Origin of the sequence: uncultured Bacteroides sp., from assembly GCF_910586915.1 — a bacterium.
Lineage (GTDB): Bacteria > Bacteroidota > Bacteroidia > Bacteroidales > Bacteroidaceae > Bacteroides.
Genome location: NZ_CAJULN010000014.1, coordinates 1 through 57671 on the forward strand (window position 1 = coordinate 1; position 57671 = coordinate 57671).

Below are 57671 nucleotides of genomic sequence, written 5' to 3' on the forward strand. Positions count from 1 at the left end.
GACTTCGTGAAAGGACTTTACGAGAAAATTATAGAAACCGACATCTACAAAGAATATATGGCTTCTGAAGACCATTCATATGAAGCCGACCGTGAGTTGTGGAGGAAAATCTATAAGAACTATATTTTCAACAACGAGGCGCTCGACCAAGTGCTCGAAGACCAAAGTCTGTATTGGAATGACGATAAGGAAATTGTAGATACATTCGTATTGAAGACAATCAAGCGTTTTGAGGAAAAGAATGGTGCCAATCAGGAATTGCTTCCCGAATTTAAGGATGATGAAGACCAGGAGTATGCACGCCGCCTCTTCCGCCGCACTATTTTGAACGCCGATTACTATCGTCATTTGGTAAGCGAGAACACCAAGAACTGGGATTTGGAACGTATTGCCTTCATGGATGTGATTATCATGCAGACGGCATTGGCGGAAATTTTAAGTTTCCCGAACATTCCGGTCAGTGTTTCGTTAAATGAATATGTGGAAATTGCGAAGCTGTATAGCACAGCCAAGAGCGGCGGCTTCATCAACGGAACGTTGGACGGCATCGTCAATCAATTGAAGAAAGAAGGTAAGTTGAATAAAAACTAATACCTTATTATAATAGTAGAAACTAAAACCGATTATTTATGAACGTATTTGCTGTATTATTGCAAGCTCCCGGAGCACCGGCCGACGGAAGTATGATGTGGATTATGCTGATAGCCATGTTTGTTATCATGTATTTCTTTATGATTCGCCCTCAGAACAAGAAACAAAAAGAAATAGCCAACTTCCGTAAGTCATTGCAGGTGAATCAGAATGTGATTACCGCCGGTGGCATTTACGGAACCATCAAGGAGATTGCAGACGATTATATCGTGCTTGAAATTGCTTCCGGTGTGAGAATCAAGATTGACAAGAATTCTATTTTTGCTGATGCTTCGGCAGCCGGCAATCAGTCTAAGTAATTTCCAGTTGGTAAAGAAAGGCCTATGCTTGCCCGTAGGAAAATAAGATATACTTATTTAAAACTATCCAAGAGAATTAAGGACTTTCTGCTCAGCGACAAGAGCAGAGAGTTCTTAATTTTTTTGTTTTTCTTCTTGGTAGCCGGCGGATTCTGGCTGCTTCAGACATTGAACAATGATTATGAAGCGGAGTTTTCCATCCCGGTACGCGTCAAAGACGTCCCTAACAATGTGGTGCTGACTTCGGAACCTCCTTCCGAACTGCGCGTCAGAGTGAAAGATAAAGGCACCGTCCTCCTTAATTATATGCTGGGGAAGAGTTTCTTCCCGGTCAATCTGAATTTCTCCGACTACAAAGGAAAGAATAATCAGGTGAAGATATACGCTTCCGATGTCGAGAAGAAGATACTGGCACAGTTGAACGTATCTTCCAAGATTCTTTCCATCAAGCCCGATACGCTGGATTATATCTACTCCGAAGGCAAATCCAAACGTGTGCCCGTCCGCTTTCGGGGCAAGGTGACTGCCGGACTTCAATATTACGTGTCCGACACGATTTGCAATCCGGACTCGGTATTGGTTTATGCTCCCGAAAATATGTTGGATACGATAACCGCCGCCTATACGCAGAAGATAAGTCTGGAAAATATATCCGATACCACTCGTCGGCGTGTGGCGTTGGCTTTGGAAAGAGGAATGAAGTTTGTCCCCTCTTCGGTAGAGATGACGTTTCCGGTTGACATATATACGGAGAAGACGGTAGAAGTGCCGTTGTACGGAATCAACTTTCCGGCAGACAAAGCATTGCGTGCCTTTCCTTCAAAAGTTCAGGTGACGTTTCAGGTAGGGTTGAAGCGTTTTCGCAGTATCAAAGCGAGCGATTTTGTGATAAATGTTCCTTATGAGGAATTGTTGAAGCTGAGTTCGGATAAATATACGGTCAGGTTGAAGGCCTTCCCCGGTGGAATCAATCAGATACGTATCGTGCCCGAACAGGTTGATTTTCTGATAGAACAAGTCTCTTCAAATGGCGATTAAGATTGGAATAACCGGTGGCATCGGTAGCGGAAAGAGTGTCGTTTCCAAGTTGTTGGAGATGATGGGAATCCCCGTGTATATATCGGATGCGGAAGCAAAGCGCATCACGAATACCAACGAAGAGATTCGTCGTGAACTGTGTGCTTTGGTAGGGCAGGAGGTGTTCTGCAACGGCGAATTGAACCGTCCGCTGCTTGCTTCCTATATGTTTGGCAATGCGGAGCACGTGAAGCAGGTGAACGGAATCATCCATCCACGGGTGAAAGAGGATTTCCGTCGGTGGACACTCCGCTGGGGCGACAAACCGTTGGTAGGGATGGAATCTGCCATTCTCATTGAATCGGGTTTTAGAAGCGAGGTCGATTTTCTGCTCACGGTCTATGCCCCGTTGGAGGTAAGAGTGGAGCGTGCCGTCAGGCGCGACGGCTCATCGAGGGAGTTGGTGATGAAACGCATTGAAGCGCAAATGAGTGATGAAATAAAAAGAAACCAAGCCGATTTTGTGATAACGAATGACGGTGAAACGCCTTTAATTCCGCAGGTTTTGGAGCTTATTTCTTTGCTATCTAAAAATAATCATTACCTTTGCCCTGCAAAAAAATAATTAATTAAACAAAAGGATATATACTATGTTGAAGACTATCTTGTCTATCTCCGGCAAACCGGGATTGTACAAACTAATTTCGCAAGGAAAAAATATGTTGATTGTAGAATCAATCAATGCTGAAAAGAAACGTTTCCCCGCTTATGGTAATGAGAAGATTATCTCACTGGCAGATATAGCAATGTATACGGACGACGCAGAAGTTCCTTTGTACGATGTGTTGGAGGCAATCAAGACAAAAGAACAGGCGGCTGCCATTGCCATCGACATCAAGAAGGCTACTTCGACCGAGTTGCGCGACTATATGGCAGAGGTACTGCCCAATTATGACCGCGACCGTGTGTATATGGCAGACATCAAGAAACTGATTTCCTGGTACAACATTCTGATTACTAACGGTATCACGGAGTTTAAAGCGGAGCAGGAACAGGAAAAACAAGAAGAGGAAGCCGAATAATCAAACTTCCTCTTAAAAGATACCATGATTTTGTTTCAGAAAGTCGGCAGGCTCTTTTTCAAGGTCTGCCGACTTTTTTTAGTTTAATTTCTAAAAACCAATCCTTCGCCGTTTGTATCGACGATAATCGCTTTGCTCCGGTCTACTTCCTGCGAGAGCAACTTTTTGGACAAGTCGTTCAGCAGATAGCGCTGGATAGCCCTTTTTACCGGACGCGCTCCGAATTCGGGGTCATAACCCACTTGTGCCAGGAAATTCAAGGCAGCTTCCGTCATCTCCAGTTGCACGCCGTTCTCCGCAAGCATTCTCTGTACGCCTTTGATTTGTAAGAGAACGATTTGCCTGATTTCCTTTTCCGTCAGCGGCAAGAACATGATGGTTTCGTCAATACGGTTCAGGAATTCGGGACGGATGGTCTTTTTCAGCATATTCATCACTTCCTTCTTCGTCTCTTCGATAACCTCCTCTTTGTTGCCTCCGTTCAGTTTCTCCATCTGGTTCTGTATGTATGAGCTACCCATATTGGAAGTCATAATGATGATGGTATTCTTGAAGTTGACTACCCGACCTTTGTTATCTGTCAGCCGTCCGTCGTCCAATACTTGCAATAAGATGTTGAATACATCCGGATGCGCTTTTTCTATCTCGTCAAATAACACCACGGAATAAGGCTTCCGGCGGATGGCTTCGGTCAACTGGCCGCCTTCATCGTATCCCACATATCCCGGAGGTGCTCCGACCAGCCGCGAAACGCTGTGCTTCTCCTGATACTCGCTCATGTCGATACGGGTCATCATCGTCTCGTCGTCAAACAGGAACTCCGCCAATGCCTTCGCCAACTCTGTCTTGCCCACACCAGTCGTTCCGAGGAAGATAAACGAACCAATCGGGCGCTTCGGGTCTTGCAGCCCGGCACGGCTCCGGCGCACGGCGTCGGCAACCGCTTCAATCGCTTCCTCCTGTCCGACTACCCGTTGGTGAAGTTCTTCTTCCAGATGCAGCAACTTCTCCTTCTCGCTCTGCATCATCTTGCTGACGGGGATTCCCGTCCAACGGGATACTACATCTGCGATATCTTCCGCATCCACTTCCTCTTTAATCATGGCTTTGTCGCCCTGCATTCCCCGAAGTTTCTGCTGCGTCTCTTCTATCTCTTTGTCTAAGGCCTGGAGTTTGCCGTAGCGTATTTCCGCCACTTTGCCGTAGTCGCCTTCGCGTTCCGCCTTTTCAGCTTCAAACTTCAGGTTTTCTATTTCCACTTTGTTCTGCTGAATCTTGTCCATCAGCGTCTTTTCGCTCTGCCATTTCGCTTTGAACGATTTCTCCTGCTCCTTGAGTTCCGCCAGTTCCTTACCGATGGTTTCCAGTTTGGGCTGGTCGTTCTCGCGTTTGATGGCTTCGCGCTCAATTTCCAACTGCTTGATTTTGCGCGAAATCTCGTCCAACTCTTCCGGTACGGAGTCTACCTCCATGCGCAGTTTGGCAGCAGCTTCGTCCATGAGGTCGATAGCCTTGTCGGGTAAGAAGCGATCGGTGATATAACGGCTGCTCAATTCAACGGCGGCTATAATCGCATCATCCTTGATGCGCACATGATGGTGGTTTTCGTAACGCTCCTTCAGTCCGCGCAGTATGGAGATGGTGCTCAGGTTGTCCGGTTCGTCCACCTGTACGATTTGGAAACGGCGCTCCAAAGCCTTGTCCTTTTCAAAATACTTCTGATACTCGTCGAGCGTAGTCGCGCCGATGGAACGTAATTCCCCACGGGCTAAAGCCGGTTTCAGAATGTTGGCGGCGTCCATCGCACCTTCGCCTTTTCCCGCTCCGACCAGCGTGTGTATCTCGTCGATGAACAGAATGATGTCGCCTTCCGACTTCTTCACCTCGTTTACCACCGCTTTCAAACGCTCCTCAAACTCACCTTTGTACTTGGCGCCTGCCACGAGCGCACCCATGTCAAGCGAATACACTTGTTTGTTTTTCAGGTTTTCGGGCACGTCACCGCGCAGGATACGATGCGCCAGCCCTTCGACGATGGCAGTCTTTCCCGTACCCGGTTCGCCAATCAGAATCGGATTGTTCTTTGTGCGGCGGCTCAATATCTGGAGCACCCGGCGTATTTCCTCGTCGCGCCCGATGACAGGGTCCAACTTGCCGCTACGGGCGGCTTCGTTCAGGTTGATAGCGTACTTTTCCAACGACTGGTAAGTGTCTTCGCTCGATTGCGACGTCACTTTTTCTCCTTTTCTCAGTTCGCCGATGGCGTTGCGCAACTCCTTTTCCGTCATGCCCGCGTCCTTCAGAATGGTAGATACGGTGCTCTTCACGGTGAGCAGTGCCAGTATGATGTGTTCCAACGAGACGAATTCGTCGCCCATTTCCTTTGAATACTGTGTTGCTTTCTGCAATACCTCGTTCGATTCGCGGCTCAGATACGGCTCTCCGCCCGATACCTTCGGCAGCGAATCAATCTGCCTGTCGACAACGAGAGCCACTTGCTGTCCGTTCATGCCCAACTTTTGAAATAGGAAGTTGGTTACATTCTCGCCTACCTTCATCACTCCCTGCAGGATGTGTGCAGGTTCGATGGCCTGCTGTCCGCGGCCATGCACCAAGTTCACGGCTTCCTGCACCGCTTCTTGGGATTTGATAGTAAAATTGTTAAAGTTCATATCGTTGTTCTCCTTTCTTTGTTTCACGTTTCTAATAACACTCGGAAGGGCGCAAAAGATTTGCCAACGGCAAAAATCAGCCAAAATAGCACACCTGCCGATGCTTTACGGGACAAAATGGCCTCTTTTGCATACCAAACTGACGAATTAACTGAAAAAGAACGTCGTAAATGAAACTATTGTCGTACCTTTATCCACTGTAATAACATAATATATAAAAGGTATGAACGAAAAACCTCAAGTGAAATTGGCTGAAACAGTAGTGCTGATAGACGCCGCTTATCTGAACCTTGTAATTATCGATATGCAAGGATACTTTGAAAATATCTTGCATCGTCCCTTACAGGAGATAGACTTGGCGCAACTGGCACTTTATCTGACGTTGGACGCCGGATTGACGGAAGGAGAAAACGAAGTGCAATTTCTATTTGTCTACGATAAAGAGGGTGCGCGGATTGTGAACTGCCAACCTTCCGATTTCAAGAATGAACTCAACAACGTTGCCTTCAAGAGCAGTTACGGCGAATTTTTCTTTGCCACCGTCTGCACGGAAGACGTGGTGACGCGAGAAGACCTGTTTCTCGACCTGCTTGCCCTTGTCACCGATTCGCCGGATGTGAAGCGGGTGATTGCAGTCCCTTTCAACGAAGACTATGGTGAACGGGTGATTGAAGCGCTGAAAGCGGTGGAAGGAAAAGAAATCACCCAACTGATGATGGTAGAACCTAAGTCGCCGTTGCCCTACAAATGGGATATGTTGGCTTTCCCCGTCATGCAGGCGTTGGGTATCAAAGCCGACGAGTTGGAGTAAGAACGCCTGCCGTCGGTATATCTGTCTACTACTTACTGTTTAAAATCTGCTTCCGTGTCCGATTTTCGTTTAAAGGTTTTTCAGAGTGTGGCGAAGAACTTGAGTTTTACAAAGGCTTCGCACGAATTGTTTGTCAGCCAGCCTGCCATCACCAAGCACATTCAGGAGTTGGAAACTTGCTATCAGACGCGCCTGTTCGAGCGTCAGGGGAGTAAAATCTCGCTGACCCAAGCGGGCGAACTGCTGCTGAAACATAGCGAGAAGATTCTGGACGACTACAAGCGGCTGGAATATGAGATGCATCTGTTGCACAACGAATATACGGGCGAACTGAAATTAGGTGCCAGTACTACGATTGCCCAGTATGTGCTTCCCCCGTTGTTGGGGAGTTTCATAGCAAAGTTTCCGCAAGTCAACCTTTCGCTCTTGAACGGGAACTCGCGCGAAGTGGAAACGGCTTTGCAGGAGCACCGGATAGATTTAGGGTTGGTGGAAGGAATCTTCCGCCTTCCCAACCTGAAATATACTCCCTTTCTGCGCGACGAACTGGTCGCAGTGGTGCACACGCGCGCCCGGCTCAACGTGCGGGATGAAATCGCTCCGCAAGACCTGCCCGCCATTCCTTTGGTGCTGCGCGAAAGAGGTTCCGGCACGTTGGATGTATTCGAACGCGCCCTGTCGCAGCATAATCTCAAACTCTCTTCTCTGAATGTCATGATGTACCTCGGCAGCACGGAAAGCATCAAGCTGTTTCTCGAACATACCGGTTGCATGGGGATTGTCTCCATCCGTTCCGTGCATAAGGAGCTTGCCGCCGGCAGCCTGCGCGTGGTCGAGATAAAGGGGATGTCAATGCAGCGCGAACTTAACTTTGTGCAACTGCAAGGGCAGGAGGGAGGATTGTCGCAAGTCTTTATGCGGTTTGCAGGACATCACAGCAAAAGCCTCTGAACCTGCACAACTCTCCTTTCTGCCCAATAGAGGCGTTTCTCACGCCATGCAGGGGCTTTTTCTTATTCTCCTTGCACAGCTTCGGCTGTAATCTTTCTCTTTATATATATCGTATGCGTTCCTCTGCCCGTAGATGTCAGGCCCGAGTCGGATTGTTGCGCCCATGTTTTCAGTTCGTTGGTAGCCGTAGTCTGGAGCAGTCCGGTCAGTTTGCGATATTCCCTTACGGTGAGGAACGGATACTCGTCAAGATGCTTGAGTGCCAGTGCCAACCGTTGTTCGGGTGTGTACTTTGTCGACGAGCGTTGCCGTTTCCAGGGCGCCCTTTCCAGTCGGCATCTTTCGCTGATGTTTCTCAGCATCGCCCTGTCTACCCGGAAATTGACTCCGCCTATGAAGATGCTCTGCGCGTTGCGATGTTTCCCGCCTTCTTCGGCTTCTTCGCGTTCTTTGCCCTTGCCCAATGTGAGTGCAGGGGTGAACGTGCCTATTCCGTCTATTTTCACCGAGCGTCCTTCTGCCATGAGTTGTGCCATTTCGATGGCCGTCTGAAGCAGCACGCCTTCGATGTCGCCCGGACTGAATCCGCTCGTGTGGCTCACTCGTTGCGTCAGTTCCTTTAAGTCTGCATTGCTTATCCGCGCAAATTTGGGATAAGTGATTCTTTTGCCTGTTTTTTGGAGGTCGGGCATCTCTTCCATGATGTAATGTGCCATACATTTTTTTGTTTAAAGTATTAATAGATTGGCTCTTATCTATTAGAAGAAAACTTCCTCTGTATTAAATGCAAACTTCTTTTCTCCTAACTCTAAAGTTCCGTTTGATTGCTCATAAACTATAAACGAAGGTTTTGTTTTTATAAACGAAGCCTTCGTTTATAAAAATGAAACTTGCATTTATATAATCAAAACCTTCATTTATAGTTTATGATTAGACAAAGATAAGTTTTCTATTGGATAAAAAGAAGTTTATGGGTAATAAAGTGGAAGTTATTTGTTAATGGAGTGAGGGAGAAGGAGCGGACGTTGCTGCGTGGGCGTGAGGTGGTTTCGGGAGAACGGAACGGGGGATGGGAGGAGGGCTGCCAGATATTTATGGCTGCTTTTTTGGCTTGGCTGCGTAAACCGGCAATTATTTGAAGAAGGGGCTAAGGTGGAAAAATAGGATACTTACACGCTGTCTGTCGTTTAAGTTTGACGAAAATTGCCTGGAATATATGGAAAATGCTGGCTTTTGTGCTGGCTCTTTCGTAATTAGTTGTAATTTTGTATGGAGAAAGTTTGGTGGATGGATATAAAACTTCAATGATTGAAGTGAGGGACGAATAATAAAACGAACCAAATGACAAATACATTGTTGAATAAATAATTAAATAGTATTATTATGGGTTGTTTGATGAATCTTTTATGGCTCTTGTTTGGTGGTATTTTCACGGCAGTAGAATACCTTGTCTCAAGCATATTGATGATGCTTACCATCATCGGAATTCCCTTCGGAATGCAGACGTTGAAACTGGCAGGACTGGCTTTGTGGCCTTTCGGCAAGGAAGTGAGAACCGGAAACCGTTCCGGCGGTTGCCTTTACATACTGATGAATGTGCTGTGGATACTCATCGGAGGTATCTGGATTAGTTTGTCACACTTGGTCTTTGGGCTGATTCTGTGCATCACGGTCATCGGTATTCCCTTCGGTCTGCAACACTTTAAACTGGCGTCTTTGGCATTGACACCCTTCGGAAAAGACATTGTGACCGTGTGAGGAGAGTTTCGGAACAGGGAGTGTCTATAACTAAAAGTTATAATATATAATTAGAAACTATTGGTGTGTCTTGATTGTTTCCCGTACCTTTGTGCCCCGAAAACAAATAAAAGATAAAAAAACATGATTTCAACAACTACAAAAATGTTGCAGGCAAACAACAAGACCATTTATGTCGTATTGCTTTCCACCCTGACTCTCTTTCTCTTTTTAGACTATATTCCGGGCTTGGAAGCATGGGGAGCATGGGTCACCCCGCCGGTTGCTTTATTTCTCGGACTTATTTTCGCACTGACTTGCGGACAAGCGCATCCGAAGTTCAATAAGAAAACATCCAAATATCTGTTGCAATATTCGGTTGTCGGGTTGGGTTTCGGGATGAATCTGCATTCTGCTTTGGCTTCCGGCAAGGAAGGTATGGAGTTTACCGTTATCTCGGTAGTCGGTACTTTGGTGATTGGCTGGTTCATTGGGCGTAAGTTGTTCAAGATAGACCGCAATACGTCCTATCTTATCAGTTCGGGAACTGCTATTTGTGGAGGAAGCGCCATTGCAGCCGTAGGACCGGTGCTGAAGGCGAAAGACAGTGAGATGTCTGTTGCGCTGGGTACTATTTTTATTCTCAATGCAATAGCACTCTTTATATTCCCGATGATTGGCCATGCTTTGGATATGACCGAGCATCAGTTCGGAACATGGGCGGCAATAGCCATTCACGACACGAGTTCGGTGGTCGGTGCGGGTGCTGCCTATGGCGAAGAAGCCTTGAAAGTGGCTACGACCATAAAGCTGACTCGTGCGCTGTGGATAATTCCTATGGCTTTTGCCACTTCATTTATTTTCAAAAGCAAAGGACAGAAAATCAGTATCCCCTGGTTTATCTTCTTCTTTGTGTTGGCAATGGTGGTGAATACGTATCTGCTGGACGGCATACCGCAGTTGGGAGCTGCCATCAACGGAGTAGCCCGCAAGACTTTGACGATTACGATGTTCTTTATCGGAGCTTCCCTTTCTTTGGATGTTTTGAAGGCGGTCGGGATTAAGCCGTTGGTGCAGGGAGTGTTGCTTTGGGTAGTGATAAGTTTGAGTACGTTGGCTTATATCTATTTTGTGTAAAAGAAGAGTGCTCGGCATATATAAAGAAAAACGGCGGTAAGTTGTAACTCACCGCCGTTTTTCTTTATTCTTTTTTCTTCAATGCTTCGAATATCAAGCCTTCCAGTTCTTCGGCAAGTTCCGGATTGTCGGCAATGCATTGTTTGGCTGCATCGCGTCCCTGTCCTAACTTGGTGTCGTTGTAGCTGTACCATGAGCCGCTCTTCTTGATGATTCCCAAGTCGGCGCCTAAGTCGATGATTTCTCCGGAGTGGGAGATACCCTCGCCGAACATGATGTCGAATTCCGCTCTGCGGAAAGGAGGAGCTACCTTGTTCTTTACCACTTTCACTTTGGTCAACTTGCCCAAGATTTCCTCACCGTCTTTGATGGGCTGGCTACCGCGTATATCCATACGGACGGAAGCATAGAACTTCAGTGCGTTACCGCCGGTGGTTGTTTCGGGATTGCCGAACATGACGCCAATCTTTTCGCGCAACTGGTTGATAAAGATACAAGTCGTACGCGTCTTGCTTACAGCCGAGGTCAACTTACGCAACGCCTGAGACATCAGACGTGCCTGGAGACCTACTTTATTGTCGCCCATATCACCTTCGATTTCTGCTTTCGGCGTCAGTGCGGCAACAGAGTCGATAACGATGATGTCGATAGCGGAAGAGCGAATCAACTGTTCGGCAATTTCCAAAGCCTGCTCACCGTTGTCCGGTTGGGAGATATACAATTCGTCGATGTTCACGCCTAATTTGGAAGCGTAGAAACGGTCGAAAGCGTGTTCGGCGTCGATGAAGGCAGCGATACCGCCGGCTTTCTGCGCTTCGGCAATGGCGTGGATGGCCAGTGTTGTTTTACCCGAAGATTCCGGACCGTATATCTCGATTATTCTACCTCTCGGGTAACCGCCTACGCCGAGTGCCACGTTCAAAGCAATGGAGCCTGTCGGAATCACTTCTACTTGTTCCACACTATCGTCGCCCATCTTCATGATAGAACCTTTGCCGAAGCTCTTTTCTATCTTTTCCATGGCGGCCTGTAAGGCTTTTAGTTTCTCGCTTGATGCCATTTTATTATCTGTTTCAAAATTAAGTTCGTCTTTCTTTGCCATACCTTATTATATAATTAATGGATTTATTGGTTTAAAATCTGTGCGGTATGTTCTTTGGTCTTCACCTCCCTCGGAGAGATAATCCGTTCTACGATTCCTTCTTCGTCAATCAGGAAAGTAGTGCGGAGAGTACCCATATATGCACGTCCGTACAGTTTCTTTTCTCCCCACACGCCGAAGGCTTCCACCAACTTCTTGTCCGTATCGGCAATCAGCGTGAAAGGAAGGTTGTTTTTCTCGATAAACCTCTGATGCGACTTCTCGTTGTCTATGCTGACGCCCACTACTTCGTAGCCTGCTTGGCGCAGGGCGGAATAGTTGTCGCGTAGGTTACACGCCTGTGCCGTGCAGCCCGATGTGCTGTCCTTCGGATAGAAGTACAGCACAAGTTTCTTTCCTTTATAAGCACTCAGACGGATTTCTTCGCCTTTCTCGTTTCTTCCCAACACTTCCGGTGCTTTGTCTCCAACGTTAATCATAAAATGTCTGTTGTTTATAATTCGAGGTCTTTGTCAAACTCTTCATGCCAGGGCAGGCCTTGCTTGTTGAGCTGTTCCATGAACGGGTCCGGATTGAACTCTTCCACGTTATTGACTCCCGGACGTTTCCATTCTCCCTTGAAGAACATCATCGCTCCAATCATTGCCGGAACGCCGGTAGTGTAGCTTACTCCCTGCATACCAGTCTCTTTGTATGCTTCCTGGTGGCTACAATTGTTGTACACATAGTATGTACGCTCTTTTCCGTCTTTCAGTCCGCGGATGCGGCAGCCGATGGATGTTTCGCCTTCGTAGTTCTCACCCAAATCCTGCGGATTAGGCAATACGGCTTTCAGGAATTGCAGGGGAACGATTTTCATTCCATTGTAGTCCACTTCGTCAATACGTGCCATACCGATGTTTTGGATAACGCGTAAGTGAGTCAGGTATTCCTGTCCGAACGTCATCCAGAAACGTGCACGCTTGATGGTCGGGAAGTTTTTCACCAACGATTCCAGCTCTTCGTGGTAAAGAAGATATGAGTCGCGCGGACCGATATTCGGATAAGTCAGGTCTTTATGAATTTCCAACGGTTGGGTGGTTACCCATTTGCCGTCTTCATAATAACGTCCGTTCTGAGTAATCTCACGGATATTGATTTCGGGATTGAAGTTGGTGGCGAAGGCTTTGTGGTGGTTGCCCGCATTGCAATCTACAATATCTAAGTATTGAATCTCATCGAAGTAATGTTTCGCCGCATAGGCAGTGTAGATGCCGCTTACACCTGGGTCGAATCCGCAACCGAGGATGGCTGTCAGTCCGGCTTCCTTGAAGCGTTTGTGGTAAGCCCATTGCCAACTGTATTCAAAGTGAGCTTCATCTTTCGGTTCGTAATTCGCCGTGTCCAAGTAGTTCACTCCCGCTTGCAGACAGGCTTCCATGATGGTCAGGTCTTGGTAGGGAAGAGCAACGTTAATTACCATCTCCGGCTTGAAATCGTTGAATAAGGCAACCAGTTCTTCCACATTGTCCGCGTCGACTTTGGCTGTCTTTATATGGGGATTACCTATTGCTTCGACGATTCGGTCACATTTCTCTTTTGTACGGCTGGCAATCATGATATCTGTGAAAACATCAGCATTCTGTGCCACTTTGTGCGCAACGACAGTACCCACACCGCCTGCACCAATAATAAGAACTCTACCCATTTCTTTAAATTGCGAATTAAAAATTATGAATATTAGAATTGTTTATGGAGCAAATATACGTGATTATTTTAGATAATCATTCGTATACACCTCTTTTATTTATATCATAGCTAAGGTGTTGTCTTGTTCAATGAACCATCATGCGGTTTATTTTGTTTGATAGATAAAGGCAAATGTATATATTTTAACTTCCAACGGAAGGTGTATTGTGTGTAAACTGAATTGATTGACAGTTGTTTATAAGATTATCCTTATCGGAGTAAAGTTATTTTATAGCATATTTGAGTGTTGTTTTCTAAATCTTTTGATATCTTTGTCGTCGAATTTAACTTAAACGTTATAACATATGAATAAAGTATTAGTTTCAATTTGCATTGCAGGTACAGCATTTGCAATGTCTTCGTGCCGGACGGCTGAAAAAGCAACTCCCTTGTCAACGATTAACGGGGGATGGAATATTGTAGAAATTAACGGCTCGAAGGTGACTCCGGGCGAAAGTAGAACCCTTCCTTTTATCATGTTCGATACGGAGACGGGACGTATATCCGGCAATAGCGGATGTAACCGTATGATGGGTAACTTTGATGTCAATGCAAAACCGGGCAGCCTTGAACTGGGTGCTATGGCAAGCACTAAAATGATGTGTCCGGATATGACTACCGAAAGAAATGTATTGGGTGCTCTCGCACAGGTGAAAGGATATAAGAAAGCCGGTAAAGACAAATTGTATCTCTGTAATGCGTCCAACCGCCCGGTTATGACTTTAGAAAAAAAGGAGGCGAATGTGAAACTGTCAGTTTTGAATGGAGAATGGAAAGTGAAGGAAGCGAATGGTGAAGTGATACCTTCCGGTATGGAAAATCAACCTTTTATTGCTTTCAATGTGAAGGAAAAGACTATTCACGGGAATGCCGGATGTAACGTGATAAACGGTGGCTTTGAAACCAACGCAGACAACGTTCAATCAATCTCTTTTCCGAGAGTGGCAAGCACAATGATGGCGTGTCCGGATATGGATACGGAAAGCAAAATCCTGAAAGCAATCAATGAAGTGAAGTCTTTTGATGTATTGGCAGGCGGCGCTATCGGTATGTATGATGCAAACAACGCATTGGTGCTCGTCTTGGAAAAAAGGTAAATAAATATAGTTATATATAAATAAGGTGTGCCTGTGTCGTAGCATAACGACATGGGCATATTTTTTTCATACATTGAACCGAATACGCCTGCATTTGTTTATTGGAAGTTGTTGCTGTCTAAGTCTGGAAGCGACTATGACAGCCGCGTTTTATTTATTAAAACTGTCTTTTTGGCAGATATTGTGTCATGTATTCGTCTAATTTCTTTTTGGCACAAGGTTTGTCTTTTTATAGACGTCCGTTCGAGACAAGGTTTCGAAGAGAAAGCAGACCCCCCCCGGCCGGATAAAAAGAAATCATTGAATAATAATAAATAAAAAAATAACAATCATGGGAAAAATTATTGGTATTGACTTAGGAACAACAAACTCTTGTGTTTCTGTATTTGAAGGTAACGAACCGGTAGTAATTGCAAACAGTGAAGGCAAGCGTACAACTCCTTCAGTAGTTGCTTTTGTAGATGGTGGCGAACGTAAGGTTGGTGATCCTGCTAAACGTCAGGCTATTACTAACCCGACGCGTACAATTTTCTCTATCAAACGTTTTATGGGCGAAAATTGGGATCAGGTTCAGAAAGAGGTAACTCGTGTTCCTTACAAAGTAGTGAAAGGTGATAACAATACTCCGCGTGTTGATATTGACGGACGTCTGTATACTCCGCAGGAAATCTCTGCCATGATTCTTCAGAAAATGAAGAAAACTGCCGAAGATTACTTGGGACAGGAAGTGACGGAAGCAGTCATCACCGTTCCTGCATATTTCTCCGACTCTCAGCGTCAGGCTACAAAAGAAGCCGGACAGATTGCAGGTCTTGAAGTAAAACGTATTGTAAACGAGCCGACGGCTGCTGCTCTTGCTTATGGTCTTGACAAGGCTCACAAAGATATGAAGATTGCCGTATTTGACCTTGGCGGTGGTACATTCGATATTTCTATCCTCGAATTTGGTGGTGGTGTATTTGAAGTGCTTTCTACAAACGGTGATACTCACTTGGGTGGTGACGATTTCGACCAGGTAATTATCAACTGGCTGGTAGAGGAATTCAAGAACGACGAAGGTGCCGACCTGACTCAAGACCCGATGGCTTTGCAACGTCTGAAAGAAGCTGCAGAAAAAGCTAAGATTGAACTTTCTTCTTCTACAAGTACTGAAATCAACTTGCCGTACATCATGCCGGTAGCTGGTGTACCCAAGCACTTGGTTAAGACATTGACTCGTGCCAAATTTGAATCTTTGGCTCACAATTTGATTCAGGCTTGTCTCGAACCTTGTAAGAAAGCTATGAGTGACGCTGGTTTGAACAACGCTGATATTGACGAAGTAATTCTTGTAGGTGGTTCTTCACGTATCCCGGCTGTACAGAAATTAGTAGAAGATTTCTTCGGCAAGGCTCCTTCTAAGGGTGTGAATCCGGATGAAGTGGTAGCTATCGGTGCTGCTGTGCAGGGTGCTGTTCTGACAGACGAAATCAAGGGTGTGGTATTGTTGGATGTTACTCCGTTGTCAATGGGTATCGAAACACTGGGTGGTGTAATGACTAAGTTAATTGACGCTAACACTACGATTCCGGCTCGTAAGAGTGAAACATTCTCTACTGCTGCCGACAATCAGACGGAAGTTACTATTCATGTATTGCAGGGCGAACGTCCGATGGCTGCACAGAACAAATCAATCGGTCAGTTCAACTTGACAGGTATTGCCCCGGCTCGTCGTGGCGTTCCTCAGATTGAGGTTACATTCGATATCGACGCCAACGGTATCTTGAAAGTATCTGCAAAAGATAAGGCTACCGGTAAAGAACAAGCTATCCGTATCGAAGCATCCAGTGGTTTGAGTAAGGAAGAAATCGAAAAGATGAAAGCCGAGGCTGAAGCTAATGCTGAAGCGGACAAGAAAGAACGTGAAAAGATTGATAAGTTGAATCAGGCTGACAGCGTAATCTTCCAGACTGAAAATCAGTTGAAGGAATTAGGCGATAAGCTGCCTGCTGACAAGAAAGCTCCGATTGAAGCTGCTCTGCAGAAACTGAAAGATGCTCACAAGGCTCAGGATTTGGCTGCTATCGGTTCTGCTATGTCAGAAGTTAATACAGCTTTCCAGGCTGCAAGTGCTGAAATGTATGCACAGAGCGGTGCGCAAGGTGGCGCACAGGCTGGTCCTGATATGAACGGTGGTGCTGGTCAGCAAGATACTAGCAAGCACGGAGATAATGTTCAGGATGCTGACTTTGAGGAAGTCAAATGATTCCGATAAGGAAACAGATAACAAACAATAAGCAAAAGCGTGCAGCTCAATGAGTTGCACGCTTTTTGCGTTTGTAGGGTTCATGGTTTCTATGTGTTTTCTATGGGCTTTTTTATCTCTTATTTGCGACATATTTGCGACAAGACAAAAAAGTAGATAATGTGGAACTAAATTCTACTTATCTATACTAATACATACTTAAAAGTAGATAATATGCCAACAATCGGATTTGAGATCAAAAGAAAGTGCAAAGTCTGCGGCAAGGTTTTCGTCGCAAAGACACTTGACAGCTATTATTGTTCCCCAAAATGTGGTAAAGTAGCTTGGAAGCGCAAAAAGGATGTAAAAGATAGAAATGCAAAATTAGAAGCCATTGCCCAACAAGTACCAGACATCAGAGAATATATTTCTGTAAAGGAGGCAGTAGCAATGTTTGGGGTAGAACGTAGTACTCTCTATCGCTTAATCAAATTGGGACGTATTCCAGTCATCAATTTGGGTACAAGGCTCACGCGTATCAAACGCTCCGAAATGGAACAACTTTTCCTAAAGAGATCGGAAAGTATTGCCGAAAAAGAAAAACCTGTTCCTAAAACATATAGCTTAGAGCCAGAGGACTGTTATACCATTACAGAGATTTGTGAGAAGTACCATATTAATGATAGTTCAGTATGGGCGCATGTTAGAAAATACTCTATTCCCTCACGACAAATAGGAAACTATGTATATGTACCCAAACAAGAAATAGACAATCTATATAAATCTGAAGTAGAATGAAGAAAGCATTACCAAACACCAAAGTGACCGTCAAACTCAGAAAATCAAATTATAAAGATGAGTGGTATCTGATTATAGAATCATACCCGGTTTACAAGCGAGGCTCTAAACGGGCAAGTCGTGTGGTTGAATCAATTAACCGGACTATATCCACACCTATTTGGGACAAGTCGTCCATTGCACGAATCTTGCCGGATGGAACATTCAATTATAAACCTAAACGTGATTTGAATGGAATCATCCAATGCCGTTCAACGATAGATCAAGAGGCTTGTATCTATGCCGACAATGTGCGTAAGTTACGGCAGCATGAATACGATAGCGCAATTCTATATACAGATAAAGAGAACGAAATCGCTGCACAAAACGAGCGAAGCGAACAAGACTTTATCAAGTACTTCAATAGCATTATCAGTAAAAGGCATCCCAATAGTTCCGATTCAATTATAGTCAACTGGAGACGTGTGGGCGAACTGTTGAAGATTTATTCTAAAGGACAACCAATCCCATTCAAGAACATATCCGTTAAACTACTTGAAGATATTAAGATGTTTCTGTTACGTGCTCCCATGGGAGGAAATAAAAAAGGAACGATCTCACAGAATACTGCATCTACCTATTTCTCTATACTCAAGGCCGGATTAAAACAAGCGTTCATTGATGAATATCTGACCGTTGATATAAGCGCGAAAGTAAAGGGGATAACAAACATAGAGAAACCTCGTGTTGCGCTTACCATGAATGAAGTACAGATGTTGGTTGATACTCCTTGCAAGGATGATGTTTTGAAACGTGCGTTCTTGTTCTCTATTCTCACTGGATTGCGGCATAGCGATATTCAAACTTTGAGATGGAAACAAATTCAGCAAACAAGCAAGGGTACATGGCAAGCAGTCGTAATTCAGCAAAAGACAAAAAGACCCGATTACAAGCCAGTCATTCAACAGGCACTTCAACTATGCGGCATACGTCCAGACGATGATGAAGCACTTGTTTTTGAAGGGTTGACTGATGCCTCTTGGATTTCTCGCCCGTTGAAAGTCTGGATAGAAGCATCCGGTATCAAGAAGCACATCACCTTCCATTGTGGCCGTCATAGCTATGCTTCATTGTTGCTGGAAAATGGCGTTGACATATACACTATCAAGTCTTTGATGGGACATACTAACGTCAAAACCACGCAGATTTATACGCACATCGTAAACGAACAAAAAGAGAAAGCCGCCAATACACTACATATAGAGAATTTGGATTTATAGGTTGTGGTGGTTTTATCCACCATTGAGCACCAATGACTTATGTAATACCAATCATATACTTACCACCGTTTACCCCTCATGAAGCATCGGCTTTTTGAGGGGTATTTTGTAGATTGAAGCTTTCGATAAGGAATGTGTTAGTCCCAATAGTGGTTTATTCCCCTTTTATTATGTCTTCCAATAAATTCTCGTATTAATGAAACTTAAATCTGTCAGTGGTAAATGAGCGGTTGATTGGTGGCGGTCAAGCACCTATTTAGCACCTATAAGCATCCCTATACTTTTGCGGCATAAACTTTAATACGAAGAAAAAATGGCCTATAAAGTAAATTCATTGGAGGAAATGCCGAATGCGTTGTCCTACCTGATTGAGTCCGTAGAAGTACTGCAATCCAAAGTAAATGCCTTGCAACATAAGCAGGCAAGTAACTCACCTAAGTGGATGGATATAGACGAACTTTGCGCTTATCTTCCATCACATCCAGCCAAACAAACGGTTTATGGATGGGTATCAACCAAACAGATTCCTGTACATAAAATAAATAAAGCGTTGGCTTTCCTGCAATCAGAGATTGATGATTGGTTGAAGAACAAATCACATAAGACACAAGATGACTTAATGGAAGAAGCCAGACGATTTGTCGAATCTAAAAAGATTATCAGATGATGGAAACGACAGACTATTGTTTTTCATTCTTTCGCAAGCTCATTCAAAACATCGAACCGATAAGGGCGGTAGGTATTGTGGATGTGTATCGTTATATCATCGGGCATTATGCCCAACCACAAACCGAAGCCCTGCGTTTGATGCTATCTTCTTCCGAAGCCAAAAGATACAAAGCCACTCATTTTGACTATTGTACTTTTTCGGGATTATTTCGCAAGCGTAATGAGAAGGAACTGATTATGCACTCAGGATTGATGTGTTTGGATTTCGATCATGTGGATAACATAGGGGAGTTAAAACAGCAACTGCTCAACCATGAGTATTTTGATACGGAACTGTTATTTGTCAGTCCATCTGGTAATGGATTGAAGTGGATAATACCTGTTGACTTGAAAGGCTGGGAACATTCCCGGTACTTTAAGGCTGTTGCCAACTGCATCAAAGCAACAGGTTTGCCATTAGTGGATATGTCCGGCAGTGATGTGGCTCGTTCATGCTTCTTATCCTACGACCCACAAGCATATATTAACCATAAATACAAAGATGATGTCGAAGAAAATATTTTCCGCCCAAGATTGGGAGAATGTCCCTTCTGAAATACAACAGGCACATACACCAAGTATTGTCCCTATATATAATAAGGTGGAGGAAGATGTGGAAAGTGTTGTTCGGGAGATAGAACAACGTTCCATTGATATAGCCCCTAATTATAAAGATTGGGTGGAGTTGGGCTTTGCGCTTGTGGATGGATTGGGAGAGAATGGACGGGAGTATTATCACCGTATCAGCAGGTTTTACCCTATCTATCAAAGGGAAGAAACGGATCAACAATATACGCATTGCCTGCACTCTAAAGGGCAAGGCATTACTATCCGTTCTTTCTTCCATTTGGCAAATCAAGCCGGAATCCCATTGGCTCCGTTCAGTAAAGAGCATTTATCCATTTTACCAAATATCCAAAATGGTAAAACGGGTAAATGGATAAAATCAGAAGAAGAACTTCCTGTATTTCCTGAATGTGTGTTTGAGCATCTTCCTCCTTTTCTAAATGAGGTTGTCAATAATTCCATTTCAGTAGATGACCGTGATACGATACTGATTGGGGCTATTGTGTGTTTGTCGGTCTGCTTTCATAATGTTTGTGGTGTTTACGATGAGCGCATTGTTTATCCGAATCTCTATCTGTTCGTTGTGGCAGATGCAGGTATGGGAAAAGGAGCATTGACCTTATGCCGGGAATTGGTAGCTCCCATCAATCGTAATTTGCATGAACTTTCCAAACGATTAGAGCAGGAATACAAAGAAGCGATGAGCGCTTATATCAAAGGTAAGAAAACTGATGAAATGACTATGCCAACAGAACCGCCCATGCGTATGCTCGTCATTCCTGCCAATAGTAGCGCAAGTTCTTTCTTGAAGATATTGGGGGATAATGACGGAATCGGGCTGTTGTTTGAATCGGAAGGAGACACATTAAGCCAGACTTTGAAGTCTGACTATGGTAACTATTCCGATGTGTTACGAAAGGCATTTCACCATGAGTTGGTAAGTTTGAGTCGGCGCAAGGACAGGGAGTATTGCGAAGTAGCTAATCCGAGAGTTTCGGTAGCTTTGGCTGGAACTCCAGAGCAAGTAAGAAAATTGATACCTGATGCGGAAAATGGATTGATGAGTCGCTTTTGTTTCTATATTATCCGCTTCAAACGAGGTATAAGAAATGTGTTTGCCACAAGCGACATTTCTCAATCCAAGAATGCCATGTTCAAACTGTTGGGAGATAAATTCTGTCATCTGCATAAAGAATTTGTGAGGCGGGGTAATTATTCCTTTTCTCTTCCCTCTGATTTGCAGGAACAGTTTATTGAATATCTCAGTCGTGTGAATGAGGAATGTTGTGACGAAGTGGATAACAAGATGCAAGGAGTAGTCAGACGGATGGGACTAATTGCTTATCGTATAATGATGATGTTAACCGCTGTCCGACATTTGGATAATGTGATTCACAAATCTTCTTCTGACGAGACTGTACAATTGGTTTGCCATGAGTTTGACTATTCCATAGCCATGAGTATTTGCGACACCCTGCTTTATCATGCCGTATTCATTTATCAGAATTTGTCAGGAAATCAGTCTAAACGATTCAATACCGTTTCGCAAGAGACAGGCGTTTATGCACGAAGGAACACCCTTTATAATATGTTGCCTGACACTTTCACAAAGAAAGATTATGATGCGGTGGTTTTAACTTTGGGCGAGAATGGAAGTACAGCAAATAAGTGGATAGAAGCCTTTATTAAAGATGGCAAGCTATGCCGGATAGAGCAGGGGAAATATAGGAAGATTTTTTGAGTGGCAAGTTTGTGTTTTAGTGTCACTAAAACCTATGCGGCAAGCGATAGAACTGCCACTCTCAAAAAAATAATTTATCAATATCGAGAATCAATATGAGTATAAAGGAAAAGAAACTTGGTGGTCGCCCAAAGTTGGCGAGCTATCAGAAACGTACCAAATGTTTTCGGGTAATGTTTACCGAGAACGACTATATTTATATCCAATCCAAAGCGGAACAGGCAGGATTGTCAGTCAATGAATTTTGCCATCAGGCAGCAATGGATTGTCAGGTCTGTCAACGTATCAGTCCGGAAATAGTATCGGCAATTCGTGACCTTTCCGGTATCGCCAATAACGTCAATCAGATTGCCCATCAGATGCACATCTATGGATTGGAAACAGTCAAACAACAGTGTTTTTCGATTATCTCGGAAGTTAGTAGAATTATCACCCAAGTAAAGAATACCTGTCATGATAGCGAAGATTAAAACAAGAGTTGATTTCGGAGGTATTGTAAACTATGCCAACGACCAAAAGAGCAAGAAGAAATGCGCTACACTTTTGGCGCACGAAGGAGTATGTGCCATTAGCAATAAGTTGATTGCCGATTCTTTTTACCTTCAAGCATCCATGCGCCCGAAAGTAAAGAGTCCTGTGAAGCACGTATCACTTGCTTTCTCTTTGCAAGATATTAGCCGTTTTCCAGATAATGAAGAAGGGGATGCGCTTATGGTGGAAATTGCCAAGAAATGGATGGAGCAAATGGGGATTCGCAATACTCAATATATCATAGCCCGGCATCACGACACGAAACATCCTCATTGTCATTTGGTATTCAATCGGATAAACAATGAAGGCAATCTCATTTCTGACAGTAATGAAAGAATACGCAATGCAAAAGTTTGTCGCGTTTTAACTAAAGAGTATGGACTTTACTTTGCCCCTAAAAATAGTAAAGCCAGAAATAAGAGTCGTTTGCGTCCTCATCAACTACGGAAGTATAATCTTCGTTCCTCTGTGCTTGACGCACGAGCAAATTCCCGTTCTTGGAATAGCTTTTTTAGTATTCTCAAAGGTTTGGGTATAGATATGCGTTTTAATCACGCTGAGAACTCGGATAAAATTTGTGGTATATCCTTCTGTCAGGATGAATATAGCATGGCTGGTTCTAAACTTGACCGTGATTTGAGTTTTAACAGTCTTTGTGCTACATTGGGTAATGTGGCAGCGGAACTGATTATTCAACCCCATCAAGCCATAATTCCCAGTGGAGGAGGTGGAGGAACCAACAATGAACAAGGATGGCGAAACGATAAAGATAAGGATAACCAAAGAAACGAACCTTTTTATAAAACCTCAAAACGTAGAAGATAATGAAAGAAGATGTAGTAGCTGCAAATCTTGCGAATTTGCGCCAAAGTATCAACGAGCTAAAAGAGTGTATTGAAAAACAGAATACTACAGTTCCTAAACCAGAACAATCTGTAAAAGTGGACTTTGACGAAAAGACCATTTATGATGGAATCGTCAAAAGTTTCTGTTCCTGTTGGAATGATGCGTTATCAGTGGTGAAGAAACATATCTGGAAGCAGCAACCTGATACATTGCCGTTTTCGCTATGGTTCCCGAAGCTTATTGAACTATTCAAACAGAAGTCTAAATTTCTAGAATATCTTTATAGACACGTTTGCGATTACAATCTCAATCGTATGACTATTGAAGCAAATACCGATTGCATATTAAAGCGGCAGGACGAGATACTTGTGAGAATCAATGAATTGAAAAGCCCTGTAACCATTATTCCACCAAATATCAATGGGATGTTTATACGGGGGCATCATATCAAACTTCGATATGTCGTAGTGTTTGTTATCATTATAGTTACATGGGCTGTTGCTGCATCAGTTAGTAGCATGAGGCATAGAGAAGAAGCCTTTGCGTATTATTCGATGTATCGGGTGGTGAATGAGCAGCATAAGAACTTGATAAAAAAGAAGATAGCAATAAAAAGGAAAAATTAGTATATGTTTTTACGTATATACTGTTTACTCCAATTTATCCTTTTACATCTCAATTAATTGTGAAGGGATTTTTTATATTGGTGTGTGTTAATATAAATTTTAGCGTTATGATTTACGGATACATTAGAGTAAGCAGTGATAAACAAACTGTAGAGAATCAGCGTTTTGAAATTAATAATTTCTGTGAGCGCAATAAACTAGTGATAGATGGTTGGATAGAGGAAACCATCAGTGGTACAAAATCTTATAGTAAGTGAGAACTTGGTAAACTTTTGAAACGTGTAAACAAGGATGACCTTATTATATGTGCCGAGTTGTCACGGCTTGGTAGGAATCTGTTCATGATCATGGAAATATTGAATATTTGCATGACTAAGGAATGTAAGGTTTGGACAATAAAAGACAACTATCGCTTAGGCGAAGACATCCAAAGTAAGGTGTTAGCTTTCGCCTTCGGTTTATCTGCGGAGATTGAGCGGAATCTTATTAGCCAGCGCACAAAAGAAGCCTTAGCAAGATTAAAGTCTGAGGGAAAGCCAATAGGGCGTGCTACTGGGCGTAGAAACAATCGCCCAAATTCGAAATGCGAAGCTAAACATCTCTTTATTGTAAAGCAGTTATCAGAAGGAGTAAGTATTCCAATAATAGCCAAAAAAATAAAAGTTGCGAGAGGAACTCTATATCGGTATTTGGCATATACTGGTATTCGTTTACCTACTAAATCTGTTAATGGCAGATGGGAAAGAGGAATCTATTAATATCGTCCAGTTTTTGAAGACAAATTCAGGAAAGAAAGGTGAAGGAATGCCAGTTGTCCGCAATCCTCAATTCTACTTTAGGGAGGGATTTTGTTGGATAGATGTAAATTCTACTTATCTTAAAGCAAGACTGAAAGGTAATGGCGTATTTGATGTTTTAAGTATGAGTTTATTCTCTATGAACCAAATACCTGATTGGTATTACGTTAGCCTTATTAATTCGGAGCTTATTAGTCTCTATGTAGATAATTTTGTGAACAATACATCTCATTTCCAAATAAATGATGCGAGGCAGTTACCAATCGTAATACCAAATTTAAAAATTTTGAATAAAATAGAACAGTTATGTAAAGAGGCGATTTGTTTAAAGAAAGATAGTTTTTCTTCCTTGGTTGATAGAACAACTGCGGAAGAAAAACTATTAGCATTGCAACGAGATTTGGATTATTATGTACAAGCAGAACTATATGGAATATAAGCATGCTATTAAATTGTCATTTTCCTCTTCTATTATTTCCAACTCTGATTGAATTGATATGTCTGTTGTTATACCTTTAGCAACAGACTTTTTTAACTCAAAAGCACTGGTAAATAATCTGTTACACGATTTTAATATCTCATTATCTGGAATTAATACAGGAATTAATTTAGCATCTCCTGTTGTACAATGAGAAGTCGAATTAATAAAATTATCAACGTATATAGCTGCAAATCTAGAGTTCATTAAAGAAATCAGATAGAACTCTGGAACCTGGTTGACACAAGAAAAGAAACTCATGCTTTCTGTGCTTTGTACAGTCTTTTCTTTCTTTTTGCATTTCATATATGTTGTCAAAACATTATTCCAACAAAATCCCTCTGTGTTTAGAGATTATAAATTTTCTCAACATAAGAATCCACTTCTTTCTGGATGACATCAAGAGCATTGTTCGTTGTGTGTCCTTTCTTTATTTTAATTGCATTTGAGACAAATGATTTTGCCTGCTCATCATCTGTCGATGTAGGAATGATGATGGGTAACTGACGTGCATCATTAATCTGAAATGTCTGAGTATTATTGACGAAGTTGTCAACATAATGACTAATCAAGGTTGAGTTTATCATTGTGATGATGTAGTCTTCTGAAAGCAAATTAGAAACTCCAAAAATGCTCATACTTTTGACGTCATGTATGCTTTTTTCTTTCTTACGGCACTTCAGAAACATTGTGTTTATATCACTCCAACACAATCCCTCCCTAAAGTAGAACGTATAACCTTGGTATCGCGCCCTTGGATCTGTCTTCAAAAACTGGACGTTCTACTTAGACCAAGCAATGGCAAATGGGGTTTCAAGATACCAGCGATTACCGTCTTTGTCTCCCTTGTCGTAAGGCACATAGAAGTTTTTTGAGGTATCAATGCCGTTCTCCTTCTCATCTTTGGTCAGCTCATCAACGTTTGCCAGTTCACTATCATCAATGATTTTATAGATATAGCCCTGTCCGAAAATGTCACGGCCATACTTCTCTTTGAGATTGTCGAAGAGGTTTGCTATTTCTTTTTCCGAGAGGGATGCCAAGAATTCCTTTTCGTTGGCATAGGCGTCCAATCCTTCCACCTTAATTTTCTTTTTCTTAATGGCTTCTACCAGTTTCTTGGGTCGTGACTCTATGATATTCTTCGCCCATTTTGTGGAACGGTGCACAGCAATGTACTTACCGTTGTTGGCCGTTGCAAGTCCTTGTCCTCCCTCTGTAAGGCAGCCCAATAAAGCAATATCGCCTGGTTTTAGGCTGGCACGATAGGCTTCCAACTCCTTATGGTTTTGAGAAATCTTCTTTGATGTCTCAATCTTGCTCCACCATTTGTCATATAGTTCTTTCACTTTCTTCCCATAGAGTTCATAGATGCGCAAATTCAGTGGCGTAGGTTTGAATATTACGGAGTTCTGCGCATTTATGAACATGCTTTGTTGAATAGGAGTGAACACAATGGGATGAGACAAATCTGCAGTACCATCATAGAAATTAACAATGTGCTCATCTACCATCGGCTGCTTAACAGTTTGTGTGATGCAGGTGTCAACCATTGCTGCTTCAAAAGGATTGGCTGTATCAAAAATATAGCGAATGGTATTTGACAACAATAAATCTCTCATATTGCGCTTGGTCTGTGTCGTCCAAAACGTCTTTGGTGTGATATAAGTTAGTGTTCCACCATCTTTACAGAGAGCCAATCCTTTGAATGTAAAAAGATTGTATGTGTCATCAGAAAAGCCAAACTCCTTTTCATACTTCACTTTGTCTTCTTCCTTTACTCCTTTAGTAGAAATATATGGCGGATTACCAATCACTATGTCAAACTTCTCTTTAAGACAGAACATCCATTCGGGGTCAAAGAAGGAAGACACTGAATTTTGGTCATATGGATTCCATTCCGTTATCTGCTTGACTGCGGCTTCAAATCCTGTGATTTCGCCTTTGTTCTGCTCTTTGGCAATTTCTGCTTTTGTCGCTTTTATGCGTACTGTCAGTTCCTTGCGCTTCTTCTTGTTGATGTCCTCACGAAACAAAGAGTCAGGATGCTCTACTACACCGAACAGTGTTTGCTCTACGGGATGAGTTTTGTCTACCCACACTTCATCCTTGTACAATTCCCATTCATCAGAGAGTTGCTGCAAGAGTCGTTCATGTGCTGCAATTTTTTCAAGGTCAGGCTTTTGGGCATGGCTGACTATATAGTCGAGCAGCTGTTGGCGGGTGGCATTGTCTTGACGCTCACTTCGTTTCTTGGCTACACGACCTTTCGCAAGGAAGTGGTCGTTGCGGATACAGAGCAGTTTTTCTTTCATGCTATCCAGTTTCTCGTCGTTCGTCCAATCGTCCTCGTAGTTGCGTATATTGGCACTGATGAGCGTGTTGGCTGCAACGAACTTTGTTTCCAGGTTAGGAAGAGTGTTGATGCCAAAGTTCGTTTCGGGAGAACTAAAGTCGATGTCATTCTGCTCGCAGATAAGCGAGATGAAGAAACGCAGTTTACATATAAGCATGGCGATTGGCTGGATATCAACGCCATAGACACAATTCTCAATGATAGTGAGTTTGAGTTGGTAGCGGTCGACCGTATCTCCCTTGAGCAACTCTATGATGTCAACAATACGCAAGAGACACCCCATGGGGAACGCTCCCGAGCCGCAGGCTGGGTCGAGTATCTTGACTTGTTTGAGCGCGTTGGCGATAGCATCCTTGTTGCTATCTGTCCAATCTGTAGAAACGGTTCTCTCTTTAAATAGTGCATTCAATTTTTCTTCGCTTATTCGGTCGAGTCGTTTGCCAAGGAGATAACTCTTTATGGCCTCGTCCACCATATAGTCGACGATGGGACGCGGCGTATAGAATGAGCCAGTGGATTTGCGTGCCGATTCCTGTGTTTCGGGATTGTATGCCGCTAAAAGGTTCTCGAACACACGACCGAGCAATTCGGGGTCAAGCGATATGACGGCTCCGTAGGCGAGTTCTCTTCGATGGTGAAGTTGTATTGCTTCAACAAATTAATGAGTCCAGGTTGGTCTTCATCATCATTAAAGAAAAGAATGTTGGGAACAAACGCCCGATACTTGAAGTTACCATTAGATGATTTGGTAGCATTGCGGCTAAAGCCGTCATAAAAAATGTCATATTCTTGGTTGAGATACAAATCTTTGGGTTTGTCGAGACACTCAAAGAGTCCACCGTTCAGAAACGGAACGTGGGCAAAGAGAGTCAGTATCTCCTCTTCTTTCTGTTGGAACATTTCCTTGTAGCGGTAAAGGTTCCGTGTATCACGTCCAGACTTGGAGGCAGCAAAACAGCGAGGATTGCCCTCCTCATCGATAATGGCACAGTTGAGCGTGGCAAAAAAGAGGTTTTGCAGGATGGCATTATAGTAGTTGCCATCAATGTGCGATGTTTCATCAAAGTCAACAAGAATGGACTTTAACTGTTTCGGGTTAAAGATACTGTCAGGCACCAGTCCTTTCTGTTTAATGAACCACACGAAGAGCAGACGTGTTATCATGCGTATCAACTTGACATTGATGTTCTCTCGGTCATCCTTCTCGGTGTTGGGATTGTTGGGGAAGGTGACGTTTATATCCTCAGACAAAGCCCACAAATACCAATTGTAGAGCTTGTTATAAAAATCTTTCGATAGTGCTTCCACGGAGAACGCTTCCTTGATGTTGGTAAAAGAAAGACCTTTCTGTTGCAAGTCGATGAAACGGGCTACTGGTGTGTTATAATGACTTCCTTTGTCACCCAGTACAAAAGTGTAACGTTTAGGCGATGTTGCCTCACCATTAATATCACAAATGAATGACAAACGCCAATGGTCGCCACTATCAAATACCACCAATGCCGCATCAAATTCGCCCCAAGTAGGGTTGATAAATGATTTTACGAGATTGCGAAGTCCTACACGTTTATTTGCGACAGAGCCTTGACGGATATTATAATGAAACAAACCTATACGGTAACTATCAGTAGTATTTATGTTACCTAAATAGTAGCCTTCATCCGAAGTGTTCTCAATAATTCTTTCAGGCTTCTCTTTCAATTCACTTGCATTGAAAAAGTGTTGCGAAAAGCTATACCATTGTGTCAAGTTGAATGACGATTGGAATATGTTTCTTAAACTATCTGAGGTATATATAGTTGCCATAGTAATATTGGTTTATAGTGAGTGATTTATTTGAAACTCTCTGAAATAATGATTTGTGGATTGGAAATATCTTGGGCATCGTGGCGTTGCTCCTTGTTCATCGTCTGATACTCGCTAAGTAGTTCCGAAATTTTGTTTTGTAAACTATACTCGTTTTGTTTCATCTTTGCACGGTCGTTCTTGTATTCACGAGACAAAGTTTTCAAGTAACGAGGTAGTTGGGCATAGATACCTTCATTGATATATCCCATCAACACATCGCATTGTGATTTCAATTCATTATCGGTTGTTATCTGCTTGATAGTACGCAAGAACTTGTTGGCTTCAAGCGAAGTCTTGTCAAGGTCAGTGCGGTTGATGGATGATGTATCGGCAGCCTCCACATATTCGGTCGTATATTGAGCTAATGCACTATTTACATGTTTGTAGTGTTGCTCTTCTTTAGAAAATGGCACAGGCTGTTCTTCTGGCTTCGCTTTGAGATATTTTACTGCTTCAAGGAAGTCAATAACCTCCACACTAGTTGCTGATGCCAAATAGAACTCTGTTTTAACATTGGAAGAAACAAATATTATAGACTTACCGCTATGCTTTCCTGTATCACGCATTACACGGCTCTTCATTGGCAGTGCCTTGATTTTGTGATACAGTTTGCGGTCGCTATTATAGAGTTCACGTACCTCACGCAATAGGGCAATTTTCTTGTCAATGCTATCCTTTACATTGCTATCGAACATCTGGAACTCCTTTACAATCTCCTCTTTGGAGTAGATTTGTGCATCTTCGCCAAATGCCGAATGGAAACCTTGCAACTTGACAAGGGCATTCTTATATAACTGAATTTCTTTATCTCCCTGTTGAGATGGGTAGAACATATAGTTGTAGATGTTGGTAGCAACTGATCCGATACGGTTTACACGACCGATGCGCTGCATCAATCGGGTAGCGTTCCAAGGTGAATCATAATTGACAATCACATTAGAACGATGCAAGTTCACACCTTCCGCTAACACATCAGAGGTAATGATAATGTTGTACCTCATAGAATCGCTGTCAAAGTTTGCATCAAAATTTTCCTTGATGGTCTGCCCCAAACGATTGCGGTTGGCTGCTGTAACCATTAAGACATCGGAACGACCAATTTCCTTTGTAAGTCTATCGTACAAATAGTTCAGTGTATCTACACTTTCGGAGAACAATACCAATTTGCCCGATGGATTTCTCTCTTTATCGAAGAAGTTATGAGTAAGGTTTTCTTGGAACTTATCGAATTTTGGGTCGTCATTTTCTTTCTCCCAATCTGCATTGAGTTGTTCCAATATCTCACGGTCGTGATGGAGCATTTCAACAAAGTCGGAACTGAAAGCATCTGCGGTAAAGAGTATATCTTCTGTGGCATATCCTTTTGTAATAGCATACTCTATAATCTCGTCAAGTTCCATATTCTTTGCTTGAAGATCTTTTACTTTCAAGTCAGGAGCAATGATAACCTTGTCCTCTTCAAACATCTTAATCATATCGGTTGTGATACGAAGAAGTGTGCGGAGCGACTTCTTGAAAGCATAGAAACTACTCTCCAATCGCTTTACCATATGGACACGATAGATAGCTGCCAATGTCTGACCGATATGTACAGCATTCTTGTACTTGTTACGATATTCAGGCTTCAAAAACTCTACTGCACGATAACGAGCATAAGTTAGTCCCTTGCCCTCTGGATTCTCATCTGTTTTCCCGTCGGTTAATTGTTTCAATGTTTCGTAGAAACGATTACTTGTGTCGGAGTCCATCACGTACTCCAATTCGTTAGGTGGCAGAATATTGGGGAATATGATGCCCTGAGACTTGATGTCTGCTCTATAATCAGGGTCATTTAGAATGTTGTTGCGTGTACGACGAACTGTTACTTTGTCGATAACCTTACTACGGATTTGCTCATATATTTTATCCACTTCGGATGTAACATCACGCTGGTCACGTTCACGCATCAATCGCTTGTAGTCCAATATGTATTCTGAGAAGAAACCTTTGAGGTTTGGAACTCCATCAATGGTACAACTCTGACTGTTTTGGAACAGCAATAATTGATTCTGCAAATCATCGGGACGGTTGTTGAGCGGAGTTGCTGAAAGAAGCATCACTTTCTTCTGTGAACTCTTCAATAAACCCATATTTATGCAAGGAGACTTGCATATCTTCTGCAACTCGTCATACTTGCCCGAACTATCGCTACGGAAACCGTGTGCTTCATCGACAATGATTAGATCAAACTCCTCTTTATCCTTGTAGTTGTCTTTACCGTCAAGAACTTTGGATAGGCTACCATTAGTGATAAACTGAGCTTTTTTGTAGATGCCGAACAACTTGAATGTATTTCTCCAGTTGTCTTCCAGAGCAGGAGGATAAACAACAAGGATATTGGTGTTTTTACCGTTAGCCTCTACAAATCGCTTGGCTATCATTGTAGCAATCATAGTCTTTCCCAAACCTACAACATCAGCAAGAAACAAGCCGTTATGCTGCATCAGCATCTGATAGCCTTGAATAACGGCATCTTTTTGATATTTCAAATCCTTGACACCATCGGGCAACTGAATAGAAAAATCATCTTCCACTTGGTCGCCAAAAGTATCGATAAGCACTTTTATGTATAGTTCGTATGGCGTTGGCTGATAACCCAAATATGTTTTCTTCTTGTACTCTTCAATATCTTCTACAGTCAATGGCACAGCTTCATTCCACAAAGCCCAAAACTCATCAGAGCAATACTTCACATCGTCAAAGTCTTTCATCGCTACATTAAGTTCGTATTGTGGTGGTTGCTTAATGCCTAAACCCGAATCAGAGATATTTGACGATCCCATAATAACCCAACCATCGCTATGTTCGCTATGATTTTGTGGCAAACAGAGATAGAATTTAGCGTGCAAGTTTTTAGTAGCGTGGATACGCATTTGTAAGCGTCCTGAAACAAGGTCTTCACACATCTGTAAAATACCCTCTTCTACTTCAGGAGAATATTGGGCATTAATAATGTCCTCTTTGAAGCCGTTGTGATAGATTTCTTTCGCTTTATCTTCGTCTGCTAACATCAATAGAGCTTTATTGTGTTTGCGAAAAATATCATCAATATTAATACCTACCAATATTTTAATTTCTGATACATTACCCAACTCTTTTCGTAATTTAAAATAACCAGATGAGCGAAAAAATCCAACAACTGCTAAAAAACTATCGAAATTTATCATATCAGCAGCAATACCTTTGAATTTATCAAACAAGGTGTTTCCTGTGCTGTTTGTGAAAAATTTTGTACTCATTATTATTCGTGTTAAAATTTAATTAGAAATAAGTGACGCTAATAATACTAATTGTTATTGAGCATTTTCTTTTTCTCTCCTTTCCTTAACTTTCTCCAATCCCGGCATCTTTTTAGCCAATGCACTTTCTCCAGCAGGAAAATAGAGAGGAAAAACTTTATATAAGAAACCCACAACTTCACTACGGCTTTTATCCATATTGTAAAAAGCAGAGCAGACAAAGTACATTAGTTCTTGCTGACTACATGTTTCTTTGGGCTGTATGCTTATTGAGGGAGCAACTATCAAGTCATGTTCAGCAAATGATAGAGCACTGGCAAGAATAGCTTCCTGTTCTTCTTCGGTAAACATCTTTATTTTCCCAGCTAACCATTCAAGCTCTCTTTGCCGGAGTGCTTGTTGTTTTTCGTTTTGATGCTCCAATAGGATTGCTACATTTTCTTGTTGCTTTTCTGTCAAGGCGTTTTCTAATGCTTGGTTCTTTCGTTTAAGAACGTTGAATTTTAGCAAAGCAGCAATGTACATACAGAAATATCCTATTGCAATATCGAATATTAGGACAAGCAGATAATTGTTACTTGAGTTTTGTTGCCCACTATTCACTAAATATATTCAGTGAAACTTAGTTTTATAGGTTGTCTTTGTATATCAAATATTTGCAGATGTTTTCATTTAGTTTGAATACTCACGAAATTTCACGGTTTTAGAAAATATTGGTACTATTTGATACCATATTTCGGGATATATTTTGTACCTTTGCATCACAGTAATCAAGATATATCGCGTATGGATTTCATCTTCATCAAATCATCCAAGGCCGGAAAGGAGGACTACGGTTCCATCTATGCCCGTGTGCGCACCGGAAAGGCGAACATGAAGGTCGTGACGGGCTTCACCATCAAACAGCTTGAATGGGAAAAGTACCGCAGCCTGCAATACACCTCGTCAGCCCTGATGTCGAGCATCGGGATAAAGTACGGGCAGTTCGCCCAAGTCCTCGCGAGGATAAAGGCGGCATTTGAGGCGGACGGCTTCAATCCCAAGGAGGCCAAGAACATCATCGAGAGCGTGAAACACGACGTGCTCAACGGGATGATGCAGATTGTGGAGGTCAAGCCCAAAGGCAGGATGCTGTTCGATGATTTCCTTACCTCTTATATAGAAGACATGGAAACCGGACGGCGCACCAAGAAAGGCCGTACCGTGAAAGTATCACCTGCCTATATAAAAGGTCTGCGCATCATTCAAGGGCAAATCCGAAATTACCAAAAGGAAACACACCGCAAACTCGGATTGGATGACATGACGATGGAGACACGCAACAGCCTTGTCGGTTACTGGAAGGAACGGGGCTTGATGCCCAACGCCATCAACTCGTACATGACCGATGTCCGCACGGTGGCAAAGGCGGCCTACGAGGACAAGCTGACCAAATGCGATGATTTCCGTCATTTCGACTTCGTGCCGAAAAAGGAGGAGGTGGACAACATCTATCTCACGCCGGAACAGATACAGGAAATGCTCGACCTTGACCTTTCCACCAAGGAAACTGTAAAAAAGAGACTGGAATCACTCGACATCAGCGAGGACGAGAAATTGGCACAACTTTCCAAATGCCGCATCACTCATATCAGGACACTGGAGCACGTAAGGGACATTTTCATTGTGGGCTGTCTGACCGGGCAGCGTGTGTCCGACTATTCAAGGATATGCGAGGACATGATAACGGAAATCGGCGGCACGGAGTTCATACTCATCACCCAGCAGAAGACGGAAAAGAAAGTCTATATCCCCGTTGACAGGCGCGTGAGAGCCATTCTCGCCAAGTATGACGGCAAGTTGCCCCCGATTCATCCCAATGAAATGAACAAACTGGTGAAGACCATCGGCCTGTTGCTCGGCTGGACACATGACTGCGGCTTTGATGAGAAGCGTCTCAACCCCAAACGTGGAAGGAGGTTCTGCGACATGCTCCTTTCCCATACAGCTCGGAGAAGTTTCGCCACCAACGCGTATAAGGCTGGTGTCCCTCTTCCTTCCATCCAAGCCATCACCGGACACAGCAGCGAGGCGCAACTGCGCCGCTACCTGAAACTGGACGCGGAGGAAAAGGCCGTCATTGCGTTAAAGGATTTCAAGGGTATCATCGAAATATAAGGAGGTGCTTATGGAGAAATCAAGGTTTGACATCATCAGCGACCTGTTCAAGCTGTCCAACGTAATCAGTGAGAGCCTGAAACTTGCGGAATCGCTTTACAACAAATCTTCCGGCAGTGACGAAACAGATTGCAAGGATATTTGCCGGAACATCAGATACAGCCTGAAGCCCCTGCCTTTTCTTTTGGCCGGCATCAGGGAATATGTCACCGAACACGAGGACAAGGAGCTGGCACGGAAATTCGTCGGGCTGCACGATGACACGAAAAGGCTTCATGACATCTGTTCCAAATATGCGGACTTGAACAAGGCGGCTTTCCGTACTGGGGTGGCTTACCTGAGCATGGAAGTCATAAGGCAATACTTCTTTCCCGAAAAAGGACAGGAGCAAGTATCGCCGGAATGTTCTGATATTTCTCCCAAACCAATGACACGTACCGAAGCCACCGACTGCATCGACACCATCCTTTCCGCAATACGGAAGTGTGCAAAGGATCCAGACGGGAACAGAGGGAAAGAAATGTATGCCATGCTTGCCAAAGTGGACAAGGCGAAAATCCAAGCCGTCAAGGAGTATATTGTCAATGCCAACGACAAGGATTTGGCGCAACTCTTCACGGAATATTTTGCAGAAGCCGTCCACCTTTCCATGCTGCCCCAAAATGATGATGTGAAAGCGCAGTCCGCCGGAATAAAGATGTTCCATATCGCCATGACGATGGGATATGTCAAAAGAAACGTGCTGCATGAGAACGAGTCCAAGTTGGCAATATCCCAAACAATACCCTCTTGCACAGAAGAAGTATCATCCGATTTTACCGCCACAGATACAATGCAAGGCGGCACGTTTAGCACGACCGCACAAGTTCCCGTTTTAAGGCTGTACCGTTTCCTTACCACCTTTACCGTACAGAGCGGCCCCGACAAGGGCAAACCTCTATTGGATGGAAATGCCGTTTCCGACCGGGATTTCCTCCGTGCCGTCATGCGTGCCGACTACTCCACGATATACGACAGTTGCGTGAAAGGCAAGATGCGTTGTGTCGCCATCCTGCTGTCCAAAGCCTACTTCAAGGACTGGAAAGGTTACAGGGAAGTCGCAGCCCGTTCTATGGGTCTGACACCCGAAAGCCTCGCCAAGTATAACGTGGAGAAAACCTTTATAACGAAGCTCAAAAAGCTGCTTCCCATGATAAAATAGTGACATAACCCACAGGTGGCTACAATTCACCACAACCCACAGACTTCCACAAGCCGTTAAGCACCAGTTGTTTGACGGCTTTTTTCATGCGGTGTCATTTCACAGAATACCACAAATTCACAGGTTTTATTATTGCCATACCTTTGCCACCATGAACTTAAAATCAGTGAATTATGACAGATAAGACAGAAATGGTACTGGTATCGCGCGACGAGCTTCAACAGCTTATCGGCGCAAGCGTGAGGTGCGCGTTTGAGGAATACCGGCAGGAACAGGCACCACAGGACACATCGGAGTATTACACCATCCGGCAACTGGCGGAGAAATGGGGCGTAAGCATAGCGACCATCTGGCGGCACGAGAAGCTGGGACACATCAAAGGACAGCGGATAGGACGGCGTGTCTTGTTTCCCAAGGAACAGATAGACCGTATCAAGAGCCTGAAAGCCACCAACAGGAAGGCTGACAAGAACTCCAAGGGATAATTTACAAGACGCACAACAAAAAACGTCAAGGCTTATGAAGAATTTGAAGCAGCTTGTTTTGCCGTGCTACAAATTGGAGATGGCAATGTCCGTGGAGGCATGGTACTTCCTGCACGGGAGCACGGACGGGATATGCAACCTCACCTATCTCCTTTCCCTTTTGTCGAAGATGGCGGTTTCGGAAGCACAAAACACCAAACGGGGATTGGGCTATGCCGTCCATCCCGGACAGGTGGATAGATCTATGCTGGTACTGGCCAAGGAATGGGGCATCGGGCGCAAGGCGGTGTCCCGCCTGTTGGAGGATTTCTCGGAACGCGGACTAATCCGTGTTGATTCCAATCCCGTGACTTCCATCATAGACATGGTGTGCGTGAAGTCGTGGATGATAGCAGGGCGGCTCATCGAGAATCCGGCATACCGCCAGACAATCAAGGCATACGAAGGGGTACGGATTTTCCTTTTCAACGGGCAACAATTAGAGACCTTGCGCCGCAGTTCGGCAAGGAAGAAGAAAGAAAAACCGATAGAAGAAACGCCAGAGGAAACGGATGGCTTACCGTCCATGAATCTGACCGGTTCCAATCCTATTATAGAAGGTATAGGAACAGCGGAAACCGAAACGGTAGCAACAACCAAAAGCGAAGTGGAAAGCACTGTGGAAAATGCCGTTGTGGATGCCGACAACACACCTGTTTTAGAGGATGGCAATACTCTGTCCGGCTCACAGAAATGGAAACAGCCACAGGAATGAAGCGGCAGGAATGGCAAGCGACAGCGTTTTAGAAGGGATATTTTTTAGGGCTGGCAAGTTAATGTTTTCGTCCACGAAAACGACGCCACAGATGGCGACCCGGCCATGCGGATAACGGCAGGCACAATCACAGCCCTAAAACAGCATTCCAATTATAACCGATAACAACAGGTGTATGACAGATAATGAAAATTCACATAAAGGAGGAAGGCCGAAATCGGCAAAAGGCAAGGCACGGACAAAGACCCTGTCCACGAGGCTCACGCTTGCCGAATGGAAAACCGTCATGAAACGGATAGCCGATGCCGGAAAGAAACCGTCGCATTTCCTGCGTGATCTTCTTTTACAGGGAAAGGTCACGGCGGCACGGACACAGGAGGACAGGAAACAGATACGGATGCTGGAGGGAGGTTGCAACAATCTGAACCAGTTGGCGAAGATGGCGCACCAGCAGGGATTTCCGAGAACCAAGGAAAAAATCACCGCCTTGCTGGACGAGTTCAATAGAATCATCGCAAGGATATGATGGGCGACATGAAGAAACGGGCGAGCTTCGCCAAGCTGGTGAACTACGTGAACAACCCGAAAAAAGCAAGGCTCATCGACAGCAAGGACGTGCGGCTTGACAGCAACGCCACCATCGCCCGAAGTATGCAGGGGCAGGCGGACGACAAGCCGGGGCGCGGGCTGAAAAATCCGGTGTACCACATATCGCTGGACTTCGCCCACGAGGACACCCCCAAGATAACGGATGCCCTTATGGTCGAAATAGCCCGTGAGTATATGCAACGCATGGGCATTGTGAACACCCAGTATATCGTGTGCCGGCACACCGACAAGGAACACCAACACCTGCACATCGTGGCCAACAGGGTGGACAACGACGGGAACACCATAAGCGACAGGAACGATGCCATACGCAACGTGGCGGTGTGCAAGGCTCTCACACGGGAGTACGGGCTGCATTTCGCCAAGGGCAAGATGAAAGTGAAACGTGACCGGCTGCGTGGCAAGGACAAGGTGAAATACCAAATCTATGATGCTATCAAAGCTGCCTTGCCACGTTGCAGCAGTTGGACGGAATTGTGCGAAAGGCTGGCCCGACAGGGTATTGAAACCAGCTTCAAGTTTGACCGTCGAAACGGCAAGATCATCGGCGTGTCGTTCACCAAAGACGAGGTTTCGTTCAGCGGATCACGGATAGACCGGAGCATGGGATTTTATAAAATAGACAGTCTGTTAGGCGGACGTATCATTGACAATGTGGAATGGAGAAACAATCTGCATGGCAACACCCGGAAAATGGATGAAGCCGGGGCAGACAAGGCGACCATATATACGGATGAACCGTTTGAACAGGCTGCGAACCCCACTTATACCGATAACCATGCAGAACCCTCCGGCAACGGGGACTTTGCCGATACCGGTTCAGGTGCAAACATAGTCCAAGCGGGCATCGGCGTGCTTATCGAGTTGTGCGTCCAGCCACACCAAGCCAAGGTATCATCCGGCGGCGGAGGTGGAGGAAATGAAAGCGACTGGGGCGAAAATGACAACGAAAAGGACAAACTTAAACCAGGAAGGAGAAGAAGATGAAAGACGAAATACAGAATCTCATAGACCTCATAGGTGCTTTGGCCGAGGACATCGAGGCCGTCAAGGCGAAGTTGGACGCAAAAGACGCTTCGGACAAGGACGAGGCGGTGAAAAGGCTGACGGTGAAGCTGGAGCCTGTCATACGTTTCTTTGGCGGCAGCACGCCGACGAACATCAATGAGATTTTCAAGAGCAAGGACGCCATAGAGGATTACAAAAAATTCTTGGGCGACGAAATGGTTGTCAGTTGGCTGGCATACACCAAAGCCGACGAGAAGGATATGCGCGAACGCGGCATACCGACCACGAAAGACCTCTTGTCAGACATACGCAAGATGCTGGCGGAGCATATAGATGAAGGCAAGCGGATTTCGGAAAACGGACAGCAAAACCAACGGCGGACGAATGGATTTCTGCGCCCGTTAAAATTCAGTTCCATATCCAAGCGGATAAAATCCTTATGGCGCAAAATCCCCTATGGATGGTACAAGAACCCTTACGCATGGACTGGCATCGTTTGTACACTCGTGTTCTTTGCCCTGTTTGCCGTCAGTTGGGTGCAATGGCATAAATACCGGGAGGAAAACAGGCAGCTAAGAAAAGTTGCAGACAAACATAAAGTGACTACGGTCATGCTCAATAAGTTGCACCCGGAACTTGCCGTGACCATCGGGGCTTACGAAAAATTGACAGAAATAGTTGGTGCAGATTCGACTTTGGCTGTATTTCAAAGTCAAATGGAAAAATCCAAACTTTTGCATTGATATATTAATATTCCATAAAAAGTCAACCTTAATGTGTTAATAAAGGTCGGCTTTTTATGGAATATTTAGCTCTCTCGTGAAAGTATCGATATCACAATTTAATACACAATACCTAGCTTGAGAAATACAGAACTTCTATTATCATTGTGATTAATTCCGCTCGCTGCTTTAACGGAATATTGACAGAAATTATATCCGACAGCAGGAATTATGCCTATTTTCTTTACTTTACATACCTGATATCCGACAGATATGCTTGTTAAAAAGCCTGCCTCCATATTATCCTCATTGGATAATAAAGCATACCCTAAATCGCCGCTAAAAACTATTTGCTTGTTTTGAAATGGGTGAAATCTCAAATTCAAAAAGAGTGGCAATATGTTTAGACCCGGATTAGAGTAACCATTTAATCCGATTCCCGCTCCCACAGACAACTTCTCGACTACATAATAGCCCAGAACAGCTTGTATGGATGAAAAAGAGTTGTTCTTAGGATAAGAGATACCATGAACATCTTTTTTCTCGGCTAAACTATATCCATAACCCACTTCAACACCGCCCCATAGCCTGTTGTTTTGAGCATTCGCTGCAAGTATGCAAAATAACAGTAGTGTTACTATAATACTTCTCATAATATGGCTATTTAATAAGTCGAACCCCTTTCCATCTACCATTGTAATATGCCGCACCAAAGGCATCAATGTCATGGATATCAAACTCCGTTGGTAAAAAACCTGTTACACTAAAGTTGTTAAGAGTAAAACCGAAGGAACGATCAAATCGTACTGTCTTGGAAGACCTCCTTCCATACTCCTTAACTCCCATTATATAAGGTTTCTCTTGATTAAATGTATAAGAGGTATTCCCCCAGACCAGATAGGAGATTCTCGGATCTTTGGGCTGTATTTGTTTTTTAATAGGAGTATATACGTGTTTACCGGCTTGCTGTTTTAAGAACTTATAAATATAATCGGCCGGCGTATTATATAATTTGTTCATAATATCTTTATTGGGATATACGTTGTTTGCAATCGTTACTTCAGGCAGAAACATGTATATGTCGTCAACCCAATCTTTAACTATATCCAGTTTTCTATAATTACCATAAACGAACTTGGAGATGATACCGTTGATAGTACCTGTGAAATTATTCCAGTTAGTCGATGTCGTAGGGGTTATAGAAGAAAAGGAACGCGGATTCTTCAGTTTCAGTACCCCATGTACTTTATTGAATCCGATAGCTAACTTATCAGCATTTTCCGACACCCAGTATTTGACAAACAAGAACTTTTTTCTTCTTTGCATCTTTACTTTTATACCTGCGGAAGCATAAAATGCGTAATTAATATCAAACACATTTACCTGCACTCTTTTTTTGCTATCAAAATAGTTTTCTTTGGACACATCCTTGCCTCTAATCTTATCCCAGAATTTTTGATATAAAGAATTATTTTTCCACTTGTAAGAATTTACATTATATCCATCATGGAAATTAGAAGTTACAGCCCGTGTGGCCGGTTCTTCTTCAACGGGAGTCAATTCGCTCTCTATTACGCTTCCATCGCCAAATGTGTTTGTAAACGTGACCCCATTGCCTAACTCTATGTATTTTCCACTCTCATTCGAATGTATTAGAGTCGTATCAAATTTTGCAATTGCATCTTCTATGAAATCGATATTATCTCCGCTTGCAGAAAATGTACCATACGGAGTTACTTTAAAGAACCGGTCATCAATCTTTATTCTTAAAGTCGTATCCATAACTTCCATAAGAATAGGATCGACAAGCAACTCTTCAGCATTCATAAGATTAAATTCATCTGGTGACATTTCCTCTTCCTCTTGAATGTCGCTTGCATTTCTAGTCGTGGTTGAGAGACTTTCCTTTAACGAGGCAATAGAAGTAAACCCTTGGATTTTTCTCATGCCCGAACGCGTTGAAGCACTTTCTGAACTTCTGTCTTCTTCCAATGAAGTCAGATACTCTTGGAAGATGTCGTTACTTTCAAAGTTCAGATATCCATTTTCCACTTGAATACCGCTAAAAGTATTTTGCTCCTGCGTTTCTATCGACTTTGCCAGTGGCAAATCTTCTTGCTGACAAGCACTGAATGTAAATGCCGTCAAGCATAATGTGATTAGTTGTTTTTTCATCTTTAATAAATTAGATTTAATATAAAACTGTCTTAGTTATAAATCGCTTCGGTTATTTCTTCACCCGCTTATAGGTTGGTGTCAATCTAAAGAAATTATTATCATTTATATATAAATAGTCCCCTTCAATTTTGTAATATTGTACAGGCAATTCTTTGGATAGCGTAAAACGACTTCCTGTGTAGATATATCTTCTAAGAACGGAATCTCCTTCCGTGAACCAACAATCTCCTTGGCTTCCTTCCGGATTAATATCACCATCTGAGTAATTATAGATATATCCATCTTCATTGTAAATCTGAAACATGGAAGGATCGGCCAGAAATTGCCATTTACCGATTAGTTTCGAATCTCTTGGCTGTGACAGATAGAAGGCCAACAGTTCTTTATCATCATGAGTACAACCGGAAAACGGAAGCAGAATAACCGATATCCATATTGACAAAATCAATGTTCTCATAATACTGCTACTTAACTTCTTTCCGAACATAAGTGCTGCTATCTAAATACAACCCACTCGGACTCACCATAGTCGCCCACCAGGAAGACACGTTGATCCCATATACCTTCTTTGCGCAATACCATACCAGTGTCGTGCAGGTAAATCGGGAGGGAGCTGCCCATTTAGCCGTTGGAAACTCGTACCATTTTACATACTCGCGACCAGCATATTGTCCGGCTTTTTCAGCTAATGCCGCAGGATTGGAAACAGGCGTTACGGTCTTATATAAACGGCTTTTGAAGCCCCTCCACTTCCATTTCCAAGTCACCTTCTGAATGCCCATGATATAAGACTTCACACTCCAATAGTCTAAAGTCTCATTTTTCACTCCGCCATGAAGCTGTGTCCCCCAAGTAAAAGTAGCATTATTGGCCCATGATGTCGTGACATTCTTGTTTATTATGGCAGCGTGTCCGACTTTAAACTGTGTATCTCCGATATTTAAAAATATCCATGGGGTATTATGTTTAGGCAGAGCGACTATGAAATCCCCTCTTCGGGCATAATGCTGAAGACTGGATTTCAAGATGTCTGTGGATATTCTGTCTTCCGTTGATACTGTAATCCTTGTACTGGGAAGATTTGCCTGTTGCTCTTCTGTCTCCAGATACATTTTTCTCATTCGCTCTTCTATTTTCTTAAAAAAACGCTCCTTATCGACTATCTTCATACCACCGCTTCTCGTCCGAATGGCTTCTTCTTGGATGGTTTGCTCCACAATCTCATTTTGTTCCTGAATATATGTTTCCAGTTCAGGCTCGATAGACAACTTTTCTGACATATCATTAGCCTCTAACGTTGCCCAGTCATCAAGAAAAGCTGCCTGTTCTTCTTCATTCATTGAAAAGAAGGAAATGGAATCTCCGTTCTCGTCCGAGATGTCCAAGTTTTCCAATTTTTCTACGAAAGGATTATCCGAAATGCTATCCGTACTTCCACCTCTTGTTTGTGGCAGGTTGGAGTTTGTTGCTAAAATGGCGGTTTTAATCAACTCGTAATAAGTCGTAGCATACGGATTGACAACAGCAGAATTGACATCTTGAACGCAATTACTCTTCTCTTCGCTGGATTCGGCTTGGGGTACGACTTCCAAAATCTCTTTGGAACATCCTGTCACGATTAACAGGATAAGTAATGCAAGTATCGATTTACGGGTTTTCATAATCGTTTTTTTTATTAAATTAAAATGCTATCATTGACGTCTCTGATTTTGCAAATATATAATATTGATTTATATTAAGCAAATAAAAATGAATATAATTTTATATTATATTCATAATCAATATGTTATAATCAAGAAATATTTTCAATTATATATTATTATACGCAAATGTGTTAATCTTACAAAATAGCCTTTATGAAATCCACGAGAAATGAGTATCTTTGTTTCAACTAAAATAGGATAGCTCATGGTTGATTACGAAACAGATAAAAACAAGAGGTACAGAAGAAGCAATTATGCGGTAGATAGGGATATATTGGACGCTGTCGCTTCTTTAATCAAAGAAGTTGGTTTTTCAAGAATCACTCTGCCTTCTATCGCCGCTGCAGCCAATGTCAACATATCTGTAATTTACAGACATTTTGGAAGTTTGGAGAACCTCTTGGACAAATACACGCACAAGTTTGATTATTGGCTGAATGACATCTTGGATATGGAAGAGGCATCGAATATGAATGATGTTACTACTTTTCTTCAAACCGTTGCCGAGAGGTTTATAAAATCATTATCAAAAGATAAGGAAATGCAACGCTTGATGACTTGGGAGCTTACCGAAGATAATAAAAGTACCCGAAGATCTGCCAAACAGCGGGACGTAATGGTTGAAAAGGTAATTCCTATCTATGAAAAGTATCTGGAACATCTCGACATAGAACCTCGTGCGGTATTGGCTGTTATTGTCGCAGGAATGTATTATATCATATTGAGAAAAGAGCGTTCGACTTTTTGCTCGATTGACTTCAATACCAAAAAAGGAAAACGATTGCTGGCCGACACAATGGTAAAAATCATCGTTTATCTAAACAAACAAGGAGAACAGAATAAAAAAGTAATGGAAATTGCCAGAATACTAAAACAAAATAATGTAGATGAACGAATCATTATAGAATCCACAGGCATATCAAAAGACGAATTAGCAATTTTATAGCTTCTTTATCGGATAAATGTGCAATAATAGACGGTTAGTAACATAAAATTAAAGGCATGAATTCAAGACTTACGTATTTTATTATTTTTCTCTTTTTGCATTGCAGTTCTTATGCCCAGTCATTGATGGACAAATCGCGAATGACATTAACCGCCGGACTGAATACAAATGACGCGTATGATTTAGAGTTTTCGTATCACCGCATGTTGCTTCCTTATTTAGGAGTTGGCGGCGGAATCGGTTATTTCAGTCAATGGTACAATGAATATCTTCCTTACGGGGAAACCCACGGAAGGTGGAACTCTTGGGTACTAAGCGACTCGGACAAGAAGATAGGGAAAGTCTATTTACGCCCTTCTGTTCTATTATCCACTCCGGCTTTATTGAAATTGGGAAAATATAAGATTTCCCTTCAGGGCGAATGTGGAGTGCAACTGTTGATTCCGTATGCAGGGGTGCATATTGATTATGTGAATTCAATCACTTATGACAGCAAGTCGATATATAAATCTACAAGTAAGGGTAAGTGGTTGTTTTGGAACGTCAAGGGGGGTATTAATCTGAGTTTACACAATTCCGCAATAGTGTTAGGATATGGCATATCCAATTTGGACATCTATTCTTCCCGAAGATTTATAAACGTAGAGAATGTTTCATTGTCTGATTTTTACCCCGAGAAAAAAATGACCCATAGCTTGTTTATCTGCCTTATTCATGCTTTTTGATATATCATGAAAACTATATAAGTGATACTAAAATGATGCTAAATTGTAAAATCTTCCTTTAACTATTCACTTAAAATGTATAAAATCAATATGTTATAAAATTTAATATATTGTATGCCACCAGCCATATATTCACTAATAGGGATAACAGCTAATAGCATGATAATGGCTATTGCATAAAGCACTCGGTATCGCGTTTTATGGTTTACCTGTGGCAAAGAGGCAAACAAAAAGGCGATAATCAAAACGGCTATGATTGCAAAGAATGGTATGAAAGAGGTCTCCATAGGTTTGTTGTTCTGTTTATGGTTTAACAATAATGCGCCAATAACCAGCCTTGTCTGAACCTTCGTGAACCAAAATTCCCATATCCCTAAGGCTCTTGATATTTTTCTCTATAGCGCGTTTAGTTACACCAATCTTGTTGGCCATATTATCAGCTGTGATTGAAGGATCTGAAATAACGAGGTCGATTATCTTTTGTGCAGTTTTACTGACTTTCTTCTGTGTTTCCGATGTATCTCCGAACTTATCCGCATTTACACCGAACTTTTCGACCGAACTTTCTTCGTTTACCGGGTACTTTTCGAGGGTACTATTTACTCTGTTGGCTACTTCTTCAACAGGCATTCTTCCGTTGTCACCCCAGTTCAAATTATAGAATGTGGTGTAGAAAGAAGTCGCTTCCGTTTGATATTGCGGCTCTTTACCTTGCAGGAAATTGGGTAGCTTCTCTGTAAGCTCTCGCATTTTGCGTAAGCCGGAACCACGTTTTTCCATATAATCCAACTGTGTGAACACATCCGCAATGACGGGGTTGCGGCGCATGGACGGCACTTTGTATATGTCACGGTCTTGAATCTGTGTTCCGTCAAGCATTGCGCCCGGTGATACCAGTTCTACACGGTCATCGTAAATATCGATATGTACTTCACCGCCCATCACGGTATAATCCCGATGGATAAGATGGTTTACCAATCCTTCGAAGATAGCACGGTCGGAATAGTCGGGGAGGTTAAGGCGATAGTTTGGCATCTTCACCCAGCCGCTCATGGTATAGTTTTTGATGAAATCCATACCATATTTTAAGAGCAGCACAAGGTTAGCCCGATGTTCTACGGAACTGATGGCATCATCCTTATAGAGTCCAGTTCAACGGGTGCAGAAAATACGCGATTGAAATACCGTGCAATTATCCACAAACAGCAATCCTGCATTGGTCAGTTTGCCGTCAGGAGTTACCAGCCCGAATGATTCCAGATACTTATCGTTCCATTCCTGATGGGTTTGCTCACGGAAAGTATTGGCAAGGATGATGAAAGAATGTTTGCTGGCATCCACTTGGGTAGGCAGTGAATCCTAAGTCATGTGCGTGCCTTTTAATACCAACGAAAGTAATTGTTGGGAGTTGCATTCTACACTTTCATTCCCAACTCGTACATATGCGGTACGTGTCCCATCCTGATAATAGTAATAAGGTGTAAGCGTTCCTGCCTTTACTTTCACTTCAAGCAGGGTATGTCCTTCATGTTCTATCGGAATAAGTTGAACTTCTGGCACAGGGTCAAGTCGTACCTTTATCATTTCACTGATAAAATCAGCATCGGCTTGTGGATTCTCCAACCCTACAATTACGCCGTCATCATTCACTCCATAGAACAAACTGCCACCGTCCGTATTGGCAAATGCCGACACGGATTTAAGCCATGACTTTACTTTCTTACGCTCCAACATTTCCTTGAAATCGTAAGCCGAGCATTCCGCTATCAATGTATTGTTATGTATCTGCATCGTTTTCTTATTGTTGTTTGGGTATAACATCCCAATATCATACACAAAGGTAAGGATAAAACCGAAGAATCTGTTAAAAACATCGCTTTCTTTTGATTTTTATGCGTTTACATCTCTTTATTTATGAATAAAAATCGTAATTTTGCAAGCAAGAGCTGTGGTTGCTTATGGATGCTTATTTTCGGGTTTGCGTTATATTTGCAACACATGTACGCAAGTCGCTGATAGATATATCACGTTGATTTTGAGGAAGGAAATGATTCCGATAAGGATACAGATAATAAATAATAAGCAAAAGCGTGTAGCTCAATGAGTTGCACGCTTTTTGCGTTTATGGGATGCCATGGTTGTTATGGGTTAAAAATAATATGATTGCACCAAGATTATTATATGATTCATTGTTGCTGATATTTGCCACATTTTTTGCTCTCATTATATTTGTCAACGTGAAGTTGCTCCATTTAGAGATTCTGACACAAATCTTAAGTTTATATTCCGTCTAGGCTGATGACAATCTTGACAATAGATATGAATTAATTGAATGCTCTCAATCAACCACATTTATAGGCTGATATACTTCGTTCTTCTTTTTAATATTCGATGTATTTTCATAGTAATAAACCATATAAGAAAAACTATTCCTGATGATGTAATAAAGACAAGAACAGTCAGAGGGATAATCCACTGCCAACTTTTATAATAAAAGGCTTCAAGAGGTGTCAGCGTAGTTGTTGTGACCGGATTTAATTTTTGCGCTTCATCGTATGAGGTATATTGCGTAAGTTCATTTGTTTGGGTATTCAAAGAAAAATAATATTCACTTCCGGGTGCTTCATTGATATAATATCGTTCTCCATAAATTGTATCTCCAATAATCTTGATTTTTTTAACCCATTCAACAATTTTTTTCCCTTCCTTGCTGATATTTCCTGTAAAATATTCTCGGTCAAAGTCATCCACAATGGATTCTATTTCATAGCCATTTGGCAGATCTGTGTGATAATATCCGTCCATTCCGCAACCGGTATTGAATACTGAAGAACAGGTAAAGCCGCCTATCAGATAGCCGAAATAGAAAGTATATATGAACACGAAAGGAGATAAGAATGTCAGTATGGTGTTTCTTTTCTTCTGTTTCTTACTACGCCAAAACATAATTCCTGCCGTCGGCAACGCGATAACTGTTGCTGACAGGGTGAAGATTATAAGTTGTATTATAATATCAATCAGTATCATTTCATAAAATTATGTATTGTTTTCAGATTCTATTCCTTCTTTCTTTTTTCAAAGGAAGTATAAATATTTTAACTTACAAAGAAAGCATTAAGTCTGCTAAAAGAACAGCCGTTTCCGGTTCATTTTTGGGTGCATCTTTGGGTTTCCATGCTACGACGAACCGTACGGATGCGGATTTCACCTTATAACCTCTTTGTTCCCATTCAGATAATGTTCCCTGCATTTTTGATGATAATTTTGCTACAGGTTTGTCAGTCAATGAACTATACAAAAAGAAGTTGCTGTAAGTCAAAGAATCTCCTCCTCTTAATGCTAAGACCTCTTGTTTCTTTTCTTTAAAGAATCCCAAATTGACATCTTTGTGAGAGAGTTGTAGAACGATTTCTTCAGGCATATTATATTGCTGCTGATTAATTAGATATCGGTCTGCACTCAAATGATTGAAACAATCGCCGTTTGTATGTATGAATAGCCGGTTTTTCGCACGGGTTATTCCTACGTAATATCGGCGCATCAGATGGGTATCCTTTTTATAACTATCGGAAATAAGCATATGAACGTCGTCAAACTCTCTGCCTTTGGCTTTGTGAATAGTTGACACCACAACGTCGGCTCCTGACACATCGCAGAAGTCTTCCAACGACGATTCAAATACAAATTCTTTGAAGTCACTGAAATATTTAGTCTTGTTAGTTTGTTCAAACTGCTCTACACAGCGCTTTACATACATTAAACTTAGACTCCTGTCATAAGTAGAAAAGGTAGTATGCTTGGCTTCCTCCCATAGTTCTTCTGTGATTAGCGGTGTTTTTATCCGTTTGTTTATATACCTCAGGAAATATCTCATCTCGGCCATATTCCAAAAGCGTAGGCCATCCATTGATTGTATCAGTTTACTGTTTATACCATATTTTCGCAAAAGAGCCATCAGGATAACGGCCTCTTCATTTGTTTGGGTCAGTACGCACGACGTACCTTTTTCTCTATGCCGAAGCAGGTTTTCAACGAGCGGCTGATACATATATTCCGATTGATAGCGTATCACTTCCACCCAGCCCTTTTCTTTTCTCATGGAGATGATAGGCGTATTTTTTATTCTTTTATGTATGTTTTTCAAGAATCCGTTGGCAAAATCCACCGGTTGGCGCGCACTGCGGTAGTTTTCGGTCATTTCGACAAATACGCTTCCGCTTTCTTGTGCCAACTGGTACATATAACCGGAATCGGAACCACGGAATTCATAGATGTTCTGGTCATCGTCTCCCACCGCTATCACACGCATTTCCTCGTTGTTGGTTATCAGAGCCTTTACCAATGAATGTTCTTCCATCCCCATATCCTGAGCTTCGTCTATGACCAATACTGTCTTACCGATTTTGTTTGGTTCTACTTCTCCTTGACATATCATCTCGGCTGCCTTTGAAACAACATTTCTTGAATCTTCAAGATTGCCTATCCTTCCCAATAGGTCGAAGCAATAGGAATGGAATGTTTTTATTTCGACAAAGTGGGCGGCGTTGCCTATCAACTCCATGAGTCTTTGTTTGAATTCCGTAGCGGCTGCCCTTGAGAATGTCAGCATCAGGAGTTGTTCGTGTTTCACATCTTCAAGTAACAGAAGCGAGGCCAGTTTATGAACCAATACACGTGTTTTGCCACTACCCGGACCGGCTGCAACCACAATGCAACGTGAAACTTTGTCGGAAATAATATCCATTTGCCGTTCGGATAACTGTCCGAATAATTGTTTGTACTTCTGTGGCGTCAAGTTACGTTGTATCTCACTTACCCTGTCTCCTTTAAAATATTTTGTGACAAACTTCCTGTAGTCCATTTGGAAATAGTCTTGAACATATTGCAAAGCTGCCTGATAATCTCTTACCATCAGATTGGCATATTCGCCTACAATATGCACTTGCTGGATTTTCAACTTGTAGAATTCGTTGAGCATCCGGTAGTCGTCTTGTTTGTATCTCGACTTGTTGTCCTTTATTCTTTGGATATTCATGGCATTATAAAGTACCAAAAAGCCGCCTTCAAGTTTGAGTGAACCGATTTTCGACAAGTACAGAAGCGCTTCCTCCACGTCTTCCAACTGGATGTCATCAAGTCCGCCAAAAAGGGATTGGGTACTTGACTTTATTCGGTTCAGAAGTTCTATTACGGAAAACCGGATGGCTTTGTCGGGAGTGTTCTCCTTTTCTGTATCTGAAGCTAACTTGTGTAACCATTCCACCGCAAAACGGCTTATTTCCAATCTCTTCTCAAAACGTCTTATTGTAGAATCCAAGTCTGCCTGACGACTAATTTCCATATTACGAACTGCATCTTCTTTCTTACGGGTATAGCCCTTGACAGTGAGGAAATAGAGTAGCGTCCGGATATCTTTTTCTTTGGATGTACTGATTCCGTCGTTCATGGCATTTTCATTCAGTTGCTTGCATGATATTCGCAAAGCCCCGTCGGGAATATGATTGAGGATGTATTGTTCAAGTTTTGCAAAGCGCTCGAGCAGCATTTGCGACCTTCGTTCCGAGTCGCCTGCATCCAACAAATAGGCGGATATATCTTTGCTATCTGCCAATATCCCTTCCTGCCGCATACGTTCCACTATGGATATGACTTCTCTTTTGCTTAGTCCCAAGATATCTGCCAGATAATCGACCCGTGATTCTGCTTCCGAATCCTGGGCTTTGGCGATATGTTTTTGGGATATCAATGATTTGATGATGCGGACTGACTTCTCCATTTCATCACTACCAAAGAGCACTGATGCTGATATGCGTTCTCTTGCCTCGTCCATGTCCTTTACCGTAATTCCTGTGGCATATACATGAGGCACATTGTTTCCTCTTACCAAGTATCCGCTTTGTTCCAAAGCAGCCAATGCTGTCCGCACACGGGTTTCAATGTCGGTAACCGAATCGTCCCATCCGGCTTGCCTGGCAATTTCCAATGCAGAACAGTCGACTCTCATACGCTGCCTGGTAAGGTTTTTGACGGCTTTCCATACCTGTTGTATTTCACTAATGCTAAGTTTTGTTTGGTTTAGCAATATGAAATGTTTGTCCAGGTCATTGTCGCTATAAAGCACATAACAACGTGCGCTGAGACTTGGGTCACGACCGGCCCTGCCTGCTTCTTGAACGTAGTTTTCCAGAGAGTCGGAAATGTCATAATGTACCACAAGACCTACATCTTTCTTATCGACTCCCATACCGAATGCAGACGTAGCCACGATGATGTGTACCTGGTCGTTCATGAAGGCCTCCTGATTGGCGATTTTTTCATCCGCTTCCATCTTGCCATTGAAAGGCAGTGCCTTGTAACCGTCGCGAGTCAATTTTACAGCCAGTTCCTTTGTCCGTTTAGTACGTGATACGTAAACAATAGTCGGGCAATCGGCCTCTGCTACAAGTTCTCTCAACTTTAAATACTTGTCATTGTCACTCTCTGCATATATGACGGAATAGTGCAGGTTTGTTCTTGAAGCCGTTGACGCGAATAACTCTAAATTCAAATTCAAGGTTTGCTTGAAATAGTCGCAGATATCTTGTACTACTTTCTGTTTTGCCGTAGCCGTAAAACAGGATACAGGTATCGGATGCTTGCATTTTTTCTTTTGCTGGTATTTTCGGATGAATTTACCAATGTAGAGATAGTCGACTCTGAAATCCTGCCCCCACGAAGAAAAACAATGCGCTTCGTCTATAACAAACCTTACAATGTGCCGAGCTGTCAATATCCTCTCAATCGTTTTAGAGCGAAGCATTTCGGGAGATATATACAATAGTGAAGCCTCTCCGTCTTGTACTCTCTGTATAGATAGTGCCCTTGTGATGGGATCTAACATTCCATTGATGGTTACGGCTTCCGTTATACCTCTGTCGGCAAGGTTGTCTACCTGGTCTTTCATCAGCGATTGTAAGGGAGAGATGACCACCGTAAGTCCGTGCACGGAGCGTCCTGCCATAAGTGCCGGTAATTGGAAGGTTAGTGATTTGCCGCCACCGGTAGGAAATATCGCCAACAGCGATTTACTTTCCACCGCAGCTTGGGCAGCTTGTTCTTGCAGAGGTTCGCCTTCGTATGTCCGGAAGCGTTCATATCCGAAGAATACTTTTAGGTTATGGAGCACGTCCAGTTGCGTATGGCAGTAGTCGCAACCTTCGTGGCAATTGGTGTGGCGCAGGAGTTTTATGATAAATTCCACTTCCGGATAATTGTGAAGTACCCACCCGGGGGTGATGGAACGATAATCTGTGGTATCAATCAGAGCCAATGCATACGCCAATCCGCACGGGTATTGGCCGATGAGCATATCAAAGTCGGTATGCTGGCAAATCTTTCCGGTATAAAGTTCTTTGATAAGTTCGGGTATTCCTTCATGGATATACTCCGCATTTACCATGCTGAGAAATCCCTTAAATTCTTTTTTGTCCTTCAGCAACGATGCGAATAATATACGCTTCTCTTTCGGCAGTGAATTCCAGCGTGCGATTTCATCCAACAGCAGGTCTTTTGCCTTCTTGCAATCGTTTACCGGGTTATTCATCTGTTCACAGAGCAATTTGTCATCTTTCACCAGCCTGTGGTAAGGACGTTCTGGAAACAATAAAGGCGAGACATAAAGCGTATCAACCAAAGTCCATCGGTATGCTTTGTCTGTAAACAGATATTTCGCATCATGATGGATGATGTTGTGACCGCAGAGGTAATCGATATCGTTTAAGAAAATAAATAGTTCTTCTTTGGAAGTTTTGTGAAATGTCGTGTCATCATGTTTGAGTGCTCCTATATCATGGATTTTATGGTCTTTCAAGCCAACTTCAACATCTACTATGGCATAATTTTGAGCACTGCGTGGTACAGATGTGCTTTTATCACCGATGATATTGTCTTTGTCTTCGGTTTTCTTGATTCTTATGAATCTGCTCCATATTGACATATAATAAATCGTTTTATAATTTGAACTTATTATGTATCTGCATCGTTTTCTTGTTGTTTGGGTGTAATACCCCGAATATCAATTACAAAGGTAAGGATAAAACTGGAGAATCTGTCAAAATTATCGCTTTCTTTTGATTTTTATGCATTTAAATCCACTGATTTGTTTGTAACCGGATACTCATGGCAATCTTATGCTTTAGCCGATACCAATTTTCCCCTTATTCTACATTGCCGTCTCGGAATTAATCACTATTTTTGTAAAATAATTTGTTTTGAACCGTTTTTTAAGTATTAAAGATAGACTTTATTTTTCCTTATATAAAATATGTCAGAATCCCGGTTATTGTCCGATATATTGAGTAGCTCCCCTTGTGTGGAACTGTTACGTTTGCGTAATAGGGAAATTATTATATTGTTTTTATATAACACCTTTTATAAGCACAGGGAACCTGTGGCCTACGATTCCATTAAGATGAGACTTTCCGATTATCTTTCGTCAATAAACCTTGAGAAAGATGAGGAAAACGATATCAATGTATTCGATTCCTACGATGAGAAAGCCTATAAATACATTCAGAGATGGACTGATAAGGGTTTTCTCCGTAACTACCAGCAGGAGGGTGGAGAGGTCTTTTATGAACTTTCGTCCTATTCGAGCAAGGTCATTGATTGGCTTCTTAGTCTTAAGAAAGATGAGTTTGTGGGTACGGAATCGAAGTTTGTCAACCTTTACGGACAGATAAAAGACCTGGTGGAGTTTACTAACGAAGACCCCGAAGAGCGTATCCGTATGCTGGAGCAGAAGAAAATGGAGATAGAGCATCAGATACAAAGTATCAAAGCGGGCGAGTCGGCAGTAGTGTATGAGGATTACCAGATATTGCCCCGTTTTCGCGACATTACCCGTATTGCCAAAGAACTTCTTTCCGATTTCAAGGAGGTGGAAGACAATTTCAAGTCCATCACCAAATCGATTTACCAGAAACACGCCGAGGGTGAAGTTTCGAAAGGAGATATCCTGGGATATACTTTCGATGCCCTTGACAAGTTGCAGCAAAGTTCGCAAGGCAAAAGTTTTTATGCTTTTTGGGATTTCCTCATGACACCTTCCATGCAGGATGCTTGGGACAATATGGTGGACGAACTATATAAGTCCATAGATACCGTACAGATGCGTCAGGAAGATATGTTCCTTAAAAATATGAAGCAGTATCTTTATAATAGCGGGAAGAAAGTATATCAGGCCAATGACAAGATGGCGGACAAGTTAAGCCGTATTATCTGTGAAAGCACCAATTCTCACTCTGCGGCCTCCAAACGTGTCATTCAAGACATACAGTCCTTACTTTTGCAGTTGGCCGGCAAGAATATCAAGCCCGACATATCATTGGAGTTGGAGACCATGCCCGAAATATCCATACCCATAGAAAGGAAACTCACGCTCGAAAAGACGGACGACATAGCCTATTCCAATGTCATCGAGATTGCCAGTGGCGATATAGCGGGGGCGGAGTATGCCGACAAACTTTTTGTCAGTCATGGCGTTGACCGGGTGGTATTGAAACAACGTATCAATGACTCGTTAAAGCGGCGTAAGCAGGTGTCTCTTTCGGACGTAATAGAGAATAACGGCGGACTGAACAAGGGGCTTGCCGAACTTTTTGGCTACATCAGTGTCATACGTGGCTTCAAGCATACCATAAATGCCGGGAAGACACAAGCGATACAATTCAACAGTGAGTTACAGAAATTCATTATTATACCGGAAATTATTATCATAAAATGAATATAGATTCCATCATAGCACCTTACGGACGCACTGTGGTACGGTTGCTGAAAGGGCCGGTTGAACATACCGACGGAAATACATGGGAAGACATCTTGAATTATCAGTCGGAAATAAACAAGTACCTTTCCAATATAGGTTTAGAATTGATTGTGAAACGTGACGAGGGCTTTGCATATATCAAGCAGATCGTTGACGATGACGACAGGACTATCGGGCTCATACCGCGTCAGCCTCTTGGCTTTGAGACATCTGTCATATTAATAATACTCAGGCAGATGCTCGAAGAATTTGACAGTAATATGGACGAACTGTATGCTACCGAGCGTTTTGTAAGCGCAAACGAACTTAAGGAGCGCATAGAGATGTTCCTGCCGGAACGTTTCAACAGAGTGAAGCTCCTTAATGAAATAGACACTTACATCAGCCGCATTGTGGCTTTGGGTTATTTGAAAGTCATCAAGCGCGACAATGTGAATACGTATCAGATTCACCGGATTATAAAGGAAAAAGTGACATTGGACAAATTACAAGAATTTAAGGATAAACTGCAAGAATATGTTGAGTCTGTTTAGTACCGGTTCCGATACATCGGGATTTCGTCTGAAATATATGGAGATATATAACTGGGGAACCTTTCACGACCGGGTTTTCCGTATGGAACCTCAAGGAAACAATGCTTTGCTCACCGGGGCAAACGCTTCCGGCAAGAGTACCATTATAGATGCCCTTCTCACGCTGATGGTACCGGCTAAGAAAGACAGGTTCTACAACCAGTCGTCCGGAGTTGAAAAAAAGGGAAACCGGACGGAAGAGACTTATGTGCTCGGCAATTACGGAAACATCCAACGGGACGGAGATAACGGGGCGAGCACACAGTCGTTGCGCGACCATTCGGCTTATTCCGTCCTTCTTGCCACTTTTACCAATACCGATATGCGTGTGGTTACGATATTCCAGGTAAGATGGTTTTCGGGCGGCGAGTTGAGGCGTACATTCGGTTTGGCTCATTGCGAGCTTGATATAAAAAGCGATTTCCAGCCATTCGACGGAAAAGGTGTGTGGCGTCGCCGTCTCGAAAGTGCTCACAAAGGCAACCGTACTATGGTAGAGTTTTTTGAAGGCCCCGTCGGGTATGCCGATCGCATAACGCAACTTTTCGGTATGCGTTCTGTCAAGGCACTCTCGCTTTTCAACCAGATTGTAGGTGTCAAGGTACTCGACGACCTTGACGACTTTATACGTACCAATATGCTCGAAGAGCAGAATGCCGAGTCGCAATACATTATGCTGAAAGATAGTTTCAAGACTTTGATGGAGGCAAAGCTGAATATCGAAAAGGCGGGAAAGCAGATTGAATTGCTTACTCCCATCTCGAAATATGTCGACGAGATAAAAGATTATGCCGCAAAACTCAGGCAACTGTCGGTCGACAGGGACAGCATAGACTATTGGTTTGCACGCAAGACGTTGGAACTGGGCAAAGAACGCGTGGAACACCTGGAGCAAGAACAAAGCCGTTTGGAGAAAGAAGAGAAGAGACTTCGCGACGATGAAGAGAAGATGCGCCAGGAAGAGCGTTCGCTAGCACTTGCTATTGAGAATGACGAGGTGGGCGGAAAAATAAAGGAGATGGAACAGGAGATAAAACGCCTGGAAGGACTCCGCGACGAACGTGTGGCACGAATGGATGAATACAACGCGGCAGCTTCGCATCTCTCACTGGCAACTGCCCCGGAGAAAGAGACCTTTCTGAAACAACGCACCGATGTGGCGGGACGACTGGAAGAGATGAACGCCGGAATAGAGCTGAAAATAAGGGAAACGATAACGCTTGAGAATGAAAGGAATGAGATCAGGCAGCGTGTAGACGAGTATATCGGAACCATCGGTTCGCTCAAGAAAAACAAGAACAACATTTCCGGCCGTGAGTCTGAAATCAGAGAAATGATTCTCCAGCATACCGGGGCTACAAAAGATGAAATCCCTTTCATCGGCGAGTTGATAAGAGTGCATCCGGCAGAGATGGAATGGGAGGGGGCGATAGAGAAAATCCTGCATAACTTCGCCCTGCACCTGCTTGTGCCCGACGAATATTATCACGAGGTGAACAAATTCTTGAACTCCAGCGACCTTAAGGGAAGAATTACCTACTATCGCTATCGTCCATACACTTCGCTGGCCGATATAAATGCTTTTGCTGCCGACGAAGGACGACTGCTTGACAAGATAGAGGTACGTCCGGATTCCATATACGGAGAATGGATACGCGATACCGTGTTTCATCAATACAACTATGCGTGTGTAGAAAACTTGGAAGAGTTTGAACGCTGTCAGGAAAAAGCGGTCACGCGCGAGGGATTGATAAAACTTTCGCATGACAGGCACGAGAAGGACGACCGTCCTCACATCGTAAGCAAGGCACATTACATATTAGGGTGGGACAATCAAAGCAAGATAGCATTGTTGCAGCACGAAATAAAGGAGTGGCAGAAAAAAGAGGAAACCTTGCTGGCCCGGTTGAACGAGATAGAAACTGAGAAACAGAAGTTTCAGTGCGATTATGAGTTGGGCAAAAAGTTGGTGGACTCGTTTGCCGATTTCGATGCCATCGACTGGAAAGAATATGCCGCGCGTCTGCAAGAGAAACTTTCCGACAAAGCCGAATTGGAAAAAAACAGTACCATACAGACCTTGCAGCATCAGTTGGAACAGGTGCGCCGGAATATCTACAAAATCTCGCGGGAGGACATCCGTAGTAAGGTGGAGCAGATTTCGGATGTAAAGACAAAAATCAAGGAGACAGGGCGCGAAATGGAAGAGTGTCAGCGTAGCATAGCTTCCATGCGTTCCATCCTGTTGTCTGATTTTGAAAAATCGTACAACGAGTTGAAGGAGTGTACCTACGACAGTCTCAAACGCGAGCGCCAGTCGTTCATCAGCAAGAACGACCGCGAGAGAAATAAAATTTCGGGCAAGAAACGCGATGTGGAGGATAAGGCAAAGAACCTTGTCCGCGACTTCAAATATCCTCCGGAGAGCATCACGGATAGATTCAAAGACTGGCGTTCGGATGTCA

General features: G+C 43.0%; 46 protein-coding genes and 3 pseudogenes (1 of these 49 running past the window's edge). 33 read left to right on the forward strand and 16 right to left on the reverse strand.

Annotation, left to right across the window (positions count from 1 at the left end):
• The 5 genes from nusB to QZ331_RS07125 form a co-directional block, all read left to right on the forward strand.
• A partial coding sequence (gene nusB / locus QZ331_RS07105; RefSeq protein ID WP_294629255.1) for a transcription antitermination factor NusB occupies positions 1–591 on the forward strand: 591 nt, incomplete at its 5' end.
• Between the two features lie 38 nt (positions 592–629).
• Positions 630–950, forward strand: a complete 321-nt coding sequence (gene yajC, locus QZ331_RS07110; RefSeq protein WP_294629256.1) for a preprotein translocase subunit YajC — start codon at positions 630–632, stop codon at positions 948–950.
• A 24-nt stretch (positions 951–974) separates the two neighbouring features.
• Entirely contained in the window at positions 975–1988 is a 1014-nt protein-coding gene (locus tag QZ331_RS07115; protein WP_294629257.1) for a YbbR-like domain-containing protein, read from the forward strand.
• Positions 1978–2592, forward strand: a complete 615-nt coding sequence (gene coaE, locus QZ331_RS07120) for a dephospho-CoA kinase (RefSeq protein ID WP_294629258.1) — start codon at positions 1978–1980, stop codon at positions 2590–2592. Before QZ331_RS07115 ends, coaE begins: the two co-directional genes overlap by 11 nt.
• 25 nt (positions 2593–2617) lie before the next feature.
• Positions 2618–3049, forward strand: a complete 432-nt coding sequence (locus tag QZ331_RS07125) for a DUF5606 domain-containing protein (RefSeq protein WP_294629259.1) — start codon at positions 2618–2620, stop codon at positions 3047–3049.
• 83 nt (positions 3050–3132) lie between these two features.
• Here QZ331_RS07125 and clpB read toward each other — a convergent pair whose 3' ends face one another.
• Positions 3133–5721: an ATP-dependent chaperone ClpB gene (gene clpB, locus QZ331_RS07130; protein ID WP_294629260.1), complete on the reverse strand. Its 2589-nt coding sequence runs from the start codon at positions 5719–5721 to the stop codon at positions 3133–3135.
• A 223-nt stretch (positions 5722–5944) separates the two neighbouring features.
• Between clpB and QZ331_RS07135 the strand changes: the two genes are divergently transcribed.
• Positions 5945–6532, forward strand: coding sequence for a DUF6621 family protein (locus QZ331_RS07135; protein WP_294629261.1), 588 nt, complete (start codon positions 5945–5947; stop codon positions 6530–6532).
• A gap of 54 nt (positions 6533–6586) precedes the next feature.
• The gene (locus QZ331_RS07140) at positions 6587–7483 is read left to right on the forward strand and encodes a LysR family transcriptional regulator (protein ID WP_294629262.1); all 897 of its coding nucleotides are present in this window, start codon (positions 6587–6589) and stop codon (positions 7481–7483) included.
• A gap of 62 nt (positions 7484–7545) precedes the next feature.
• Here the strand turns inward: QZ331_RS07140 and QZ331_RS07145 are convergent, their stop codons facing one another.
• Positions 7546–8199, reverse strand: coding sequence for an HU family DNA-binding protein (locus QZ331_RS07145; protein WP_294629263.1), 654 nt, complete (start codon positions 8197–8199; stop codon positions 7546–7548).
• Between the two features lie 667 nt (positions 8200–8866).
• Between QZ331_RS07145 and QZ331_RS07150 the strand changes: the two genes are divergently transcribed.
• Positions 8867–9241, forward strand: coding sequence for a YccF domain-containing protein (locus tag QZ331_RS07150; RefSeq protein ID WP_294629264.1), 375 nt, complete (start codon positions 8867–8869; stop codon positions 9239–9241).
• A 123-nt stretch (positions 9242–9364) separates the two neighbouring features.
• Positions 9365–10357 (forward strand): putative sulfate exporter family transporter, encoded by a 993-nt coding sequence (locus tag QZ331_RS07155; RefSeq protein WP_294629265.1) that lies wholly within the window; start codon positions 9365–9367, stop codon positions 10355–10357.
• 64 nt (positions 10358–10421) lie between these two features.
• Here the strand turns inward: QZ331_RS07155 and recA are convergent, their stop codons facing one another.
• From recA to QZ331_RS07170, 3 genes are read right to left on the reverse strand one after another with little or no spacing between them, the layout of a single operon-like run.
• Complete coding sequence (gene recA / locus QZ331_RS07160; protein ID WP_294629266.1) at positions 10422–11459, reverse strand: recombinase RecA; 1038 nt, start codon at positions 11457–11459, stop codon at positions 10422–10424.
• 23 nt (positions 11460–11482) lie between these two features.
• On the reverse strand, positions 11483–11938 hold the full coding sequence (gene bcp / locus QZ331_RS07165; protein ID WP_294629267.1) for a thioredoxin-dependent thiol peroxidase: 456 nt from the start codon (positions 11936–11938) through the stop codon (positions 11483–11485).
• Between the two features lie 14 nt (positions 11939–11952).
• On the reverse strand, positions 11953–13146 hold the full coding sequence (locus QZ331_RS07170) for a saccharopine dehydrogenase family protein (protein WP_294629268.1): 1194 nt from the start codon (positions 13144–13146) through the stop codon (positions 11953–11955).
• Positions 13147–13492: 346 nt separating this feature from the next.
• Here QZ331_RS07170 and QZ331_RS07175 point away from each other — a divergent pair, with 346 nt between their 5' ends.
• From QZ331_RS07175 to QZ331_RS07230, 12 genes and pseudogenes are all read left to right on the forward strand, one after another.
• Positions 13493–14284, forward strand: a complete 792-nt coding sequence (locus QZ331_RS07175) for an META domain-containing protein (protein ID WP_294629269.1) — start codon at positions 13493–13495, stop codon at positions 14282–14284.
• A gap of 331 nt (positions 14285–14615) precedes the next feature.
• On the forward strand, positions 14616–16529 hold the full coding sequence (gene dnaK / locus QZ331_RS07180; protein ID WP_294629270.1) for a molecular chaperone DnaK: 1914 nt from the start codon (positions 14616–14618) through the stop codon (positions 16527–16529).
• Positions 16530–16742: 213 nt separating this feature from the next.
• Positions 16743–17306: a helix-turn-helix domain-containing protein gene (locus QZ331_RS07185; protein WP_118419035.1), complete on the forward strand. Its 564-nt coding sequence runs from the start codon at positions 16743–16745 to the stop codon at positions 17304–17306.
• Entirely contained in the window at positions 17303–18565 is a 1263-nt protein-coding gene (locus QZ331_RS07190) for a site-specific integrase (RefSeq protein ID WP_118419036.1), read from the forward strand. Before QZ331_RS07185 ends, QZ331_RS07190 begins: the two co-directional genes overlap by 4 nt.
• Before the next feature lie 313 nt (positions 18566–18878).
• The gene (locus QZ331_RS07195; RefSeq protein WP_004313943.1) at positions 18879–19232 is read left to right on the forward strand and encodes a helix-turn-helix domain-containing protein; all 354 of its coding nucleotides are present in this window, start codon (positions 18879–18881) and stop codon (positions 19230–19232) included.
• Entirely contained in the window at positions 19229–19828 is a 600-nt protein-coding gene (locus QZ331_RS07200) for a BT4734/BF3469 family protein (RefSeq protein WP_118419037.1), read from the forward strand. The genes QZ331_RS07195 and QZ331_RS07200 overlap by 4 nt, the downstream gene beginning before the upstream one ends.
• The gene (locus QZ331_RS07205) at positions 19779–21581 is read left to right on the forward strand and encodes a DUF3987 domain-containing protein (protein WP_009276698.1); all 1803 of its coding nucleotides are present in this window, start codon (positions 19779–19781) and stop codon (positions 21579–21581) included. Before QZ331_RS07200 ends, QZ331_RS07205 begins: the two co-directional genes overlap by 50 nt.
• A 95-nt stretch (positions 21582–21676) precedes the next feature.
• On the forward strand, positions 21677–22051 hold the full coding sequence (locus QZ331_RS07210) for a MobC family plasmid mobilization relaxosome protein (RefSeq protein WP_009276697.1): 375 nt from the start codon (positions 21677–21679) through the stop codon (positions 22049–22051).
• Positions 22035–22937 (forward strand): relaxase/mobilization nuclease domain-containing protein, encoded by a 903-nt coding sequence (locus QZ331_RS07215; protein WP_118419039.1) that lies wholly within the window; start codon positions 22035–22037, stop codon positions 22935–22937. Before QZ331_RS07210 ends, QZ331_RS07215 begins: the two co-directional genes overlap by 17 nt.
• Positions 22937–23584 carry a hypothetical protein gene (locus QZ331_RS07220; protein WP_294629271.1) on the forward strand — a complete coding sequence of 216 codons (648 nt, stop codon included), beginning with the start codon at positions 22937–22939 and terminating at the stop codon, positions 23582–23584. The genes QZ331_RS07215 and QZ331_RS07220 overlap by 1 nt, the downstream gene beginning before the upstream one ends.
• A gap of 107 nt (positions 23585–23691) precedes the next feature.
• Positions 23692–24342, forward strand: a pseudogene (locus tag QZ331_RS07225) (master DNA invertase Mpi family serine-type recombinase).
• Positions 24314–24820 carry a BREX-1 system adenine-specific DNA-methyltransferase PglX gene (locus tag QZ331_RS07230; RefSeq protein WP_243636240.1) on the forward strand — a complete coding sequence of 169 codons (507 nt, stop codon included), beginning with the start codon at positions 24314–24316 and terminating at the stop codon, positions 24818–24820. Before QZ331_RS07225 ends, QZ331_RS07230 begins: the two are co-directional and overlap by 29 nt.
• On the opposite strand, the gene QZ331_RS07235 is transcribed toward QZ331_RS07230, so the two are convergent.
• The 4 genes and pseudogenes from QZ331_RS07235 to QZ331_RS07260 form a co-directional block, all read right to left on the reverse strand.
• Positions 24806–25165, reverse strand: coding sequence for a hypothetical protein (locus QZ331_RS07235; protein WP_050551128.1), 360 nt, complete (start codon positions 25163–25165; stop codon positions 24806–24808). The genes QZ331_RS07230 and QZ331_RS07235 overlap by 15 nt on opposite strands.
• Positions 25166–25206: 41 nt before the next feature.
• A pseudogene (locus QZ331_RS14445) lies at positions 25207–29021 on the reverse strand (Eco57I restriction-modification methylase domain-containing protein).
• Between the two features lie 26 nt (positions 29022–29047).
• On the reverse strand, positions 29048–32341 hold the full coding sequence (locus QZ331_RS07255; RefSeq protein WP_008771008.1) for a helicase-related protein: 3294 nt from the start codon (positions 32339–32341) through the stop codon (positions 29048–29050).
• 54 nt (positions 32342–32395) lie between these two features.
• Positions 32396–32953: a hypothetical protein gene (locus QZ331_RS07260; protein WP_294629298.1), complete on the reverse strand. Its 558-nt coding sequence runs from the start codon at positions 32951–32953 to the stop codon at positions 32396–32398.
• A gap of 174 nt (positions 32954–33127) precedes the next feature.
• Here QZ331_RS07260 and QZ331_RS07265 point away from each other — a divergent pair, with 174 nt between their 5' ends.
• The 7 genes from QZ331_RS07265 to QZ331_RS07295 all read left to right on the forward strand — a co-directional run bounded on the left by QZ331_RS07265 (position 33128) and on the right by QZ331_RS07295 (position 39298).
• Positions 33128–34498: a site-specific integrase gene (locus tag QZ331_RS07265; RefSeq protein ID WP_294629274.1), complete on the forward strand. Its 1371-nt coding sequence runs from the start codon at positions 33128–33130 to the stop codon at positions 34496–34498.
• A gap of 10 nt (positions 34499–34508) precedes the next feature.
• Entirely contained in the window at positions 34509–35699 is a 1191-nt protein-coding gene (locus tag QZ331_RS07270; protein WP_294629275.1) for a hypothetical protein, read from the forward strand.
• Between the two features lie 173 nt (positions 35700–35872).
• Positions 35873–36184, forward strand: a complete 312-nt coding sequence (locus QZ331_RS07275) for a helix-turn-helix domain-containing protein (protein ID WP_004320467.1) — start codon at positions 35873–35875, stop codon at positions 36182–36184.
• Positions 36185–36218: 34 nt separating this feature from the next.
• On the forward strand, positions 36219–36938 hold the full coding sequence (locus QZ331_RS07280; protein ID WP_294629276.1) for a hypothetical protein: 720 nt from the start codon (positions 36219–36221) through the stop codon (positions 36936–36938).
• A gap of 175 nt (positions 36939–37113) precedes the next feature.
• A complete protein-coding gene (gene mobC / locus QZ331_RS07285; RefSeq protein ID WP_007750347.1) occupies positions 37114–37464 on the forward strand; it encodes a plasmid mobilization relaxosome protein MobC in 351 nt (116 codons plus the stop codon).
• Positions 37461–38534 carry a relaxase/mobilization nuclease domain-containing protein gene (locus QZ331_RS07290; RefSeq protein WP_294629277.1) on the forward strand — a complete coding sequence of 358 codons (1074 nt, stop codon included), beginning with the start codon at positions 37461–37463 and terminating at the stop codon, positions 38532–38534. Before mobC ends, QZ331_RS07290 begins: the two co-directional genes overlap by 4 nt.
• Complete coding sequence (locus QZ331_RS07295; RefSeq protein WP_294629278.1) at positions 38531–39298, forward strand: hypothetical protein; 768 nt, start codon at positions 38531–38533, stop codon at positions 39296–39298. The genes QZ331_RS07290 and QZ331_RS07295 overlap by 4 nt, the downstream gene beginning before the upstream one ends.
• Before the next feature lie 98 nt (positions 39299–39396).
• On the opposite strand, the gene QZ331_RS07300 is transcribed toward QZ331_RS07295, so the two are convergent.
• From QZ331_RS07300 to QZ331_RS07315, 4 genes are read right to left on the reverse strand one after another with little or no spacing between them, the layout of a single operon-like run.
• Entirely contained in the window at positions 39397–39930 is a 534-nt protein-coding gene (locus QZ331_RS07300; protein ID WP_195601231.1) for a hypothetical protein, read from the reverse strand.
• A gap of 7 nt (positions 39931–39937) precedes the next feature.
• Entirely contained in the window at positions 39938–41452 is a 1515-nt protein-coding gene (locus tag QZ331_RS07305; RefSeq protein WP_294629279.1) for a hypothetical protein, read from the reverse strand.
• Between the two features lie 52 nt (positions 41453–41504).
• Positions 41505–41912 carry a hypothetical protein gene (locus QZ331_RS07310; protein ID WP_294629280.1) on the reverse strand — a complete coding sequence of 136 codons (408 nt, stop codon included), beginning with the start codon at positions 41910–41912 and terminating at the stop codon, positions 41505–41507.
• A 7-nt stretch (positions 41913–41919) separates the two neighbouring features.
• Positions 41920–43116, reverse strand: coding sequence for a hypothetical protein (locus tag QZ331_RS07315; protein WP_294629281.1), 1197 nt, complete (start codon positions 43114–43116; stop codon positions 41920–41922).
• Positions 43117–43363: 247 nt separating this feature from the next.
• Here QZ331_RS07315 and QZ331_RS07320 point away from each other — a divergent pair, with 247 nt between their 5' ends.
• Positions 43364–44104, forward strand: coding sequence for a TetR/AcrR family transcriptional regulator (locus QZ331_RS07320; protein ID WP_235340392.1), 741 nt, complete (start codon positions 43364–43366; stop codon positions 44102–44104).
• Between the two features lie 56 nt (positions 44105–44160).
• Complete coding sequence (locus QZ331_RS07325) at positions 44161–44829, forward strand: hypothetical protein (protein ID WP_195601240.1); 669 nt, start codon at positions 44161–44163, stop codon at positions 44827–44829.
• Between the two features lie 303 nt (positions 44830–45132).
• Here the strand turns inward: QZ331_RS07325 and QZ331_RS07330 are convergent.
• The 3 genes and pseudogenes from QZ331_RS07330 to QZ331_RS07340 all read right to left on the reverse strand — a co-directional run bounded on the left by QZ331_RS07330 (position 45133) and on the right by QZ331_RS07340 (position 52804).
• Positions 45133–46620 (reverse strand): annotated as a pseudogene (locus QZ331_RS07330) (RNA-binding domain-containing protein).
• A 561-nt stretch (positions 46621–47181) separates the two neighbouring features.
• The gene (locus QZ331_RS07335; protein WP_294629282.1) at positions 47182–47856 is read right to left on the reverse strand and encodes a hypothetical protein; all 675 of its coding nucleotides are present in this window, start codon (positions 47854–47856) and stop codon (positions 47182–47184) included.
• Positions 47857–47929: 73 nt separating this feature from the next.
• Positions 47930–52804 carry a RecQ family ATP-dependent DNA helicase gene (locus QZ331_RS07340; protein ID WP_294629283.1) on the reverse strand — a complete coding sequence of 1625 codons (4875 nt, stop codon included), beginning with the start codon at positions 52802–52804 and terminating at the stop codon, positions 47930–47932.
• Between the two features lie 327 nt (positions 52805–53131).
• Between QZ331_RS07340 and QZ331_RS07345 the strand changes: the two genes are divergently transcribed.
• The 3 genes in view from QZ331_RS07345 to QZ331_RS07355 are tightly spaced (each overlapping or abutting the next) and all read left to right on the forward strand, a layout consistent with a single transcriptional unit that may run on beyond the window.
• Entirely contained in the window at positions 53132–54592 is a 1461-nt protein-coding gene (locus QZ331_RS07345; RefSeq protein WP_294629284.1) for a DUF3375 domain-containing protein, read from the forward strand.
• On the forward strand, positions 54589–55167 hold the full coding sequence (locus QZ331_RS07350) for a DUF4194 domain-containing protein (protein ID WP_294629285.1): 579 nt from the start codon (positions 54589–54591) through the stop codon (positions 55165–55167). Before QZ331_RS07345 ends, QZ331_RS07350 begins: the two co-directional genes overlap by 4 nt.
• Positions 55151–57671 carry the 5' portion of an SbcC/MukB-like Walker B domain-containing protein gene (locus QZ331_RS07355; RefSeq protein ID WP_294629286.1) on the forward strand. 869 nt of this gene lie beyond the right edge of the window, so the window shows 2521 of its 3390 coding nt (coding positions 1–2521); it begins with the start codon at positions 55151–55153; its stop codon lies beyond the right edge, outside the window. The genes QZ331_RS07350 and QZ331_RS07355 overlap by 17 nt, the downstream gene beginning before the upstream one ends.

Bases quoted from the DNA above. Each gene is read 5' to 3' on its own strand.
- yajC (WP_294629256.1), top strand. From the start codon at position 630: ATGAACGTATTTGCTGTATTATTGCAAGCTCCCGGAGCACCGGCCGAC.
- QZ331_RS07115 (WP_294629257.1), top strand. From the start codon at position 975: ATGCTTGCCCGTAGGAAAATAAGATATACTTATTTAAAACTATCCAAG.
- coaE (WP_294629258.1), top strand. From the start codon at position 1,978: ATGGCGATTAAGATTGGAATAACCGGTGGCATCGGTAGCGGAAAGAGT.
- QZ331_RS07125 (WP_294629259.1), top strand. From the start codon at position 2,618: ATGTTGAAGACTATCTTGTCTATCTCCGGCAAACCGGGATTGTACAAA.
- clpB (WP_294629260.1), bottom strand. From the start codon at position 5,721: ATGAACTTTAACAATTTTACTATCAAATCCCAAGAAGCGGTGCAGGAA.
- QZ331_RS07135 (WP_294629261.1), top strand. From the start codon at position 5,945: ATGAACGAAAAACCTCAAGTGAAATTGGCTGAAACAGTAGTGCTGATA.
- QZ331_RS07145 (WP_294629263.1), bottom strand. From the start codon at position 8,199: ATGGCACATTACATCATGGAAGAGATGCCCGACCTCCAAAAAACAGGC.
- QZ331_RS07150 (WP_294629264.1), top strand. From the start codon at position 8,867: ATGGGTTGTTTGATGAATCTTTTATGGCTCTTGTTTGGTGGTATTTTC.
- QZ331_RS07155 (WP_294629265.1), top strand. From the start codon at position 9,365: ATGATTTCAACAACTACAAAAATGTTGCAGGCAAACAACAAGACCATT.
- recA (WP_294629266.1), bottom strand. From the start codon at position 11,459: ATGGCAAAGAAAGACGAACTTAATTTTGAAACAGATAATAAAATGGCA.
- bcp (WP_294629267.1), bottom strand. From the start codon at position 11,938: ATGATTAACGTTGGAGACAAAGCACCGGAAGTGTTGGGAAGAAACGAG.
- QZ331_RS07170 (WP_294629268.1), bottom strand. From the start codon at position 13,146: ATGGGTAGAGTTCTTATTATTGGTGCAGGCGGTGTGGGTACTGTCGTT.
- QZ331_RS07175 (WP_294629269.1), top strand. From the start codon at position 13,493: ATGAATAAAGTATTAGTTTCAATTTGCATTGCAGGTACAGCATTTGCA.
- dnaK (WP_294629270.1), top strand. From the start codon at position 14,616: ATGGGAAAAATTATTGGTATTGACTTAGGAACAACAAACTCTTGTGTT.
- QZ331_RS07185 (WP_118419035.1), top strand. From the start codon at position 16,743: ATGCCAACAATCGGATTTGAGATCAAAAGAAAGTGCAAAGTCTGCGGC.
- QZ331_RS07190 (WP_118419036.1), top strand. From the start codon at position 17,303: ATGAAGAAAGCATTACCAAACACCAAAGTGACCGTCAAACTCAGAAAA.
- QZ331_RS07195 (WP_004313943.1), top strand. From the start codon at position 18,879: ATGGCCTATAAAGTAAATTCATTGGAGGAAATGCCGAATGCGTTGTCC.
- QZ331_RS07200 (WP_118419037.1), top strand. From the start codon at position 19,229: ATGATGGAAACGACAGACTATTGTTTTTCATTCTTTCGCAAGCTCATT.
- QZ331_RS07205 (WP_009276698.1), top strand. From the start codon at position 19,779: ATGTCGAAGAAAATATTTTCCGCCCAAGATTGGGAGAATGTCCCTTCT.
- QZ331_RS07210 (WP_009276697.1), top strand. From the start codon at position 21,677: ATGAGTATAAAGGAAAAGAAACTTGGTGGTCGCCCAAAGTTGGCGAGC.
- QZ331_RS07215 (WP_118419039.1), top strand. From the start codon at position 22,035: ATGATAGCGAAGATTAAAACAAGAGTTGATTTCGGAGGTATTGTAAAC.
- QZ331_RS07220 (WP_294629271.1), top strand. From the start codon at position 22,937: ATGAAAGAAGATGTAGTAGCTGCAAATCTTGCGAATTTGCGCCAAAGT.
- QZ331_RS07230 (WP_243636240.1), top strand. From the start codon at position 24,314: ATGGCAGATGGGAAAGAGGAATCTATTAATATCGTCCAGTTTTTGAAG.
- QZ331_RS07235 (WP_050551128.1), bottom strand. From the start codon at position 25,165: ATGAAATGCAAAAAGAAAGAAAAGACTGTACAAAGCACAGAAAGCATG.
- QZ331_RS07255 (WP_008771008.1), bottom strand. From the start codon at position 32,341: ATGAGTACAAAATTTTTCACAAACAGCACAGGAAACACCTTGTTTGAT.
- QZ331_RS07265 (WP_294629274.1), top strand. From the start codon at position 33,128: ATGGATTTCATCTTCATCAAATCATCCAAGGCCGGAAAGGAGGACTAC.
- QZ331_RS07270 (WP_294629275.1), top strand. From the start codon at position 34,509: ATGGAGAAATCAAGGTTTGACATCATCAGCGACCTGTTCAAGCTGTCC.
- QZ331_RS07275 (WP_004320467.1), top strand. From the start codon at position 35,873: ATGACAGATAAGACAGAAATGGTACTGGTATCGCGCGACGAGCTTCAA.
- QZ331_RS07280 (WP_294629276.1), top strand. From the start codon at position 36,219: ATGAAGAATTTGAAGCAGCTTGTTTTGCCGTGCTACAAATTGGAGATG.
- mobC (WP_007750347.1), top strand. From the start codon at position 37,114: ATGACAGATAATGAAAATTCACATAAAGGAGGAAGGCCGAAATCGGCA.
- QZ331_RS07290 (WP_294629277.1), top strand. From the start codon at position 37,461: ATGATGGGCGACATGAAGAAACGGGCGAGCTTCGCCAAGCTGGTGAAC.
- QZ331_RS07295 (WP_294629278.1), top strand. From the start codon at position 38,531: ATGAAAGACGAAATACAGAATCTCATAGACCTCATAGGTGCTTTGGCC.
- QZ331_RS07300 (WP_195601231.1), bottom strand. From the start codon at position 39,930: ATGAGAAGTATTATAGTAACACTACTGTTATTTTGCATACTTGCAGCG.
- QZ331_RS07305 (WP_294629279.1), bottom strand. From the start codon at position 41,452: ATGAAAAAACAACTAATCACATTATGCTTGACGGCATTTACATTCAGT.
- QZ331_RS07310 (WP_294629280.1), bottom strand. From the start codon at position 41,912: ATGAGAACATTGATTTTGTCAATATGGATATCGGTTATTCTGCTTCCG.
- QZ331_RS07315 (WP_294629281.1), bottom strand. From the start codon at position 43,116: ATGAAAACCCGTAAATCGATACTTGCATTACTTATCCTGTTAATCGTG.
- QZ331_RS07320 (WP_235340392.1), top strand. From the start codon at position 43,364: ATGGTTGATTACGAAACAGATAAAAACAAGAGGTACAGAAGAAGCAAT.
- QZ331_RS07325 (WP_195601240.1), top strand. From the start codon at position 44,161: ATGAATTCAAGACTTACGTATTTTATTATTTTTCTCTTTTTGCATTGC.
- QZ331_RS07335 (WP_294629282.1), bottom strand. From the start codon at position 47,856: ATGATACTGATTGATATTATAATACAACTTATAATCTTCACCCTGTCA.
- QZ331_RS07340 (WP_294629283.1), bottom strand. From the start codon at position 52,804: ATGTCAATATGGAGCAGATTCATAAGAATCAAGAAAACCGAAGACAAA.
- QZ331_RS07345 (WP_294629284.1), top strand. From the start codon at position 53,132: ATGTCAGAATCCCGGTTATTGTCCGATATATTGAGTAGCTCCCCTTGT.
- QZ331_RS07350 (WP_294629285.1), top strand. From the start codon at position 54,589: ATGAATATAGATTCCATCATAGCACCTTACGGACGCACTGTGGTACGG.